Here is a 57,076-nt window from a genome sequence, read left to right as displayed (position 1 = left end):
GAGCCGGTGCGCGACTACAAGGCGCGCCATGCCTCGACCATGCTGACCTTCGATGCCGTGGTCGACGCGATCGGCCAGATCGAGAAGAAGCGCGCCGAACAGGCAGCGTAGCCGTCAAATGGCGATGGATCACACGCATCAGAGGCCGCGATACACACGCAACTGGCCGGGCCCGTGGCGCAAGACGCCCGGCCGAATTTTTGGCACCTCGCTCGTGCGCTTCTACCAACTGACGCTGTCCGGCTTTGTCGGCAATTCCTGCCGGCATTTGCCGACCTGCTCCGAATACGCGCACGAAGCTATCGCCCGCCATGGGCTATGGGCCGGCGGCTGGATGGGTTTTTTCCGCGTGCTGCGCTGCGGGCCGGGCGGAACGCATGGCATTGACCGGGTGCCGGAGGTGCTGGCCGAGCGCTATGTCTGGTTCACGCCCTGGCGGTACTGGCGGATCGGAAAAAAGGATCCGGCCGCAAACGGCTGAACTTCCCGTATCAATTCAGCAATGTTACCGTTCACCGGGCGAACATGGTGGTGGTTGGGGAAATTAATGCTGAAGAGATCTTTGTCAGCTGCTTGCTTGGTGCTGTCCTTGTCTATTTCAGCCTGGGCCGACGATGCACGTGACGCCTACGAAAAAGGTGATTTTGCCACAGCATTGGAGCTGTTTCAGCCGCGTGCCGACAAGGGAGACCCTGAGGCTGAGTTTCACATCGGTCGAATGTATCACTTCGGCCAAGGCGCAATAAAGAAAGACCTGAAAAAAGCTGCCGAATGGTACAGCAAATCGGCTGGTCAGAGGTTCGCTCGGGCGCAAAATAACCTGGCTGTGCTTTACGTGCAAGGTGACGGAGTTCCTAAGAATGTTGCCAAGGCAATAGAACTATACCGCAAGGCCGCCGACCAAGGTTTCGCTCATGCTCAAACTAATTTGGCGAACTCTTTTCATAGGGGTCAGGGTGTGCCGCAGGATTATGGAAAGGCGGCAGATTTGTATCGCAAGGCCGCCGACCAAGGTTTCGCGCATGCTCAAACTAGTTTGGCTATCCTTTATTTCAATGGTCAGGGTGTGCCGCAGGATTATGGAAAGGCGGCAGAGTTGTATCGCAAGGCTGCCGACCAAGGTTTCGCTCATGCTCAAACTAATTTGGCTATCCTTTATTTCAATGGTCAGGGTGTGCCGCAGGATCATGGAAAGGCAGTTGAGCTGTATCGCAAAGCTGCCGATCAAGGCTTTGCGCCCGCTGAGGTGGGACTGGGCGAAATGCTTGAACTAGGGCTGGGAGTGGCCAAAGATCCTTCACAGGCAGCCATTTGGTACCGTAGGGCCGCGGATCAGGGACTCGCGGATGCACAAACTCGGTTAGGCGCAATGCTCTTGGTTGGTAGGGGCATTCCTAAAAATTATGCAGAGTCGGTAGCCTGGTTTCGTAAAGCCGCCGACCAAGGTTATGCCAAAGCACAAGGCTATTTAGGTGCAGCCTATGACTTCGGTTACGGTCTGCGGCAAGACTACCACCAAGCTGCTATCTGGTACCGTAAGGCGGCTGAACAGGGAAATCTGCCAGCCATAACAAGTTTGGCTTCTATGTATCAGATAGGCCGCGGGCTGCTAAAGAATGAAGAAGAGGCTGCGAGGCTGTATCGACAAGCGGCCGAACAAGGTTTCGCACCCGCACAGAACGGGCTGGGAGAAATGCTTCGAGATGGCCAAGGCGTAAAGCAAGACTATACTGAATCCGTTGTCTGGTTTCGTAAAGCCGCTGCGCAAAATCAAATGAGCGGAATTCAAAATTTAGGACTTGCGTATGCATATGGCCTGGGCGTGGCCAGAGATGTTAGCGAGGGTGAGTCCTGGCTACGAAAGGCCGCTAAGATGGGCTATGCACCGGCACCCAAGGCGCTAGAGAAATTACGTCAATTGCAATGACTATTCACGATTTGCTAACCTTAATCGCACGTTGCGCATTTAAGACAAAATCGAGACAAGAGGCCTCGCTAAGCCGCTCCTGACACGCCTCAGGAGAGATTGCCCAATGCGCCAGATAGACCGCCGTCCATTCGTTTTCGCCTTGGTTATCTACCTTCTGGCCTGGCTTTTTGGTTTTCCGATCGGCGCTCAATCGGCGCCGCTGAAGGAGGTCGAATGCACGCTGATCCTGGATGCTGCAAGCGGTGAGACGCTGTATCGGGATGGGGTCTGCGACCAGCGCTTCAGTCCCGCCTCGACGTTCAAGGTGCCATTGGCGCTGATCGGCTATGATTCGGGAATCCTGCACGACGAGCACGCGCCGGCCTGGGACTACAAGCCCGAGTTCAAGGCGGTCAAGCGCGACCAGAAAACCGTCAACCCGACGATCTGGGAAAAGGACTCGGTGCTGTGGTTTTCCCAGGAAATCACCGGCCGGCTCGGCAACGAGCGGTTTGCCGGCTACGTCTCGAAATTCGACTACGGCAACACCGATGTTTCCGGCACTCCCGGCAAGAATGATGGCCTCACCCGGTCCTGGGTGAATTCTTCGCTTAAGATATCGCCGGTCGAACAGGTGAATTTCATGCGCCGCCTGCTTGCCGGCCAACTGCCGGTTTCGGACAAGGCCCACGCGATGACCAAGGCGATCTTGCCGAGCTTCCGGTCAGGTGGCTGGACGGTCCAGGGCAAGACGGGGACCACCAGGCTTGGCGACAGCACCGAAAAACGCTCGCTCGGCTGGTTTGTCGGCTGGGCCAACAAGGATTCTCGCAGCATCGTCTTTGCCCGCCTGGTAATCGATACGAAACGTTCCGATACGCCCAAGGGTCCTCAGGCGCGGGCGAAGTTCCTGAAACAGCTGCCGAATCTCGTCAACAAGAGCAAGTGATCGGCCATTCGCCTTTACGGCGCGAAAATCTGCCCATAAAAGACTGCCGCCGGACGTATCCGGCTTTTTACTTTTGCATGTCGTTGGCCAAAACTGCTGCACAGTTTTGGGCGACATGCATTTCACCACCCGCGCTCGTTTGCGGGACTGGATAGGAGAGTTTTATGCTGAATTCCGTTTCCCTGACATTTCCCGATGGCTCCGTCCGCGACTACGATGCGGCGATGACCGGCGCCGGCCTGGCGGAGTCGATCTCGAAGTCGCTGGCCAGGAAGGCAGTCGCCTATTCGATCGATGGCGTGCTGCGCGATCTTTCCGACCCGCTCGGCAAGTCCGGCAAGGTCGAGATCATCACCCGCGAAGACCCGCGCGCACTGGAGCTCATCCGCCATGACGCAGCGCACGTGCTGGCCGAAGCCGTGCAGGAATTGTGGCCGGGTACGCAGGTGACCATCGGCCCGGTGATCGAGAACGGGTTCTACTATGATTTTGCCCGCAACGAGCCGTTCACGCCCGACGATTTCCCGGTGATCGAGAAGAAGATGCGCGAGATCATCGCGCGCAACAAGCCGTTCACCAAAGAGGTCTGGTCGCGCGAGAAGGCGAAGAAGATCTTTGCTGACAAGGGCGAGCGCTACAAGCTGGAACTGATCGACGCCATTCCCGAAGATCAGGACCTCAAGATCTATGCGCAGGGCGACTGGTTCGACCTCTGCCGCGGCCCGCATATGGTCTCGACCGGACAGATCGGCAGCGCCTTCAAGCTGATGAAGGTGGCCGGCGCCTATTGGCGCGGCGATTCGAACAACCCGATGCTGACCCGCATCTACGGCACGGCCTGGGGCGATCAGGCGCAGCTCGATGCCTATCTGACCATGCTGGAGGAAGCCGAAAAGCGCGACCACAGGAAACTCGGCCGCGAGATGGACCTGTTCCATTTCCAGGAGGAGGGGCCGGGCGTCGTCTTTTGGCATGCCAAGGGCTGGAGACTGTTCCAGAACCTGGTCAACTACATGCGCCGCCGCCTCGACGAGCAGGGTTATCAGGAAGTCAATGCGCCGCAGGTGCTCGACAAGAGCCTGTGGGAGACGTCAGGCCACTGGGGCTGGTACCGGGACAATATGTTCAAGGTGACGGTTGCCGGCGACGACACCGACGACGACCGGATGTTTGCACTGAAGCCGATGAACTGCCCCGGCCACGTCCAGATCTTCAAGCACGGGCTGAAGTCCTACCGCGATCTCCCGGTAAAACTTGCGGAATTTGGCAATGTGCATCGCTATGAGCCGTCCGGCGCGCTGCATGGGCTGATGCGCGTGCGCGGCTTTACCCAGGACGATGCCCACATCTTCTGCACCGAGGAACAGCTCGCCGACGAGTGCATCAAGATCAACGACCTGATCCTGTCGACCTATGCCGATTTCGGCTTCGACGAAATCACCGTCAAGCTGGCGACCCGCCCCGAAAAACGCGTCGGCACCGACGCGATGTGGGATCATGCCGAGGGCGTGCTGCAGGACGTGCTCGACAAGATCGCGGCGCGGTCGGGCAACCGGATCAAGACGGGCGTCAATCCGGGCGAGGGCACGTTCTACGGGCCGAAGTTCGAATATGTGCTGAAGGACGCCATCGGCCGCGACTGGCAATGCGGCACCACGCAGGTCGATTTCAACCTGCCGGAACGGTTCGGCGCCTTCTACATCGGCTCGGATTCGGAAAAAAAGCAGCCGGTGATGGTGCATCGCGCCATCTGCGGTTCGATGGAGCGCTTCCTCGGCATCCTGATCGAGAACTATTCCGGCCATTTCCCGCTATGGTTCGCACCGCTGCAGGTGGTGGTGGCGACGATCACCTCCGATGCCGACGATTACGCGCAGAAGGTCGTCGCGCAGTTGAAGGCGGCCGGACTGTTGGCGGAAGCCGATCTTCGCAACGAGAAGATCAACTACAAGGTCCGCGAGCACTCGCTGGCCAAGGTTCCGGTCATCCTCGTCTGCGGCAAGCGCGAGGCGGAGGAGGAGACGGTCAATATCCGCCGGCTTGGCTCGCGAGATCAGGAGTCGCTCAGCCTTGGCCAGGCGGTGGCAACGCTTACGGAAGAGGCCGTGACGCCCGACCGCAAGCGCAAACGAGCCGCCTGAGTTCATCCAGATCATCGGGAAATGGCGGTGGAGCGATCCACCGCTATTTTCACATGCCGCTATTTCACATGCCCGCTATTTTCATATGCTTGTCATGCCAGCCTTGTAACGAGCCCTCATGCTCAAGCTGAAGATGCGCGAAAGACCGTTTCCCGAGCTTTCTTACGCCGGTCCGGATCAACCGGCTTTGACGCGCTGGTTCATCCATTCCATCGAAGGCCTGTCTGGCCGCGATCGCTTCGCGGCCCTCTATGACTCTTGGCGCCGCCATGTGGTGCCGGCCGGCGAGCGTGTGTTCAGCCGCATGCTGGAGCTGATCGATGTCCAGGTGCGGACCACCGGCCAATGGCCCCCGGCAAAATTGCCTGATACGCCGCTGGTGATCGTCGCCAACCATCCGTTCGGCATCGGCGACGGCATTGCGGTGCTCTCGCTGGCCGAGCAGCTTCAGCGGCCGTTCCGCGTCATGATCCACAAGGATCTGCTCAAGATCCGCGAGATGGAGCCCTATTCGCTGCCGATCGACTTTTCCGAGACCAAGGACGCGCTCAGGAATAACATGGCGGTGCGCCATGAGGCGGTGCGGCTGCTGAAAGAGGGCTCATCATCGTCATCTTCCCCGCGGGCGGCGTCGCCACCGCGCCGAAAGGTTTTGGCCGGGCGCGCGATCTGCCGTGGAAGATGTTTCCGGCCCGTCTCGTCCAGGATGCCAAGGCATCGGTTGTCCCAATGCACTTTTTCGGCCAGAACGGCCGGCTATTCCACCTGGTGAGCGGACCAATGAACATGGCCGAGCGTGACGGACGCGTGGCGAAGTTCGTCGGCAGGGCTTCGCTAACGCTGCGCATTTCCCTACTCATCCACGAATTCGCGCGGCTGTCGGGCAAATCGATCGACGTGCGCATCGGTGACGTGTTGGGACGGGATGAACTGGAGCCGCTGCGCGACCGCAAGGCTTTGCTCGACCGCCTCCACCGCGGCGTTTTCGATCTGGCACCGGCCGAAGCGCGCGGCCGCGGCCAGTTTCTGCCGCGACGCCTGCGCAAGGCGGCCTGATCGGCAAATCATAGGCTGCTGGACCCGAATCTACACGGCAGTGTCCGGACGGTTAGTCCGCGCCTTCCTCGGGATCCATCGCCGAGGCCTCCGTGGCCAGAACCTCGATTTCCTTGTTCTGCCCGGCCACGACGGTAAAATCCTTCTGGTAGATGCGGTCGCGGTTCTTGGCGATGATGGTGTAGTCGCCTTCGGCAAGCACCATCGAAGCAAAGGCGCCAACGGTTTCCTTGATGGGATCGCCGGATTCGTTGAGCAACGACCAGGAGGTGTCGGCGATCGCCTCTCCACCCGGCTCGCGTACCAGCTTCATGGTCATCTCCGCCGCACGGTGCTCGACGGCCGCTTCGGTCAGCTTGCCGGCTTCGACGCGGATGTCGGAGCGGATGACCGCATTCACCGAGCCATAGGTCGAGACGACGTGGTAGACGCCCGCGTTCAGCCGCACGACGCTGTTCGGCTCGACATCGGGTATGATCAGGGCGCGATCGTGATTGGCCTCGGCTTGGCCTTCATAGATCGAAAACCGCAGTTTCTTCGGCGGTATGCGCACCCCGCCCGACAGTACCGCATCGAGCTTGAGCCCGCCGGCATCGAGCACGAGGCTTTCGCGCTTGGCGTCGTTGCCGACGGTGATGCGCTTGGTGGCGCCGGCCCGGCCGTAGGAGGCATGGACCAGATAGCTGCCGGGCTCGAGCTGGAACACCGCGCTGCCGCCATGGGCGGAAGCGACCATCGGCAGCTTGCCGTCGCCGGTGGGTTCAGGCTTGAAGACGCGCCAGACGATGCCGCGCGTGATGTCGGCACCGTTGTCGGTCAATTGCGCCGACAGCGTGATTGCCCCACTGCTCCCCGATGCCAGCGGCATCTCGCTTTTCGGAGGCGCATAGCTCGAAATTCCGGGAAGTTTCAGATCACCGAGGCCGTCCGCATCCTGCGCGACCGCAAGCGAAACCGGCACCATGAACAGTGCGGCAGCGAGCCAGATCAGGAAAAGACGCAATGTCCCCTCAAACATGCCTTGCGTTGAAGCCCAAGGCGGTGGCAATTTCAAGGCTTAAGAGTCCGATCGGCTTCTGCTAGATGGCTCTTTATCCGGCGCGCCGCGCCAATGCCCGAGCCGCCCGATGTCCCGATGGTGCGCTTCAGCTCAAATTCCAAGGAGACTTGCGCCCATGGCGTCGCCGATCATCGACTTTCTGCTGACCCGAAATTCCGCGCCGATCCCGGAGTTGAAGGAACCGGCGCCCAGCGACGCTGACATCGCAACGATGATTGCCGCCGCGTCGCGGGTGCCGGACCACGGCCGGCTCGAGCCCTGGCGTTTCATCCTCTACCGGGGTGAGGCACGCGTCGAGATCGGCAAGAAGCTGGCGGCCCTTGCCGCACAGCGCGAAGGGCAGCTGCCAGAAGGCCGCCATAACCAGGAACTGGCGCGCTTTTCACGCGCGCCCCTGGTGATCGGCGTGGTGTCGAGCCCGAAGGAAAATCCAAAAATCCCACAATGGGAGATGTTCCTGTCGGGCGGCATGGCGGCGATGAACCTCATGATATCAGCCAATGCGCTGGGCTATGGCACCAACATGATCAGCAACTGGTATTCCGATGTGCCGGAGGGCAGGGCGATCCTGGGGCTGGCGCCGCATGAGCGCGTCGTCGGCTTTGTCCATATCGGTTCCTATCAGGGGCCGGCGCCGGAGCGGCCCCGGCCTGATCCGGCAAAGCTCTATGCCGACTATGCAGGGCCGTGGGTGGGCTGAATGTTCTACGAGCCGGCAAAGGGGCATGGGCTGCCGCATGACCCGTCCAAGGCGATCGTGGCGCCACGGCCGATCGGCTGGATCTCGACGGTGAACAAGGCCGGCGAGATCAACCTCGCCCCCTATTCCTTCTTCAATGCTTTTTCGACGCGGCCCTTCATCGTCTGGTTTTCGTCCGAAGGCGAGAAGGACAGCGCTACCTTCGCCGAAGAGACGGGCGAGTTCGTCGCCAACCTCGTCAGCCGCGATCTTGCTGAAAAAATGGTCCGCACGGCGGTCGATGCGCCGCGCGGCGTGGCCGAATTCGACTATGCCGATCTCACAATGGCGCCGTCGCGTCTGGTTGCGCCGCCCCGCGTCGCGGCAGCGCCCGCGGCGCTTGAATGCCGGGTGACGGAGATCTTGCGGCCAAAGGCGCTGGACGGGACGCTGACCAGCGCCGTCGTCGTTGCCGGCGAAGTCGTCGGTGTGCATATCGACGATGCATTCCTGAAAGACGGCATCTTCGATATCGCCAAGGCGGGCAATGTCGGCCGTCTCGGCTATATGGACTATGCCAGCGTCAGCGAAATATTTTCGATGCGCCGGCCTCGCTGGGGAAAGGATTAGAACCTGATCCCCGATGGAATCGGGTGGAACTCTAGCCTTTGGTTAGGAGGCATGCGTCAGCGATCGCTTCTCTTGGTCATTGCAACAATCGTCTCGTAAAGTTCGTCCTGCGCCTGTTGAGCGGTGATTTCTCCTGTCGCGGCAGCATTGGACAAGGTGTCGGCTGCGCCTAACATCGCCCAAAAACCGGCCTGCACGATCCCCCTTGGCCCTGTAAACGGGGCCAACGCCTTTCGGCACCTCTCGATGAAATCCAGTTGGTAGTCCCGCTTGACGGTCTCCAGTTCGGGCGAGCCTGCCAGCGCGGCCAGCACGCCGGGGATCTCACGGCCCTGGGCCAGCACGCATTCGACGTAGGACGATGCGATGACAGAAGCTTTCTCCTCCAAACCCGGAGCGCTTCCTTCAAGGGCGGCGTCGATCAGCGCCGTCTGGCGCGCGTCGAAATCCTGATAGAGGGCGGTCAGCAAACCGTTGCGCGTCCGGAAATGGTCATAGACCACCGGCTTGGCGACACCGGCCTGTTCGGCTAGGCGCGGCAGCGTCAACGCGTCGGTGCCTTCTTCGCGAACCAGCCACCTCGCCACCTCAAGGAGCTGGCTTAGTCGCTGCTCGCGACTGAGACGAACGCGTCTCTGCGTGGCTTCCCTATTTTTCGCTGTGCTTGACATGGCTATGTACCAAAAGTAACTTACCTGAAGTATATAGAGTTCGCTCTTCGATCGCAACCATCCGCCGGCCTTCCGCCCGGCGGCCGAAGCGGCACGCCTCGCTTGCCGTACGCAGAGGATTTGTGTGCCTTATGACCGATACTTCACTTGCACGCCCGACCGACCGCAGGGCGTGGTTGGGCCTCATGGCCGTCTTGCCCCTGGTCCTGCTCGTAGCTATGGACGGCTCGATACTCTATCTCGCTATGCCGCGTGTGACCTCGGCCATCACGCCGACCGCCGACCAAGCACTTTGGATTCTCGACATCTACGGTTTCGTGGTTGGGTCGCTGCTGATCGCCTTCGGCAATATCGGCGACCGTTACGGGCGGCTGAAGCTGATCATGATCGGCGCGGTGGTCTTCGGTGCTGGATCGCTTGGCGCAGCCTATTCGCTAACCCCTGAAAGCCTGATCGCCTCACGCGCCCTTATGGGACTGGGCGGCGCGACACTGTTGCCGTCCGGGCTGGCGATCGTGAGCTCCCTATTCCGATCCGCGAACGCGCGCTCGGGCGATCGGTATTTTCGCGGCGACTTTTGCGGCTGGTTTCGCCATCGGGCCCGTCATCGGCGGGCTGCTATTGCGGCAATTCGAATGGGGCGCCGTGTTTCTGATAAATGTTCCCGTCGTGATCGGCTTCCTGATCTCTGCACCGGTACTGCTGCAAGAGGTGCGTTCGACTAGCTACGGGCGAATCGATCTCGTGAGCCTCATGTTGTCCTTCGCAGGTATCCTGTTGTTCACATATTCGCTCAAGAGCGCGGCGGCCCATGGCTTCACGCCGACACTGTTGACCATCGGGATCGTCGGCATCCTTGCCCTTGGGCTGTTCGTGCGCAGACAGAGCAGGGTTGACTACCCGCTGCTCGACCTGGACCTATTCCGAGACCCCATTTTCTCCATCGCCATCTTAACCGGCCTTCTCACGCTGGTTGTCTGGTCGGCTACCGGATATCTGTCGGGCATCTATCTGCAATCGGTGCTGGGTTTTGATGTTTTCAATGCTGCGCTGCTGACGCTGCCGGGCGCGACCGTGCTGACGGCGACTTGCGTGGGCACCGCTCGCATCGTGGAGCGGATAGGCCGCAAAACTGCCCTTGTTGCCACACATCTGCTCATCAGCGTCGGCGTCCTCCTGCTGCTGTTCACGACCACCGAGGTCGGAATCGCGGCCTTCATCGCCTCGACCATGATCGCTGGCGTCGGATATGGGTTATCCTTTAGCCTGGTGGCCGAGATAGCAGTGTCGGCCGTTCCTGCCGAACGAGCCGGTGCGGCGAGTTCGATCGCCGAGACCAGCAACGAACTGGGCAACGCGCTGGGAATTTCCCTGCTCGGATCGTTGGCCGCGCTGAGCTTCCGGCTGTTGGGTCCCGGCGTGGCCGGCACGCTCAACGAAACACTCGATCAGTCGGACCCTGAAATTATCGTGCGGGCCAACGAAGCCTTTCTCACTGGTTTACATGTCGCGGTCGGCGCCGGCGGTCTGCTGACGCTTGCAACTGGCATCATCGCGTGGCTCTGGCTGCCGAGAAAGTTACCCGAATGACCTCTGCTGCCGGCGAGTTATAGGACACCCCAAATTTGGCATATCCCGCAGAAAGCCCGCTCTAGGCCGGAATCCCTGCCGCTCTGGCTCGCGCCAGAAGCCGCTCTGCCAGCCGCAGATGCGGCCGGTCGTACATTTTGCCATCGATGCCGACGACGCCGGGATTTTCAGCCGCCTCGAATGCCTGAACGATCGCCAGGGAGTGTTTCACCGCCGCGGTCGACGGCGTGAAGGCAGCGTTGATGACCGGCACTTGCGCCGGATGGACTGCCATCTTGCCGGTGAACCCGTCGCGCTCTGCCTCGGCGCATTCCGCCTCGAAGCCGGCCATGTGGCGAAAGTGCGGAAAAACCGTGTCGATCGCCGCGACTTCCGCGGCAGCCGCGGCAAGGATGGTCATGGTGCGGGCGAAGCGGAACACATCGGTGTAGCGGCCATTCTCGTCGCGGGCCGTGCGCGCACCGATTGCTGCCGAGAGGTCTTCCGCACCCCAGGTCAAGCCGACAAGCCGCGCGCTTGCGTTGGCGTAGGTCGCAGCCGCCAGCACGCCGGCAGCTGTTTCGGTGATGATCGGCAGGATTTTTATCTCACCATCCGGCAGCCCGCTTTCGGCCTCGTGCACCCTGAGCTTTGCCGAGAGATGCTGGACATCCTGTCCGCTATTCGACTTCGGCAGCATGATGCCGTGGGGTTTCACCGGCACGAGCGCCGCCAGATCGTCATCGGTCAGGTCGGTCGAGAGATCGTTGATGCGGACATAGATCGCGGATCTGGTTTGATGCCTGTATTCGGGGATGAAGCGTGCGGCGATATCGCGTGCCAAGGCCTTGTTTTGTGGCGCGACCGAATCCTCGAGATCGACGATGACCACGTCGGCGCCGGCGCCAAACGCCTTTTCCAGCTTCTTTTCGGAATCGCCTGGAACGAACAGCAGCGAGCGCATCGGTCAGGCCGCCTTCTTCTTCATCATCATCGCCTGCCTTGTGCATTTGGCGACGAGCACGTCGTTCTGATTGTAGGCGCGGTGCTCGAATTCGACGATACCGCGGTCCGGCTTCGACCTGGAGTCGCGCACCGACACCACCGTCGTCTCGACGCGGATGGTGTCGCCGTGGAAGACCGGATGCGGAAACACCGTCTCCTTCATGCCGAGATTGGCGATGGTGGTGCCGACGGTGATGTCGTTCACCGAAATGCCGATCATCAGGCCCAGCGTGAACAGCGAATTGACCAGCGGCTTGCCCCATTCGCTCTTGGCGGCGAAGTCGAAATCGATGTGCAGCGGTTGCGGGTTCAGCGTCATTACCGAAAACAGCATGTTGTCGCTTTCGGTGACGGTTTTCCGCAGCGTGTGCCGGAAGACATGGCCGACGACGAACTCTTCCAGATAAAGCCCGGCCATGCTCGATCTCCTCCGCTGCCACATCGGCCTGAAAATCGGAATCGATGTTCGGAAAGCACGATGCGAAGATTCAAAGTGTTAGAGCGTACTTCTGTGCGTCCGCTCTAAGGGGTTGATAGGCGCTGCATACCGCGCTCGCAAGCCAGTTAACAAACATGGTGAACCGTTCGTAAACCATTTCTGCCTACGGTCTTCACTGGGGCGGGAACGGACTCGGGTTAGGGGCGTAGCGGACGGCATGGTTGTTTCGCATTTCCTGAAATGGATCTACACGGCCAAGGTTTCGGAGCGCGCCGCTGCGGCAGGCGCTCTGGCTCGCGCCTACATCAATGCCGATCTGCCTTTCGAGGATCGCTGCGCGGCGGAGGCCGCGCTGACGCTGCTGCTCGACGATGCCTCGTCGAAAGTGCGGCTGGCGATTGCAGAAGCGCTGTCGATGAGCCATCACGCGCCGCTGCAGATCATCAGCGCGCTGGCGTCCGATCAACCGGAAGTTGCAAGTCTGGTGCTGGCACGTTCGCCGATGCTCACCGATGCCGATCTGATCGACCGCGTTGCCGGTGGCCAAAAGGCGACGCAGAAACTGATCGCCGATCGTGCGCGCGTCTCGATGGCGGTCGCCGCGGCGATCGCCGAAATCGGCGAGCCGGAAGCCTGCGCCACGCTTCTCGCCAACAGCGGTGCCGACATCGCTTCGCTCAGCTTCCGCCGTATCGCCGAACGCCATGGCCATCTACCTTCGGTGCGCGAAGCGCTGATTTCCGATGCGCGCCTGCCTGCCGACTGCCGGCATATGCTGCTGATAAAACTTGGTGAAACGCTTAAAGGCTCGCCGCTGGTGGTGGCGCTGATGGGCCGTGCCAGAACCGAGCGCGTCATGCGCGACGCCTGCGTCAAAGCTTCCATGACGCTGATCGAAGGCACGCGCCAGGAAGAACATGCGGCGCTCATCGAGCATCTGCGCCTGCGCGGCGACCTGACAGCAAGCTTCATCATTCGTACCATCGCGCATGGCAAGGTCGACTTCTTCGGCTCGGCGCTTGTCGCGCTCAGCCAGCAATCCGAACAACGGGTGAGGGCGCTGCTGGCCGGCGGGCATGACGTGGCGCTGCAGGCGCTGTTCCGCAGCGCCGGCCTTGCCGCGGCCACGCACGCGATCATCCTGCGCGCGCTAAAGATCTGGCGCGAGGTTGCCAATGGCAAGCGCCTCGCCGGCGTCCAGGAAGTGAGCTGGCTAATGCTGAAGGAATTGGGCGGGCAGTCCGCCGAAGGCGATCTCGCCGGATTGGTCAAATCGATCCATCTCGATGCGCTGCGCGAAAACGCGCGTGGCCATGCGCTGGCGATCGCTGCGGCTTAGACCTTCGCGAAAAATCCGGGAAATCCTCGATCGCGGCGATAATCCGCAGAGAGGCTGCGATCTACGACATGTCGGCCGCCTCGCTTCGCTCGGTAATGCCAGCCACATACTGCCTTGCAACAGTGACGGCCGCCCGTTTGCGGTTCGCCGAGCAGAAGACGCTCAGATGTCCAGCACTTCCGTCTCGGCAAACTCCGCACGTTCCTGGATGAAGCGGAAGCGGGCTTCCGGCTTGGTGCCCATCAGCGCGTCGACCGCATCCTTGGTCGCCGCCTCGGCCTCGATAACATCGACCCTGAGCAGCGTGCGCTTTCTCGGGTCCATGGTGGTTTCCTTGAGCTGGGCGGCCATCATTTCGCCCAACCCTTTGAAGCGGCCGATTTCGACCTTGCCGCGCCCGGTGAACTCGGTGCGCAGAAGTTCGTCCTTGTGCGCATCGTCGCGGGCATAGGCGACCTTGCCGCCTTGCCGGATCGAGTAGAGCGGTGGCACCGCCAGATAGAGATGGCCGCCGCGGACCAGGCTCGGCATCTCCTGATAGAAGAAGGTGATCAGCAACGAAGCGATATGGGCGCCGTCGACGTCGGCATCTGTCATGATGATGACCCGGTCGTAGCGCAGATCCTGATCGCGGTACTTCGAGCGTGTGCCACAGCCAAGCGCCTGGATCAGGTCGGAAATCTGCTGGTTGCCGGCAAGTTTGTCGTTGCCGGCGCTGGCGACGTTGAGGATTTTGCCGCGCAGCGGCAGCACCGCCTGGCTGGCGCGGTCGCGCGCCTGTTTCGCCGAGCCGCCGGCCGAATCGCCCTCGACGATGAAGAGTTCTGCGCCGGCCGCGGCATTCTGCGTGCAGTCGGCGAGCTTGCCGGGCAGCCGCAGCTTGCGCACCGCGCTCTTGCGCGAGACTTCCTTTTCCTGGCGCCGGCGCACCCGCTCGTCGGCACGCGCGATCACCCATTCGAGCAGCTTCGAAGCTTCCTGCGGATTATCGGCCAGCCAGTGATCGAAGGGGTCGCGGATGGCGGTCTCGACGATCCTGATCGCTTCGATCGTGGCCAGCCTGTCCTTGGTCTGACCGACGAATTCCGGCTCGCGGATGAACACCGACAGCATGCCTGCCGCTGAGATCATGACGTCTTCCGACGTGACGATCGAAGCACGCTTGTTGCCGACCAGATCGGCATAGGCACGCAAGCCGCGCGTCAAGACATTGCGGAAGCCGGCCTCGTGCGTGCCGCCTTCGCCGGTCGGAATGGTGTTGCAGTAGGAATTGAGGAACCCGTCGCCGCCGAACCAGGTCACCGCCCATTCGAGCGAACCGTGGCCGCCTTGCCTGTCGCTTTTACCGGCAAAAATTTCGCGGGTGACCTGGAATTCGTCGCCGAGCGAGGCTTTCAGATAGTCCTTGAGGCCACCGGGAAAATGGAACTCGGCCTTAGCCGGCGTCGTGTCCTTCTCCCTGATCAGCGACGGATCGCAGGTCCAGCGGATCTCGACGCCGCCGAACAGATAGGCCTTCGAGCGCGTCATGCGGTAGAGCCGCGCCGGCTCGAATGCCGCACCCTTGCCGAAGATCTGCTCGTCGGGATGGAAGCGTATCCTGGTGCCGCGCCTGTTATGCACCTCGCCGAGTTGCTCCAGGCCGGTCACCGGAACGCCGCGCGAAAAACGCTGGCGATAGAGCTGGCGCCCGCGCGCGACCTCGACCTCGAGATGGTCCGACAGTGCGTTGACGACGGAGACGCCGACGCCGTGCAGGCCGCCCGAGGTTTCGTAAACCTTGCTGTCGAACTTGCCGCCCGAATGCAGCGTCGTCATGATGACTTCGAGCGCCGGCTTCTTGAATTTCGGATGCGGATCGACCGGAATGCCGCGGCCATTGTCGGTCACCGCCAGATATCCATCGGCCGAAAGCTCGACATCGATGAAGGTCGCGTGGCCGGCGACCGCCTCGTCCATCGAATTGTCGATGACCTCGGCGAACAAATGGTGCATAGCCTTGTCGTCGGTGCCGCCGATATACATTCCGGGCCGCCGCCGCACCGGCTCCAGCCCTTCCAGAACCTCGATGTCGGCGGCGCTGTAGCTCTCGCTGCCGTCGCGGGATGCCGGGCGCTTCGCCGCCTGCACCAGCGGGTCGGCCGGGCGAGCGGTGGCGCGAACCGGTTGCGACTGCTTGTCCATAGTGCCGAAAAGATCGTTGTTGTCGTCCATGCTGGTCCTGGATTGCGATGCTGCGAATCACCATCCGATACTGCCACGCTTTTTGCGGGCAGGCGACGGAGGTTCCTGTTACGTTCGAGGATAGGGCTTTTACTGCAAAACCATCCGGCAACCAAGCGGCGGAAATGGGTCGAAACTCCGGCCTTCAGGGCGCATCAGCCACCCTCATTGCGTGTGCGCGGGAAATGAGGGGGCAGTCTGCGTCGCAATCGGCTGGTTCTATTCCGCCGCCCCTAGATATTCCGACAGCGGCGGGCAGGAGCAGACAAGGTTGCGGTCGCCGGCGACATTGTCGATGCGCGACACCGGCGGCCAGTATTTGGCTGATGTGTCGGCATCACCGGCGGGATAGGCCGCCTCCAGGCGCGAATAGGGATGGGTCCACTGGCCGGCCAGCGCCTCGGCCGCGGTATGCGGCGCATTGACCAGCGGATTGTCAGCCAAGGGCCATTCGCCTTTCGCCACCTTGGCTGCCTCGCCCGATATCGCGATCATCGCCTCGCAGAAGCGATCGAGTTCGCTCTTGGGCTCGGACTCGGTCGGCTCGACCATTAGCGTGCCGGCCACCGGAAACGACATGGTCGGCGCATGGAAACCATAATCGATCAGCCGCTTGGCGATATCGTCGACGCTGATGCCGGAGCTCTCCTTCAGCACGCGGGTGTCGAGGATGCACTCATGGGCGATGCGATCGTGCCTGCCCTTGTAGAGGAGCGGGAAGTGCGGCGCGAGCCGCGTCGCCACGTAGTTGGCGGAAACGATCGCCGTCTCGGTCGCCTGCTTGAGGCCGGAAGCGCCCATCATGCGGATATACATCCAGGTGATCGGCAGGATCGAAGCGCTGCCGAACGGTGCGGCCGACACGGCATGGCCCGAGCCTTCGGTGACGTGGCCGGGCAGATAAGGTCTCAGATGCGCCTTGACGCCGATCGGGCCGACGCCGGGACCGCCGCCGCCATGCGGGATGCAGAAGGTCTTGTGCAGGTTCATGTGGCAGACATCGGCGCCGATGTCGCCGGGGCGAGCGAGGCCGACCAAGGCGTTGAGGTTGGCGCCGTCGAAATAGACCTGGGCGCCATGCTCGTGAATGAGGGCGCAGAGGTGGCGCGCGCCTTCCTCGTATACGCCATGCGTCGAAGGATAGGTGAACATAAGCGCGGCGAGATTCTTGGAATGCTCATTGGCTTTGGCACTCATATCGTCCATATCGATATTGCCATCCTCGGTGCAGCGCACGACGACGACGCTCATGCCGGCCATCGCCGCACTCGCCGGATTGGTGCCATGCGCGGATGACGGGATCAGGCAGACGGTGCGGTGGCCTTCGCCGCGCGAGCGGTGATAGCCGCGAATGGCGAGCAGCCCGGCATACTCGCCCTGGCTGCCGGCATTGGGCTGCAGGCTGACCGCATCGAAGCCAGTGATCTCCGACAGCCAGCCTTCCAGTTCGCCGACCATCGCGCGATAGCCTGCCGAATGCCCGGCCGGCGCGAATGGATGCAGATTGGCGACGCTTGGCCAGCTCACCGGCATCATCTCGGCGGCGGCGTTGAGCTTCATCGTGCAGGAGCCGAGCGGGATCATGGCGCGGTCGAGCGCCAGGTCCTTGTCGGCCAGCCGGCGCAAGAAGCGCATCATCTCCGTTTCCGAGTGGTTTTCGTGGAAGACCGGCTGGCTGAGAAACGCCTTACCGCGTGGCTTGCCCGGAGTGGTGCTGGTGCCAGCAGCGCCTGCCTTGGCGCCGAACAGTGCTGCAATGGCGTCCAGATCGGCATCGGTCGAGGTCTCGTCGAAGCTGATGCCGATGTGGTCGGCGTCGATGACGCGCAGCAATCGGCCGGTCTTTTCAGCAGCGGCGGCGATCGCGCCGGCTCTGCCTTTCACTCCCACCGTCACCGTGTCGAAGCGGCTTGCGCCAAGCACCGAAATTCCTGACGCGGTGAGACCGGTCGCCAGCCGGTTGGCCAATGAATGGATTCGGCCGGCAATCGCCTGCAGCCCGGCAGGGCCATGCCAGATCGCATAGGCCGTCGCCATGTTGGCGAGCAGCGCCTGCGCGGTGCAGATGTTGGAGGTCGCCTTGTCGCGGCGGATGTGCTGTTCGCGCGTCTGCAAGGCGAGACGATAGCCCGGGCGGCCCTTGCTGTCAGTGGACTGGCCGACAAGACGGCCGGGCATCAACCGCGTCAGCCTGTCGGAAACAGCGCAATAGGCGGCGTGCGGCCCGCCAAAGCCCATTGGCACGCCAAAGCGCTGCATCGGGCCGACGGCGATGTCGGCGCCAAGCGTAGCCGGCGCGTCGGTCAGCGTCAGGCCGAGCGGATCGGCAATGAAAACGACCAGCGTGCCGGTGGCGCGGGCCTTCTCGATTACCGCCTTGTGGTCGCCATAGACGCCAAACGTATCAGGCCAGGAGACCAGCAGAGCGGCGGTGTTGTCGTCGATCGTGTCGCCGTCGACCTCGATGCCGAGGGGCTCGGCGCGGGTGCGCACGACGTCGAGCGTCTGCGGGTGCGGCGTGCCGGCAAGCGCCACCTTGGTCCGCTTGTCGCGATGATGGCGCAACGCAATGCCGACCGCCTCGGCCACCGCCGTCGCCTCGTCGAGCAGCGAGGCCGACGCCACCGGCAGGCCGGTCAGCTCAGTGACCAAGGTCTGGAAATTGAATAGCATTTCGAGCCGGCCTTGGCTGATCTCAGCCTGGTAGGGAGTGTAAGCCGTATACCAGGCCGGGTTCTCGAACAGATTGCGCTGGATGACCGGCGGCACGTGGACGCCGTGGTAACCGGCACCGATAAAGCTCTTCAACACGGTATTTTTGGCCATCGTCGCCGAAAGCTCGGCCAGCGCCTCCGCTTCGCTCGCCGGGGCCGGCAAAGCCAGCGGCCGGTCGAGCCGGATCGATCTCGGCACAGCCTGGCTGATCAGCGTCTCGACTGAGGGAACGCCGATCGTCGCCAGCATGGCTCTGACGTCATTGAGGCCGGGGCCAATATGGCGGGCCGAGAAGGCGTAGGGTGCTGCGGTCATCTTCCTGGTCCTGCTTTCAACCAATATGGGCTTTGTAGGCGGTCTCATCCAGGAGACCTTCGAGTTGGCTTTCATCGGCCAGCCTCATCTTCCACAACCAGCCGTCGCTGGTCGCCGCCGAATTGACCAAAGACGGGTCCGACGAGAGCGAAGTGTTGGCCTCGGTGATCTCGCCGTCGACCGGTGCATAGACGTCCGATGCCGCCTTGACGGATTCGACCACGACGGCCGTATCGCCCTTGGCCAGCTTTTTCCCAAGCTCCGGCAATTCGACGAAGACGAGATCGCCGAGTTGCTCCTGCGCGTAGTCGGTGATGCCGACGGTGGCGATACCGCCTTCGACGCGGAGCCATTCGTGATCTTCGGTGAAATAGGTTTTTGCCATGAAGTTCATCCTTTGCGGTAGCGATGGGGCGTGAAGGGCAGGGGACTGATATCGACCGGGATTTTGGTCCCGCGAACGTCGGCGAAGAGTTTTGCGCCAGGTTTGGCCAGCGACGTCTGCACGTAACCCATGGCGACCGGATGGGCGGCCGAGGGGCCGAAGCCGCCGGAGGTGACGTGGCCGGCGGGATTGCCGTCGGTGTCGAAAAGGGCAGCGCCGGTGCGCACCGGCTGGCGGCCTTCCGGCTTCAGTCCAACGCGTTTCTGCGCCGGGCCGCGCTCCAGGATTGAACGCAATGCGTCGGCGCCGATGAAAGCGCCAGAGGCGCGAACCTCCTTTGGGATCGCCCACATCAGCCCGGCGCTGGTCGGGTCGATCTCAGGCGTGATGTCCAGCCCGTGCAGGCACAGCCCCGCTTCGAGCCGCAGGCTGTCCCGGGCGGCCAACCCAACCCACATCACGCGCTCGTCCTCGAGCAGCTTGGCGACGAGATTTCGCGCATCCGCTTCCGGCAGGCCGATCTCGAAACCGTCTTCACCGGTATAGCCCGACCGGCTCATGAACCAGTTTTCGCGGGGCTCAAAGCCGTGCATGAACAGCAGCGAGCCGGTCTCGATGCCGGCGCGGGACAGGGCGGCCCAGGCTTCAGGCCCCTGGACCGCCAGGAAGACGCGGTCGAGTGCATCGATCTTGGCATCAAAATCCCCCTTTGCCTCAACATCCAGGGCAAGCCCACGAAGGTGCTTTTCGTCGGCTTCGGCATTGCCGGCATTGGCGACGACCATGAAGCGTGCCTGGCCGAGCCTGGTGACGATCAGATCGTCGAGGATGCCGGCGGCTTCATTGAGAAAGAACGTGTATTTGGACTGGGAAACTTCAAGCGCGCCGGCGTCGAACGGGCAGGCACGATTGAGCAGTGCTTCAGCGCCCGAGCCACTGATCTCGAACAGCTTCATGTGCGAGATGTCGAACAGGCCGGCATGCTCGCGGGTATGAAGGTGCTCCTTCATCACGCCGGCCGGATAGGTCAGCGGCATCGACCAGCCGGCGAACGCGCCAAAGCGCGCACCGGCGGCCGCGTGCAGGTCTTCGAGGGGAAGGTGTTTGGTGTCGTCGCCCGTCATGTCGTCTCCAGAGTCGCACGCAATCGGCCGCGAGTGGCGACCAGTCCGTGCCCCTCTGTCTGAAGCCTGAGAGACTCGCGCCCCGTAACTCTGTCGGCAGCGCTTACACCTTCGGCGCGGGGGCAAGCCCCGACTTTCCAGAGTGTCTTTCCCGTCTACGGTTCTTTTGCCTGAGAGATTTCGGGCGATTTCCCCTTCGGCGGCAGCTCTCGCTGCTCTCTCCCGCAAACAGGTAGGACTCAATTTGAGCCCTCGACTCGCCATCCATAGCCTGCGGGCGACACCTTGTCACCTGCCAGCGACACCTTACCGACAAGTCTTCGCTAACCACGCGGTTTGCCGGTTTCTCAACGAACTCCCGATATATTGGGTCCAAACGACGTTCGGACGGGGAACGAAATGGGCGAATTAACGATGAGCGCGCCTGTGGCCGGGCTGACCTCGAAAAATCGGATCACAGCGGAAGACGTGGTCATGCTGCGCCGCGACGTGTTTGGCGACGGCGTGGTGACGCGCGGCGAGGCCGAGGCGCTGTTTGCGCTCGACGCAACGGCCAAGGACAAATGCGCGCAATGGCCTGTTTTTTTCGTCGAAGCTGTGACCGACTTCATCGTTCATCAGGAAAAGCCGGCGGGCTATATCTCGCAGGACAATGCCGACTGGCTGGTCCGAGCGATTTCGCGCGACGGCATGGTCGATAGCCGGACCGAACTCGAATTGCTGGTGCATGTGCTGGAAAAGGCGAAATCGTCGCCGAACGGGCTTTGCGTCTATGCGCTGGCGCAGGTCGCCAATGCCGTTCTGGACGGCAAGGGGCCGCTGATGCACGACGGCAAGCTGGTTCCCGGCCTGATCGCCAAGGCGGAAGTCGAGCTTCTGCGCCGCATCCTCTATGCCCATGGCGGCGACGGCAACATCGCGATCACCCGCGCCGAGGCCGAGATGCTGTTCAAGATCAATGAGCGGACAGCGGCAGCCAACAACGATCCGTCATGGAATGATCTGTTCGTCAAAGCAATCGCCAATTTCGTCATGTGCTCGGCCGGCTACGAAGCGCCGATGCGCGACGTGGCGCTGCGCCGGGATTCTTTCTTCGAGCAGGCGGAACCGGAGATCGGCAGTTTCTTTGGCCGCATGGTATCGGGCGGCCTTGCCGGCATCATGGAAGCCTATCGCGCGCCGGGCGATATCGAATCCGAATGGGAATCGAAGAACAAGGCAGCCGAGGCACTGGCCCGCCGCGCCGAAACCATCGACGCCAGCGAGGCGAAGTGGCTGGCTGAGCGCATCGGCCGCGACCGGCCGCTGCGCGAGAACGAGCGCGCGCTGCTGACACTGATCGAGCATGCCTCGCCGGAAATCCATCCGGTGCTCAAACCGCTAATCGACAAGGTCGCTTGAGCAAAAGCACTAAAACACTGATCGGAAATGGCGGAGCTATGGCCTCAAATGCCGCCGTACCAGTCGTAGCCATTGTCCTCCCAGTAGCCGCCCCTGCCGCCGCCGATATTGGCGAAACCGTCGACCAGTTCGATCTTGCGGAGATATTTCGGCATCTTGTAACCGATCTGGCGCTCGACGCGGACACGCAGCGGCGCGCCGTTCTCGACCGGCAGCGGCTTGCCGTTCAAGCCATAGGCAAGGATCGTCTGTGGGTGACGGGCATCGATCAGGTCGATCGAACCGTAATATTTGATGGCGCCTGACAGGCTGCGGTCGATCGTGTCGAGGCAATGAAACATCACGTAACGCGCCTGCGGCTTGACCACCGCCTGATCAAGCACCAGCGACAGCGGCGTGCCGGTCCATTTGGCGATGCAGCTCCAGCCTTCGACGCAGTCGTGGCGGGTGATCTGGGTGCGGCTTGGCATGTTCATCAGCTGCTCGCGCGTCAGCGACAGCGGCTTTTCGACGAGGCCGGAAACCTCGAGCCGCCAGTCGGCGAAATTGTTGGCGAGCAGGCCCTTGTAGACATCGTCGTCCGGCGCGGTGACGCCGTTCGGCCGCTGCGGCTGGCGAATGTCGGCTTCGGTGAATTCCGGCGCCAGCGAATCGCCGGCAAGCAGGCGTTGTGCGCGCCAGGTAAGGCCGTTGGCGCCTTCGAGGAAGCTGCGCAGGCCGTCGCCCACGCCAAGCTGGCTGTCGAAAGCATCGCAACCCGACAGCATGATGCCGGAGACGCCGAGGCTGGCCGAGGTCAGGAATTTTCTTCGGCTTATCTGTAGTTTGGGGCTGATCTCAAACTTCGCCATCTCACGCACTCCTCTGGGGCGTCTTGCTGCCATGGGCCGCCGGCGGATCGGTTCGGTACCAGCCGGTGATGATGGAACGCAACTCGTTGATCGGGCCGGCGGCGAAGATCATCAGTATATGGACGATGAAGAAGCCGACGAGCAGCAGCATTACGATGAAATGAATCGTCCGCGCCGTCTGCCGGCCGCCGAGCAGATCGTTGAGGAACGGCAGCACCGCGTTCATGCTCGGCGACATGGCAAGGCCGGTGATGATCATCAGCGGCAGTAGCACGAACATGACGCCGCCATAGGCGATCTTCTGCAGCGTGTTGTACTCGCGCCTGTGGTGGAACTTGAGCCTGGCATGATCGGTGATGTCTCGCGGCAAGCGCCTGAGATCGTCGATGCGCGGGGCAAGATCGCGGCGCAGATGGCCGTTGATCAGGCTGGCGACCAGCCAGACGACCAGTGTCGTGGTCAGTATCCAGGCGAAGAAGAAATGGACGACGCGGGCGGTGCCGAGGTCGTAGTAGGAGGGGATCGTCGCCCAGGACGGGAAGGCGCGGGACGTCTCCCGACCCGCCGGCCCCGACCAGCCGAGCACACCGGTCGTATCGAAGCGCTTGCCGAAGATTTCGGTGTAGCCGCGCGGACCGTTTGCGGTGTTCTCGGCGCCGATGGCGAAGATGGTGTTGTTGTATGCGAATCCCGACTCCTTGCCGATATAGAGCTGGGGGCGGGCGTTGAAGATCTGCAGGCCGGAAAGCAGCATGAAGAACAGCGAGATGGCCCAGAGCCAGTGCGTCAGCCGAGTCCAGCGCGACTGCCGGTAGATCAGCGTTGCGTCCTTCGGCGCGGCAGTATCTGGCCCGACGGTGGATTGGCTCCTGACAACCGATTCCATTTTTTCGCGTCCTTCCGGCCGCTCAGTCGGCCTTTCCGATCGTTCTCCTCCCAATACGTTGCCAGCCAAAGCGATGTTTCATCCGATCACGAAATTATTACGGCCTGCCTGGTACTACCGGCTCCCGAGACTAACGGCGAGGTTGACCGCGGCGGCGACGATCACTGTATTGAAAAAGAACGACACGATCGAATGCAAGAGCACGATGCGACGCATTTGCGTGGTCGAAACCGCGGTATCGGAGGTTTGTGAAGTCATGCCGACGGTGGTCGAGAAATAGAGGAAATCCCAGCCGTCCGGCCGCTCCTTACCCGCAAACACGAGGCCGCCGACGGGCTTTCTCTGCTTCGCTTTGCTGCCGGGGTCGGTCTCTTCATCGTTCAGCCAGTAAACATGGGCGTAATGCAGCGCCGTCATGGCGTGGATGGTGAACCAGCCGAGCGGGATCGACAGCAGCGCGAAGGTGAGTTCGACAGGATGCGCGCTGCGCTCGCGATTGATCAATTGGAACAACGAGATGATGGCGACGGCGACGACAATCAGCGTCACGCCAAAGATGACCAGCACCGGCTGGTCGGTGGCGCGGGCATTCTTGCTCAGATAGCGGTCGGTGAGCAGCGGCATCTGGGCGACGACGATGACGGTGTAGGCGGCGAAAAACGCATTGGCGCCGATCGAAAAGGCGAGCGGAGTGCGCAAGAGCAGCGCGATCGCCAGCGCCACTACACCGATGCAGGCCGACACCGCGAACTGCATGTGGCGGTGAAGTGGTTTCTTCAGGGGCATCTCGGTCGTCATGGCCCGGCCTCTGATGGCGGTCCGTCTTACGCCGCTCGTCTTTTAGGACTCGGACATTATAACACTTTTGACTGTGCCCATGATGCCGAAGATCGATTCCCGATTTTGCTGCGCGATCTCCGGTTCAAAGCGCTAGCCCGGTGCGGCGGATTTCAGCGCACGCCGCAAGATGCGGTCGAGCTCGCCGAGAAACCGTGAGCGGTCCTGCGGCGCGAAACCGGCATTGTAGCCCTTGCTCTCGCCGGTCTCGCGCAGATGCTGCTTGAGGTCGCGCATGGCCACCGCCATGCCGATCGTTTCCGGCGTGAACGGGCGCCCGGTCGGCCCAAGCACGTGGGCGCCGAGTGCCACCGTGCGGGCGGCAAGCGGGATGTCGGCTGTCACCACGATGTCGTTGGGCTTGGCATTGTCGACGATCCAGTCGTCCGCCGCGTCGGCGCCCTTGGAAACGACGACGTTGCGGATCATCGGATCGCGCGACGGGCGCAGGCCGCCATTGGAGACGAAGGTGACGACGATGCCATGGCGCTCGGCGACTTTCTCGACCTCAGCCTTCACCGGACAGGCATCGGCATCGACGAGAATCTGTAGGCGGCTTCGTTCTTGGTTGATGTTAGTCGTGTTCATACGGCGTGAATTTCAGCTCGTAGCCGCGCGGCTCGGTGCCGGGCGGCTCAGTGGGCTCAGTGTCATAGACGTAAATTCTTCCAGTGGAGGAGAAACCAATGTGTTGGCCGATGGTGCGTATCATATCGATCGCTTGATCCGCGTCCGACGCCCAAACTTTCATTCCAAAGAAAGCCGGCCCGGGCTCTGTTTCAAAGTCCTCATTGGGAGATACAACCTCGCCCTCGGCCAGAACCGTGAAGTGACGGAACGCTGTCTTCATCCGCCCGTTCCGGAGCTTCAGTCTCCAATTCTTGAGAGTCTCAGGATTCATGGGAGTGCCTGATTAACTTCGCGGTGACTGCGAACGGCAATACGATCGCGAATTTTAACCTCCTTACCTAGTAAACCACCACGCTCCTGATGCTCTTGCCCTGATGCATCAGGTCAAAACCCTTGTTGATGTCCTCCAGCTTCAGCGTGTGGGTGATCATCGGGTCGATCTCGATTTTGCCGTCCATGTACCAGTCGACGATCTTCGGCACGTCGGTGCGGCCGCGCGCGCCGCCAAAGGCGGTGCCCATCCAGGTGCGTCCGGTGACCAGCTGGAACGGCCGCGTCGAGATCTCCTGGCCGGCGCCGGCAACGCCGATGACGACCGACTTGCCCCAGCCGCGGTGCGATGCTTCAAGGGCCTGCCGCATCACCTTGGTGCTGCCCGTGCAGTCGAACGTATAGTCGGCGCCGCCGATCTGGTCGGCGCCGCGCTTGGTCATGTTGACGAGATAGGGCACGATATCGCCATCGATCTCCTTCGGATTGACGAAATGCGTCATGCCGAATTTCTCGCCCCATTCCTTCTTGTCGTTGTTCAGGTCGACGCCGATGATCATATCAGCGCCGGCAAGGCGCAGCCCCTGGATGACGTTGAGGCCAATGCCGCCGAGGCCGAAGACGGCGGCCGTGGCGCCGATCTCGACCTTGGCCGTGTTGATCACCGCGCCGATGCCGGTGGTGACGCCGCAGCCGATGTAGCAGATCTTGTCGAAGGGGGCGTCGGGATTGACCTTGGCCACCGCGATCTCGGGCAGCACGGTGAAGTTGGAGAAGGTCGAGCAGCCCATGTAGTGGAAGATCTTGTCATTGCCGATCGAGAAGCGCGACGAGCCGTCCGGCATCAGGCCTTGCCCCTGCGTGGCGCGGATCGCGGTGCACAGATTGGTTTTCCTGGACAGGCAGGACGGGCATTGCCGGCATTCCGGCGTGTAGAGCGGGATGACGTGGTCGCCCTTCTTGACCGAGGTGACGCCCTTGCCGACATCGACGACGATGCCTGCACCCTCATGGCCGAGGATCGCTGGAAAGATGCCTTCAGGATCGGCGCCCGACAGCGTGAATTCGTCGGTGTGGCAGATGCCGGTCGCCTTGATCTCGACCAGCACCTCGCCGTTGCGCGGGCCGTCGAGGTCGACCTCCAGGATCTCCAGCGGCTTTCCGGCAGCGACTGCCACAGCGGCACGGGTTTTCATCGGGGCTCTCCTCTCCAGCCAAATCGGCAATCGAGGCGAGCTTTAGCGTATCTGCAGGTTCTGGACTATGGGACGAATTGACAGCTCGTGACCGGGTTTTGGTCGGTGTCAGCCGACTTGCGCCCGGGATATGCGCCAACTTGCCTTGACCGGCCGGGCGAAGCCCATCAAAGAAAGGCAGCCGAGGGAACGCAACCCGCATGTTCGCAAAAATCCTGATCGCCAATCGCGGCGAGATCGCCTGCCGCGTCATCAAGACGGCGCGCAAGATGGGCATCGCCACCGTCGCGGTCTATTCGGATGCCGATCGCGACGCCGTGCATGTCGAGATGGCCGACGAGGCTGTGCATATCGGGCCTTCGCCGGCCGCGCAGAGCTATCTGGTGCCGGAGAATATCATCGCCGCCTCCAAGGCGACCGGTGCTGAAGCCGTGCATCCCGGCTACGGGTTTTTGTCCGAACGCGCATCCTTCTGTGAAGCGTTGGAGAAAGAAGGCATCATCTTCATCGGCCCGAAACCCAAAGCGATCAGGGCGATGGGCGATAAGATCGAATCGAAGAAATTCGCCAATGCTGCAAACGTGTCGACGGTACCCGGCTGGCTTGGCGTCATCGAGAATGCCGGTCATGCCGAGAAAATAGCCGGCGAGATCGGCTATCCCGTGATGATCAAGGCCTCGGCCGGTGGCGGCGGCAAGGGCATGCGCATCGCCTGGAGCAAGGCCGAGGTGCGCGACGGGTTCCACCGGGCGCGGTCCGAGGCCAAAAGCTCGTTCGGCGACGACCGCGTCTTCATCGAGAAGTTCGTGGTCAATCCGCGCCACATCGAGATCCAGGTGCTGGCCGACGCGCACGGCAACGCGCTTTATCTCGGCGAGCGCGAATGCTCGATCCAGCGCCGCAACCAGAAGATCGTCGAAGAGGCGCCTTCGCCCTTCCTCGACGCCAAGACCCGGAAAGCCATGGGCGAGCAGTCGGTGGCGCTGGCCAGGGCGGTCGACTATCAGAGCGCCGGCACGGTTGAGTTCATCGTCGACAGCGAAAAGAACTTCTATTTCCTTGAAATGAATACACGATTGCAGGTCGAGCACCCGGTAACCGAGCTCGTCACCGGCATCGATCTGGTCGAGCAGATGATCCGCATAGCTGCCGGCGAAAAGCTCGCTATCAAGCAAAGCGATGTCAAGCTGAACGGCTGGGCGGTGGAAAGCCGGCTCTACGCCGAGGACCCGTATCGCAATTTCCTGCCGTCGATTGGCCGGCTGACGAGATACCGGCCACCGGAAGAGGGACGGTTCGGCGACGTCGTCGTCCGAAACGATACCGGCGTCACCGAGGGTTCGGAAATCTCGATGTTCTATGATCCGATGGTCGCCAAGCTGTGCACCTGGGCACCGACGCGGCTCGCCGCCATCGACGCCATGTCGGAGGCGCTCGACAGCTTCGTCGTCGACGGCATCGAGCACAACATGCCGTTCCTGGCGGCGCTGATGCAGCATCCGCGCTGGCGGGAAGGGCTGATATCGACCGCCTTCATATCAGAGGAATATCCTGATGGCTTCGCGCCGATCGCGCCTGATAGCCAGGAAAAGGCCATTTTCGCAGCCATCGCCACCGCGGTCGAACTGCTGCGCCGCGACCGGCTCGACCGGCTGGGCGGGCGGCTGGCGCCGCATTCGGGTGCCCTGAAACGCGACTGGGTGATCAAGATCGGCGAGGATTACCTTTCGGCCTCTGTCCTTGGAGGCATGATTTCCATTCCGCTGGAGCTCCACATGTCGATCGACGGTGGCAAGGCGCTGACGGTGGCGTCCGACTGGCGGCCGGGCGATCTCATCTGGCGCGGCACGGTCGGCGGTAGCAGGGTTGCCGCGCAGATCAGGCCGGTGCCGAACGGATTTCGCATCGCCTGGAAAGGCATGTCGGTGACGGCACGCGCCATGCTGCCGCGCACCGCGGAGCTCGAAAGGCTGATGCCGGAAAAAGTGGCGCCCGACACGTCGAAGATGCTGCTCTGCCCGATGCCCGGCCTCGTCGTGTCGATTGCCGTTGCCGAGGGGCAGGAGGTCAAGGCCGGCGAGACGCTGGCGGTCGTCGAGGCGATGAAGATGGAAAACGTGCTGCGCGCCGAGCGCGATCTTACCGTGTCGAAACTCAAGGCTAAGCCGGGCGACAGCCTCGCAGTCGATGCGGTGATCATGGAATTCGCGTGAGGCTGAAACCCGCCTCGACGCCCGTCAGAAGTTGGCGGGACAGCGCCCTTTCTGCATCCTACGAGATTGGCGAAAGCCGAGATGACAGCCAATCCCCCACTGGAGGGGGAGATGTCGGGCAGGACAGGGGGGCGCGAAGGAACGCGACTTCCAAAGCACGCTCACTGGAGGATGGACGAGGCGAGGCCGTGAGGAATTCAACTTTTCTGCTGTCGCAACGTATTTGTTCTTGCTTTGTTCCGGCAGCTATGTTACTAATCTTGGTATGGTGCTGGTTGGCGCCGACGGTTTTTTGTTTCAGGCTTCTTTTCGACTAACGTGGTGGGTGCTGCGGACTTAACTCGGCTCCTCGCGCCACGGCTCGACGTCGCAAAGGGCGTCAATCCACGCATGAAAACTTGGTGCAACCTCATCGACGGTTCTAAAGTCGTGATCGAAGAACCAAATTGCCCGCATGCCGGCGCTGTCACCGCCGAGCTGGTCTGCATTGAAGCAGAACTTGTTTCCGGACCCATCGCTCGCGATAGCCACAAGCCGATCGGGCATCCCGATCTCACGCCAGCTAAGCGTTTCCTCAACGATCTCCTTCGGAGAATAGAAGTCATGAAGATCATGCAGATCCAGTTCACGCTCGACGATCGCGTCTAACAGCGCGATTGTGGGCCGAGGCAACCCGACGTCAAGTACTGCTTGTCGATAGTCTTCGGGAAAGTGGACGCCCAGCTGCTGCTCAGCAGCACCCAAATCCTCCTCTGAGACTGACTCAGGGGATATGTAGGGATGGTCCACTTCTCAACGAATCGCGAAAGTGACATGCGCGCTACTTCCAACACGGAGTAGACTTGGCAGCTTGGGAACGCATGGCAACGCCCGCTTCCCAGCCATCTCGGTGAATCCGAGTTTATGGGTTCACGGCCTAATCACTACCGCTGGACTCGTGTTACCTGCTGCCGGACAATACATTTTCCCGGCTGAGTCCTTCCAAGCGGCGCTAAAAAAACCATGGCGAATGAGACACTTCCACGCGACCCGTTGCGGCGTGAGGCCTTCATGAAGGCATCGCGGCCGGAAGCGCCTGCGCGGCCGTTCATTCATCTGCGCGTGCATTCGGCCTATTCGCTGCTCGAAGGCGCACTGCAGCTCGGCACCGTTGTCGGCCATGCGGTGAAGGATGACGCCCCGGCCATCGCCGTCACCGACACCAACAATCTGTTCGGCGCGCTCGAATTTGCGCAAAAGGCGGTAAAGGAGGGCATTCAGCCGATCATCGGCTGCCAGACCGCTCTCGCCTTTTCCGGTGAAGCGAGCGACAGCCAGCGCGACCGCAGACGGCAAGGCCCGGAAATGCGGCCCGTGGTCCTGATCGCGGCGACCGAGGCCGGCTACAGCAATCTGGTAAGGCTGGTCAGCCGGGTCTATCTCGAAACGCCGCCCGGCGAGGCCGTGCATCTGACGACCGAGATGCTGCACGGCCATTGCGACGGCCTGATCTGTCTCAGCGGCGGGCCGCGCGGCCCGATCGGCAATGCTCTGAAAGAGGACCGCCGCGACCTCGCCGAGACGCGGCTTTTGGCGCTCAAGGCGCTGTTCGGCGACCGGCTCTATGTCGAGCTGGAACGGGTTTTCGGTTATGACCGGGCCATCGAAAAATCGTCAGTCGACCTCGCCTACATCAATGACTTGCCGCTGGTTGCCACCAACGAGGCGTTTTTCTCCTCGCGCGACGACTATGAGGCGCATGATGCGCTGATCGCCATCGCCGAAGGTTCGGTGGTCGCCGTGGACAATCGCCGGCGCCTGTCGCCCGACAATTTTCTGAGAAGCCAGGCTGACATGGCGAGGCTGTTCGCCGATCTGCCGGAAGCGATCGACAACACCGTCGAAATCGCGCTGCGCTGCTCCTACTATCCCAAGACCCGCAACCCGATCCTGCCCCGCTTTGCCGGCGGCGACGTCGCCGACGCCGATGCGGCGGTGAAGGCGGAGGCGCAGGAGCTTGCCAGACAGGCGCATGAAGGGCTGGAGGCGCGGCTCGCAGCGCACGGCCCGACCGCTGGCTACACAGCCGAACAATATCGCGAAAGGCTGGATTTCGAGCTCGGGGTCATCGAGAGGATGAAATATCCCGGCTACTTCCTGATCGTCGCCGACTTCATCAAATGGGCGAAGGCGCAAGGCATTCCGGTCGGGCCGGGCCGCGGATCGGGCGCCGGCTCGCTGGTTGCATATTCGACGACCATCACCGACATCGATCCGCTGCGCTTCTCGCTGCTGTTCGAGCGCTTCCTCAATCCAGACCGCGTGTCGATGCCCGACTTCGACATCGATTTCTGCCAGGACCGGCGCGAGGAGGTCATCCGCTACGTCCAGCAGAAATACGGTCGCGACCAGGTCGGCCAGATCATCACCTTCGGCACGCTGCAGGCCCGCGCAGTGCTTCGCGATGTCGGCCGGGTGCTGCAGATGCCCTATGGCCAGGTCGACAAGCTCTCTAAGATGGTGCCGTCGAACCCAGCCAATCCGGTCAAGCTCGCCGACGCCATCGCCAACGAGCCGCGCTTTGCCGAAGAGGCCGAGCGCGAGCCGATCGTGCAGACGCTGCTCGACATGGCGCAGAAGCTGGAAGGGCTCTACCGCCACGCCTCGACGCATGCCGCCGGCATCGTCATCGGCGACCGGCCACTGTGGGAGCTGGTGCCAATGTACCGCGACCCGCGCTCCGACATGCCGGTCACCCAGTTCAACATGAAGTATGTCGAGCAGGCCGGGCTGGTGAAGTTCGACTTCCTCGGCCTGAAGACGCTGACGGTGCTGGAGACCGCGGTCAAGCTGATCCGCCGCCGCGGCATCGAGATCGATCTCGCCCACATTCCGCTCGACGACCCCGATACCTATGCCATGCTGTCGCGCGGCGAAGTGGTCGGCGTGTTCCAGGTGGAAAGTGCAGGCATGCGCAAGGCGCTGATCGGCATGCGCCCCGACTGCATCGAGGACATCATCGCGCTGGTCGCGCTTTACCGGCCGGGGCCGATGGAGAACATCCCGACCTACAACGCCAGAAAGCATGGCGAGGAGGAGATGGCGTCGATCCATCCAAAGATCGACCATCTGGTGAAGGAGACGCAAGGCGTAATCGTCTACCAGGAACAGGTGATGCAGATCGCGCAGGAGCTTGCCGGCTATTCGCTGGGCGAAGCCGATTTGCTGCGCCGCGCCATGGGCAAGAAGATCCGCGCCGAGATGGACAAGCAGCGCGAGCGCTTTGTTTCGGGCGCGGTCGAGCGCGGCGTCGGCAAGCCGCAAGCCGACTTCATTTTCGACCTGCTGGCCAAGTTCGCCGACTACGGTTTCAACAAGTCGCATGCGGCCGCCTATGCCGTCGTCTCCTATCAGACGGCCTATCTGAAGGCGCACTACCCGGTCGAGTTCCTGGCCGCGTCGATGACGCTCGACATGGGCAACACCGACAAGCTCGCCGATTTCCGCCAGGATGCGCTGCGCCTCGGCATCGACGTCGTGGCGCCGTCGGTGATATCAAGCTTCCGGGCCTTCGAAGTCGGCGAGAACCGGATCTTCTATTCGCTGGCCGCGCTCAAGGGCGTCGGCGACGCGGCGGTCGAGCATATCGTCGCCATGCGCGGCGAGAAACCGTTCAAGAACCTCGCCGATTTCTGCGAAAGGGTCGATCCGAAGATCGTCGGCAAGCGCGTCTTCGAAAGCCTGATCATGGCCGGCGCGCTCGACTGCTTCGGCCACGACCGCGCCGCGATGATGGCGGGCGTCGAGCGGATGATGGGGCTGGCGTCGCTGGCGCAGCAGAATGCAATGTCGGGCCAGCACGACATTTTCGGTGCTTCGCTCGGCGCACAGTCGCAGGCGCTCAACCTGCCGGCGACCGACCCGTGGCTTGCCGCCGACCGCCTGCACCGTGAATTCCAGGTGGTCGGCTTCTATCTCTCCGCGCATCCGCTGGACGAATACAAGGCGGCGCTGCAGAAGATGCGGGTGCAGAACTGGGCCGAGTTCTCGGCCGCGGTCAAACGCGGTGCTGCCGCCGGGCGGCTTGCCGGCACCGTCACCACCAAGCAGGAGCGCAAGACGCGCACCGGCAACAAAATGGGCGTCGTGCAGTTCTCCGACACGTCGGGCCAGTATGAAGCGGTGCTTTTTTCCGAAGGTCTGGCGCAGTATCGCGACCTGCTCGAGCCCGGCCGATCGGTGGTGATCACCGTTTCGGCCGAGGACAGGCCCGAAGGCGTCAATCTGCGCATCCAGACGGTGCAGTCGCTGGAGGACGAGGCAAGCCGCATCCAGAAGGCCTTGCGCATCTTTGTCAGGGATGACCGACCGGCGTCGGCGATTCAATCGCAGCTTACCCAGCGCGGCGATAGCCAGGTGAGCATTATCGTCATCAAGGATGAGGCGCAGGGCGAGGTCGAGATCGAACTGCCCAACCGTTACCGCGTCTCGCCGCAGATCGCATCGGCCATGCGCGCGGTGCCGGGCGTGGTGGAAGTGGAACTGGTGTGAGCTAACGCGTCGCCGCCACACTGGGCATCGCAGACCACTCAAGGACGGAAAACGCACCAGCGGCGAACTTGCCGCGTTGACCAATACCCATCCGCAAGCGCTCTACCGGCTGCTGCGCGCCCTGGCATCGGTCGGCGTGTTCCATGAAGCGGAAGACCGGTTTTTCTCGCTGACCCCGGTTGGCGGCGCGTTGCGATCCGATGTTCAGCATTCGGTCGCACCGTGGGCGATTCTGGCCGGACGGCCGTATTTCCGTCAGGCATGGAGCGATCTGCTGCACAGTGTCAGCACCGGCGAAAATGCCTTTCGCCACGCTCATGGCAAGGGCGTTTGGGAATACCGGGCGGAGCATCCGGAAGAGTCCGTCATCTTCGACCGGGCGATGACGGCCATGTCGCGTGGCGTCGCCGCCGCGGTGATCGCGGCCTACGACTTCCGGCCGTTCTCTGTTGTCATGGATGTCGCGGGCGGGCAGGGCGCGCTGCTTGCCGAAATTCTCTGCCGCAATCCCGGCCAGCGCGGCATTCTTTTCGATCAGCCGCACGTCGTGGCGAAGGCCGGCCCGGTCTTTGACGCCGCGGGCGTGGCCAATCGATGCGACATCGTCGCCGGCGATTTCTTCGTCTCAGTGCTCGAGGGCGCCGATGCGGTTGTGCTTAAATGGATCCTGCACGACTGGGACGACGACACAAACATCCGGATCCTGAAAACCTGCCGCCGGGCGATGCGCCCAGACGGCAAACTGCTGGTGCTTGAGAGCATTCTGGCGCCGTCCAACGAAGGGCGCCGGCGCAAAATTCGGCGATCTGAACATGCTGGTCATGCCGGGCGGGCAGGAGCGCACGGCAGAAGAATTCGAGTTGCTGCTTGCGGCGACGGATTTCCAGGTCGCCAATATCGTTGAAGCTGGACCTCGCATCAGCATCATCGAGGCGGAACCGGTCTGATCGCTTTCCGGGTATGAAACGCTCCGGATGTTCTCAAGCCACAGCGGCTTCACCCTGCTCTGCCCCACTGGACGGCTGTCGCAGCGAGCGTTATCGCAGTTGTCATGAAGGCGCCAGACAGGGACGGAGCTCGGGATTCAGCCTTGACGCGGCTGCGCGGCACGCTGCGCAAGCTGTATCACGGGCGCACGCCCGCGGCTTTCCGGTTTCAACTGGTCGCGATCATCATCGACCTTGCCATCATCGCCTTCTTCATCGCCACACCGGTGATCCAGGAGTCGCCTTCGTTCCTCTGGCTCGATTATTCCGTGGCAGCGCTTGTCGCCGCCGACATGATTGCGCGGCTGCTTGCCTCCAACGACATGCTGCGCCTGATGAAACAGCCGGCGTCGTGGGTCGATGCATTTATCCTGCTGACGCTGCTGATGCCTTCAGCGCTAGCCAATCTGGGCTTCCTGCGCATATTGCGGCTGTGGTCGCTGTCGCGCAGCGGCGCGCTGTGGCGGTATCTCGAGATGCGCGGCCTCAAAAAATGGCGCGAGGCGAGCCACGCAGTCATCAATCTCCTGACATTCCTCCTTGTCATCACCGGTTTTGTCTACACCTTCTTCTTCCGCACTGGGGCCGGTCTCGAAGGCTATGTCGACGCGCTCTACTTCACTGTCGCCACGGTGACCACGACCGGCTTCGGTGACATCGTCCTGCCGGGTATCGCCGGCAAGCTCACCGCCATCGTCACCATGATCATCGGCATATCGCTGTTCGTCAGGCTGGCGCAGGCGCTCTTCCGTCCCAACAAGGTGTTTTTTCCTTGCCGGCAATGCGGCCTTCAGCGGCATGAAGCCGACGCCGTCCACTGCAAGGCCTGCGGGCATATCCTCAACATCCCCGACGAAGGCGACTAGGATGCGAGGTTAGAGCGCGGTTTTGGTGGAACTAAAACCGCGCTCTAACTCTTTGCTTTCACGCATTTTGTCGGACGCCAAACGAAGATGCTTGGCTGCAAAATGCTAAGACGCTGCCACTTCCGCTGGTTTGCTCGCTTTTTTCTGCAGATTGAGCAGATTGCCCAACAGGATCAGCAAGGCGCCGCCGGCGGTGAAAGCATCGATCTGCTCGTGGTAGAGCAGCCAGCCGATCAGCGCTGACAGCGGCACGCGCAAAAAGTCCATCGGCGAGATGACGGTCGCGTCGGCATAGGCGAGCGCGCGGGCCATGCAGAAATGCGACGACATGCCGGTGAAGGCGATCAGCAGGATCCACGGCCATAGTTCGAGCGGCGGGTTGCGCCATTCGTAGAGCGCCGGGATAAGGCCGAGCACCGACTGTATGACCAGCATCCAGAAGATGATGGACACGACGCTGTCCGTCCGCGTCAGCGATTTGACCAGGACCACAGATATGCCGAAGCAGACCGCGGCACCCAGCACGACGATATGTCCCGGATCGACGGAGCCGACGCCCGGACGGACGATGATCACCACGCCGATCAGTCCGAGCACGATGGCCGCAAGTCTTGGCCGGCTTAGTCTTTCACCAAGAAAGCCGACCGCCAGAATGGCCGTCCAGATCGGCGTCGTGAATTCGATGGAGATCAGCACGGCCAGCGGGATCAGCGTCAAGGCGTATAGCCATGCCGCCTGGCCGACAAAATGGACGACATTGCGGGCGATATGAGCCAAGGGGCGTTTGGTGCGCATTGCCGCAAAACCGCCTGATATCATCACCAGCGGCAGGAGGATGAAAAGGCCGATCACCGAGCGCAGCTCCAGCACCTGGAATACGTTGAGCTCGGCCGTCGTGGCGCGGCCGGCGACCGACATCGTCAGAAACGATGCGATCGACAGCGCCATCCAGAACGCGGCCTTGGGGATCGAGGGTGAGGGTGCCATGCGCGCTATGTCGCAAGCCGGGACTTTCACCGCAACCGCTAGTCGACGCATTCGGCTGGGCCAAAAGCGACGTGTTGCAAAACGGTCATGTTGAAGGCGGAACCTGCCGTCACGGCGGGCGTTGGTCCAACAGCCAGTACATATCGTCGTTCCGATATCAACGAGGAGAGATCCCATGAAATCATTTGCACGATTTGTACTTGCCGGCTGCCTGACGGCTGCGGCTGGCGCGGCTCATGCCGACGAGGCCGATTTTCTCCGCTCGTTCGAGGGAAACTTCGCCGGCAAGGGGACCGTCAAGGTAACCACCGAGGCGCCGACGGTGAGCGTCTCCTGCCGCTTCAATTCCGACGCGACATCGAGCTCATTGTCGCTGGACGGCACCTGCCGCGGTCTCGTCGTGGTGACGCGCGCCATCAGTGCCGATCTGAAGTCCCGCGGTACGAAGTACACCGGGACCTATGTCGGGTCCCGCACCGGGCCGGCGCAGCTCAGCGGCAGGCGCTCAGGCAATGCGATCAATCTCGGCATCCATTGGGCGAAGGAGGTCAACGGCGATCGCACGGCGCAAATGACCGTCGAGAAGAACGGCGAGGACGGCATGCGGCTGACCGTTATCGACGTCGATCCGAAAACCGGCGAGCGCGTTTTGACCAGCCGAATCGACTTGAGGCGCATCTGACAGCCGCTCTATCTTTTTGTTTGAGCATGATCTTTTCCGAACCGGATTCCACTTTTCGCTTACGCGGACCTCTCGGTTCAGAATCGTTCTCAGTCCTCGATCGGCTCGGGCGGGTGGGCGTTGCGCCCCTTGCCGAAGGTGTAGCCGGTCTCCACCGCCCTGCGGCCGAATTTATCGCGTAGCGTGTCGATGGCGCCTTCGGCCATGGCGCGCTTGCGCGACTGGATATCGACGAGGTCGGGCGGATCGGCCTTGTCGTCATTCGAGAGGTCGCTCACACCGATGCCGAGCAGCCGGTATCTTGTGCCGTCCGCTTCCTTGCGCAGCAGCTCGAGCCCGGTCGAAAAAATGCGGTCGGCCAGCCGTGTCGGGTCGCCGAGCTGGCGGTTGCGCGTGCGGGTCTTGAAATCCTGGGCCTTCAGCTTCAGCACGACGGTGCGCCCGGCAATACCGGATTTCTTCAGCCGGCCCGAGACCTTTTCCGACAGCGCTCTCAACACCGAAACCAATTCATCCAGGGAAGCGATGTCGGTGTCGAAGGTGGTCTCCGCCGATACGCTTTTCGCATCCTGGTCGGGATGGACGCGGCGGTCGTCCTCGCCGCGTGAAAGATGGTAGAGCCGGTCGCCCATCACGCCATAGCGGCGCATCAGGTCGCCGCGCTCCATGCGCTGCAACTGGCCAATCATCCGGACGCCGTCCCGTTCAAGCGTGGCGGCGAAAGCTTTTCCCACACCCCAGATCAGCGTCACCGGCTGCTCGGCCAAAAAGCCTGATGCCTCGGCCTCGCCGATCACTGAAAAGCCGCGCGGCTTGTGAAAGTCCGATGCCACCTTGGCCAGGAACTTGCAGTAGGAAAGGCCTGCTGAAACGGTGATGCCGATCTCCTTCTCCACGCCAAGCGCGAAGCGCGCCAGCACCACCGCCGGCGGCAAGCCATGCAGACGCTCGGTGCCGGCAAGATCCAGAAATGCTTCGTCGATAGAGATCGGCTCGACCAGCGGCGTCAGCGCCTGCATCATGGCGCGCACCTCGCGGCCGACGCGTGCATATTTTTCCATGTCCGGCGGGATGACGACCGCTTCCGGACAGGCTTCGAGCGCCTTGAACATCGGCATCGCCGAGCGCACCCCGTGGATGCGGGCGATGTAGCAAGCGGTGGAGACGACGCCGCGCTTGCCGCCGCCGATAATCAACGGCCGGTCCTTCAGCGCTGGGTTGTCGCGCTTTTCGACCGCCGCGTAAAACGCGTCGCAGTCGATATGGGCAAGATGCAGCCGGTAGAGCTCCGGATGGCGGGCAAGCCGTGGACTGCCGCAGCGTTCGCAGCGCCGTGCCTCGCCGCGCTGGAAGGTCAGGCAGTCGCGACAAAAACCGTGATCGGGATTGTTGACAGAGGCCGCCATCGCTGCGAACATAAAGAGAACAAAGGCAATGGTACGTCAGGACGGACGCCACGACAAGGCGGTGGGCCGGGAGAGAGCTCATGAATACGACCATAGCGCCGCTGGTGCCTGAACTTTGGGCTGATTTCGAAGATCTTTTCGGTAAGCAAGGCGCCTGCTACGGCTGCTGGTGCACACATTTCCGGCTGTCGCCGGCAGCGCGCCGCGCTAGCGACCGGGAGCGCAACAAGGACCACATCAGGGCGCGGATCGAGGCCGGGCCGCCACCGGGCCTGCTGGCGTTCGAGGATGGCAAGGCGGTCGGCTGGATGCAGATCGGCCCGCGCGCCGACGTGCCCGAATGGAACAATAAGGGCAGGGGATCGGCGCCCGTCGATCCCGCCGACGCCGTGGATCCGGGCGTGTGGGCGATTTCCTGCTTCTTCATCCGCGTCAAGGCGCGCGGCAGGGGCGTGACGCACCGGCTGGTCGAAGGCGGCATCGAGTTTGCTCGCCAGAATGGCGCGCGGCTGGTCGAGGCGTGTCCGATCGACGTGTCGAAAGATTCGCGTTCGATCGGGCTGTTCGTCGGATCGTCGCGGGTCTTCGAGAAAGCCGGCTTCGAGAGGCTGGTCGAGCGCAAGGCGGGCCGACCGCTGATGCGACTGGTGCTTTAACCAGTGCTGCTGCGCGCGCCGCTGCCGCGGCGGTCGCTCGGCGGCGGCCAAATCTCGTAGCCGGCCTGCATAATCAGACGGTCGACGTCCAGCAGGAATAAATCCGCCTGCTGCCCGTTCCTCCTCGGATTTTTCCATGGAGGCTATCGATGTTCCATTTTTCCCAGACCTCTCGCTCGATCCGGTTTGTCTGTCGGCCGGAAGATTATGGCGTCATCGCGCCGCCAGTGGCAGCCAAGACGGTTCTACCGGACTGGTTCCGCAAATTGCCGGCAGTCGATTCGCAGCATGCTTCGGCCACCAACAATGGTCTGACCGTCAAGCGCTGCATGCCGTTTCTCGATGCGATGACAACCGGCTGGATCCTGCCGCGGCGACCGTCCGCCTTGAGATCAAGAATGGCGGCCGAGCCGTCGAACCTGCCTATCCGGCGGCATACGCGGACGTGATCGCGGTGACGGCGGTGGACCGCATGAAACGCCCCTACAGGCGTGCCGGTCGCGGCGAGCATATCGACCTGGCCGCCCCCGGCGTCGAGGTGTGGACGGCCGCGTCGGTCAGCGGCGCACGGCCGAAGACCGATACCTCCTTCGCGGCGCCGTTTGTTGCCGCCGCAGCGGCGTTGATGAATTCGGCAAACAGCAGCGCCACCGCAGCCGACATTCATGATGCGCTCGGCAAGTCGGCGGAAGATCTCGGCGCGCCCGGCAAGGACGCCGTCTTCGGTTGGGGCCTGCTCAATGCCCGCGCCGCTTGCGTCGTCACGCCGAAGAAGGCGATGTGAAGCTCCGATGACGCGAGCTCTTGCTGGGGCGACAGGCTGATGCATCGTCGATGCTGGCGAACACCGCGATCGGGCAGGGCGCATTGCATCAACCGCGTCGCGCCGCGCCGCTGCTCATGAACGGTGGCCGGGACCTAGCGCTCAGGAGGGATTGCACCTCACCCGTTTCGGCTTACGGTTACGATTGGAGTTTTCTACCAGAAGAATAGCAACGGAGATTCTGCGTGAACCGTGTTCTGCCGGCCGTCTTTGTTCTCGCGCTCAGCGCGCCTGCCTTCGGCCAGACCGTCGATGGAGAGGGTGCGAAGCAGCTCTCCGAAAATCTGTCTCGCTACATCGGCAGCAAGGCGATCGACAGCGGTTTCCTGAAGGTTTCCGTGGAAGGCGACGCTTACAAGCTCGCCGTCGACGTCAAACCTGTCGTGAACCTGTTGGCGACGCAGCATTCCTTCAAGTTCGACTTCAGCCCCTACGCATTCCTCGTCAAGCCAAGCAGCAACGGGACGTGGAATGTCTCTGCGGATTTGTCGCCAAGCGGGTCCTTCGAGTTCATGGGGCCGGAAGGCCCGCAGAGCATGCAATTCTCGATCAAAGACAGCAAGTTCACCGGCGTCTATGACACCGAACTGGCGGCTTTCACCAGCGCCACACACTCGACGGCCGGGATGACGATGAAAACCCGGGACACCATGCAGCGCGCGGAGGTGAGCACCGGCGCCGGTACTGCCACTATGAACGCAACCCAAGCTGCGAATGGCGGCGTGGATTTCACCGCGACGCAGACGATCGCCGATTTTGCCGAAACGCTTGATTTTGACGATCCCAAAAGCGGGCTGAAATTCCCGCTTACAATCAAATCGCCAGAACTGTCGGTGAATGCGACCGGCAAAGGGATGCGGACAAAGCCATTTCTCGATCTGCTGGCATTTGCCGTCGCCAATGAAGACGAAGCCAAGCTGAAGGCCAACCAGGCGCAGCTCAAATCGCTTTTACTCGCCGCGCTGCCGCTGTGGGAGCGGATCGACGGAAGCTACGGATTCAAGGATGTCTCTGTCGAAAGCCCGGTCGGGCATTTCGGAGCGACGGAGCTGGGCACCAGCTTCGGGACCGACGGCATCGCCCAGAACGGAGCAGTCAACTATACGATCAAGGCGGCAGGATTGACGATCCCTCAGAATCTTGTGCCCGCCTGGGGTACGGCGCTGCTGCCCACCGACATCAATCTGAATTTCGGCGGCGCCAACATCGATCTCGACAGCATGGCGAAAAAGGCGATCGAGGCCTTTGATCTCAACAAGAATCCGGCGTTGCCGGCTGACTTTGGCGATCAGATCAAGGCTGATTTCATGGCCAAGACGCCGAAATTTGTCATCGGCCACAGCACGGTGAAGAACGGCGACATGGAAATCGCGATGGAAGGCGAGATGACGTTCCCCGGCATGAAGCCCGAGGCAAATGTGACGATCGATATCGCAGGCTATGACAGAATTGTGGAAAGCCTGCAGGCGGCGGCGAAGTCGGAGCCGGAAGCCGCGCAATATGTGCCGGTGGCGCTTGCGATCAAGGGATTTGGCAAGACGCTGCCGGACGGTCGCATCGAATGGGTCGTCAACGGCAAGCCGGACGGTTCGGTCACGGTCAATGGTGTCATGGTCAAGCCAGCCGATCCGGTTGCGAATGATGAAGGCGACGACAGCGAAGAAGAAACGACGCCGTAGGCGTTTTCGCGATCCGGTCGTCGCTCATATCGAATGTTCATGGTCGTCGTCGCCAAGCGGCAGTGCCCGCAGCGCCTTGCCGACGGAAGCCGGCGGCGTGCCGGTCTCCGCCGCGAACCGCATGAGCGTCGGCTCGTGGGCGAGGATGAACTGCAGCACGCCGGCCAAGAAACCCGGCTCGCCGGCTGCCAGGCGGATGGAATGCGCCTCGATGCCGGTGATCGCCAGGAAACGGGGCAGAAGTTCCGGATCGGCGGCGACGAAGCCCAATGCCTTCACGGCAATGGTTTCCGCTTCCTCGCGCATTGACGCTGCGTTTGCCATCACTACCTTCTTGCGCGGTGGAATGAGTCTCTTTTTGGCAGTAATCGCAAGCGTCGCCTGCGGCAAGCCATCTAACTCTGCAATGCGGCGTCCGAGGTGAAATCCGAAGCTTTTCCGGCAGCCGGTTTCCGTTTCGTCAATTATATTGCCGTAGAGTCGAGCAGTGTTTGGTGCGTACCGGCGAGGGCGCATGACGGCAACCTTCGAGCGGAAGGCAGGCCGAGACGGGAATTTGATGCCTAAGAAGGTCATGATCGTCGAGGACAATGAGCTCAACATGAAGCTCTTTCGGGACCTCATCGAAGCGAGCGGTTACGAGACGGTACGCACGCGCAACGGCCTGGAAGCGCTGGATCTGGCGAGACTGCACAAGCCGGACCTTATTTTGATGGACATCCAGTTGCCCGAAGTGTCGGGGCTGGAGGTGACCAAATGGCTGAAGGAAGACGACGACCTCCATATCATACCGGTCATTGCCGTCACTGCATTCGCGATGAAGGGCGATGAGGAGCGTATCCGCCAGGGTGGCTGCGAAGCGTATATTTCCAAGCCGATCTCGGTGCCGCGTTTCATCGAAACCATCAAATCCTACCTGGGCGACGCCTGATGCGCCCTTCCAGCCGAGCCGGAGCTTTATGAGATGACTGCACGGATCCTCGTCGTCGACGACATCCCTGCCAATGTGAGGCTGCTCGAGGTCCGGCTGCTTGCCGAATATTTCGAGGTGCTGACCGCCACGAACGGGCTGGACGCGATCGAGACCTGCGAAAACGGCAAGGTCGATGTCGTGCTGCTCGACGTGATGATGCCTGACATGGACGGGTTCGAGGTCTGCCGGCGGCTGAAGAGCGACCCAGCGACGTCGCACATCCCCGTCGTCATGATCACCGCGCTCGACCAGGTTTCAGACCGGGTGCGCGGCCTCGAGGCCGGTGCCGACGATTTTCTGACCAAGCCGGCCAACGATCTGCAGCTGATGACGCGCGTCAAAAGCCTGGTCAGGCTGAAGACGTTGACCGACGAGCTGCGCTTGCGCGCCTCGACCACGCGCAATATCGGCATCGAGGAGCTGTTGAGCCGCAACTTCGCGTCCGCAGACACCACGCCGAAGGTTCTGCTCATCGACGAGCGCAAATCCTCCTTCGAGCGCGTCCAGAAAATGCTGCGCGGCACCGCCGACCTCGACATCGCGACCGATCCGCATGCCGGCTTCTTCCAGGCCGCCGAGACGCCCTATGAATGCGTGATGATCTCGACGGCCTTTGCCAATTTCGATCCGCTCAGGCTCTGCTCGCAACTGCGTTCGCTCGATCGCACCCGTTTCGTGCCGATCATCCTTCTGGCGCAGGAGGGTGAGGAGGGGCGCATCATCCGCGGCCTCGAACTCGGCATCAACGACTATCTGATGCGGCCGATCGACCAGCAGGAGCTGACCGCTCGGCTACGCACGCAGGTGCGCCGCAAGCGCTACAACGACCAGCTGCGTGCCAGCGTCACCCAGACCATCGAGATGGCGGTGACCGACGCGCTGACTGGGCTGCACAATCGCCGATACCTCGACAGCCACCTGCAGACGTTGTTCGACCGTGCCGTAGCGCGGCGACGGCCGCTGTCGATGATGATCACCGATCTCGACCGCTTCAAGACGATCAACGATGCACATGGCCATGACGGCGGCGACGAGGTGCTGCGCGAATTTGCGCGGCGGCTGCGCAAGAATGTGCGCGGCATCGATCTCGCCTGCCGTTTCGGTGGCGAGGAGTTCGTCGTGGTGATGCCGGACACGGACGGCGCCGTCGCCGAAAAGGTCGCGGAGCGCATTCGCGCCGAAATCGCTCTTATGCCGTTTGCAGTCGGTCACGACGGCAAGACGATCGAGGTTACCGTCAGCGTCGGCGTGTCGTCGGTGCTGAAGGGCGTGGACACGGTTGCCGGGCTGATGAAGCGCGCCGATCTCGCGCTCTACGAAGCCAAGAGCGCCGGCCGCAACCGCGTCGTCGCCAAGGCGGCGTAAGGCCAATTCTCCATTCAGTGCGACAGGGTTACGAATTTACCTTAACGCAAGCGATTCGCCAGGCTTGGTTAAGAAATTGTTGATTTTCACAGGCTGTTGCGCAAATGTGCAGATCAATGACGGAACCGGCGCGAGGTAGATAGCCGGATCGATCCGAAGAATACCCCATGATTCAGGTCCGCCGCATCTCCTGGGTCCGTGGGGTCGGCCGGCCGGCGCTGGCACATAGTGGCCTCCTCGTACCGCTGCCAAACGCCGACCGGCCCCCAAAACGCATCAAGACTCTGCGACAACCATTGGACATTTTGGACTTTTTCGAGCCTTGAAAACCAAAACGCCGCCCATAGGGGCGGCGTTTTGGCTTTAAAGCAGGAAACCAGATTACTTGATCTTGGTTTCCTTGAACTCGACGTGCTTCTTGGCAACCGGATCGTATTTGCGGAACGACAGCTTGTCCGTCTTGGTGCGGCTGTTCTTGCTAGTCACGTAGAAGAAACCGGTGTCGGCGGTCGACAGAAGCTTGATCTTGATGTTTGCGGCTTTGGCCATTGTATCAGTCCGTTATGTTCGTGGAGTTTTGGCCGCTGGAGCACGGGGAAACACCCGGACGCGGGAAACTTGGCGCGACACATAAAGAACGCGCCCGGAAAGTCAACCCCGTGAGGCTTCGGTGCAGTCGCTTGTGCAAGCCGTGGTCAATATCAGAGCCAGCCGGCAGCCGAGAATGTTCCTAACTATGCATCTTCCCTAACCGGCGGAGCGGCCTCCTTCAAGTCTCCCGTGGTGTTCCACCAGCGGTTCGGGTTGGAGCGGTCGTCCAAGCCCTTGGAGCGGCTGGCGAGGATCGGCTGAATGCGGATCACCGGCTCCTGATAGCTGTGGGCCTGGAATATCGCTTCGACAATGCGGGCGGCCAACGCCTGGTCGTCGGGCAGTTCGAACGACACCTCCACCGTGCCATGCCGTCTGCGCAATTCCGTCTCGGCGCCTGCAGCCGCGCCTTCGAGTGGCCGGTAGCGCTCGATGCCGTGCGCCGACTGGTAGGCATTGCTGTTGTATTTGCCCATGGTCAGCGGAGCGATCGCGACCACAGCTTCCATGATGCGGTCGACATCGGAGGCCGGCGCTTGAAAGGTCACAAGCAGCAGCAATTCCATCCGCACCGATTTCGTTTCAAACCCGGAGTCGATCATGGCGGCATCCTCAAATTCGTGGCGTGTTGCTGACAATCTACCCAGGTGCTGCTGACACGGTTATGTCAGCAGCCTTGCGCCACATGAGGCATCGATCAAGTCTTTCTACAGGATTTTTCGGGCGAGCCTGGCGCCGACCAGCGCGATATAGAAGGCGAAGAACACGCCGAGCGCCCAGCCGAAGCCGGAGGGCCCGAAGAGGTCCATGCCGATGCCGATCGCCTGCGGGCCGAGCACCATGCCGACACCATAGCAGAGCACGAAGGCAGCGTTGGCCGAGGCCAGGTCGTGACCGGAAAGCTGCGAGCCGAGATGGGCCAGGCCGATCGTGTACATGGCCGCGACCACGCCGCCCCAGACGAACAGAAGCGCCGCCATCAGATGCCAGTCCTGCGCGAAGTGCGGCATGAAGATAGTGCCGGCAAGCCCGATGGTTGCACACACCAGAAGCAGATAACGGCGGTCGCTGACACGGTCGCTGATCATGCCGAGCGGGATTTGCAACAGCACGTTGCCGAGGCCGATCATGGTGAGCAGGAGGGCGGCATCGGCCTCGGAATAGCCGATGCGGTTGCCATAAACGGGGAACAGCGCAAAGCCGCCGGTCTCGACCGCGCCGAACACCAGCACCGCGGCGGTCGCCGTCGGCACCAACCAGATGTAGCGCAGGAAGTTGCTGGTTTCGCCGTTGGAGACGATCGTCGGGCTCTCGTTGCGTGCCGCCAGAACTGGGATGGCGGCCAGCGTCACCAGCGCCATGATCACGCCGAAGGGCAGGAAGCCGGTGCTGCCGAGCTGGGCGAACAGCCACGGCCCGGCGGCAAAGCCGAGCGACAGCACGGTGGCGTAGATGCCGAGGACGAGACCGCGCCGGTGTGGCGGCGCCGATGTGCTGATCCAGAATTCCGACAGGATGAACAGCACCGTCAGCGCGATGTGCAGCAGGACGCGCAGCGGAAACCACATCCAGAAGTCCGGCGCGAAATGGAAGCCGACAAAGGCCAGCACTCCCGTTGCGATCATGGCGAGCATCGTCCAGGCGACGCCGAACCGCATCGCGAGCGGGGTGGCGAGCGGGGCGCCGACGATCGAGGCGAGGCCGGCGACAGCGGTGTTGAAGCCGATCATCGACGCCGAATGGCCGCGCGTTTCGAGAATGACGCTGAGCAGTGGCATGCCGAGGCCGATGGCGATGCCGACGACACTGATCGACGAGATCGCCGCGATCATCGGCAGCCAATGTACGCGTTCCTCGACCTCTTGCTGGGTATCGACCGTCATGGGATGTGAATGCTCTATGCTCTACAGAATTTCGCGAACGAAGCGATTGCGGACAAGCCGGTAGAACGGCACGGAACCACCGGGACGCAGCAGCGGATCATCGACGAGCCGCTTTTCCAGCTCCTCGAGGATGGCCCTGGTGATGTCGGGAATATCAATTTCTCTGGCCTTGGCGAGCGGCAGCCAGACCAGTTCCTCCAGCTCGTTGGTCGGACCGCCGTCCGGCAACTCCACGGCGACATCTTCGCGCCAGGCGCTGAAGAAGCGCGTATCGAAGCGCCGCACCCGGTTTGGCGGCGTGATGGCGCGCGCGATGAAGCGCAGCGCTTCCAGCGAGGGTCTTACGCCGTGCTCGGCAAAACCCTGCCAATCGCGCCTGGTCGTGGCGAAGGCGCCCTTTTGGCCGATCAGCAGGCCGGCTTCTTCATAGGTCTCGCGAATCGCCGACAGGGCGATGGCGCGGGCGCGGGCCGGGCTGGTGCGGCCGACGCCGGCGGTCAGCCTCGCCTGTTCCTCTTGGTGCAACGCTGTGGCAACGGGAATTCGGCTGTCGGCCGGATCGGTACGACCACCGGGAAAGACGAATTTCCCCGGCATGAAGGCGTGACGGGCGTGGCGCCGGCCCATCAGCACCAGGAACTCGTCGCCCTTGCGGTCGAGCAGGATCAGCGTCGCGGCGTCGCGCGGGCGTATAGGCTTGGCGTCGAGCGCGATCCGCTGAACCTTGTCGACTTCCGCCTTGGTCATAACGTCCATGCGCACGCCCTAGCGGAATCTTCTCCGATGCGAAAGTGGCGTCCAGCCATGCCGATTTGCGCCAGCCTCGGTTTCAAGCCTCGGGATGCGACTCGATCAGATCTTCTTCCCCACCGAAGCCGTGCATATAGAACGCCCATTGCAGGCCGATGACGGCGCCCTTGACCGGCTGCAGCAAGACGATCGCCATGAGGATGGTCAGCGGCACCCAGATGGCGATGTGCCGCCAGGTGGACAAAGTGGAGGTCGCTTCGACACCCATGAACGCGCCGAGCACGATGTGGCCGACGATAACAACCACCAGATAGGCCGGCAGGTCGTCGGCGCGGTGGTGATGGAGCTCCTCGCCGCAATGATCGCATTTATCGACGGTCTTGACGAAAGCGCGAAACAGCTTTCCCTCGCCGCAATGCGGGCAGCGGCTAAGCGCGCCACGCTTCATCGCCGTCCACAGCGGGCGGGCGATGCGGCCCGAATGATGTTCGCCGCCGAAAACCTGTTGGTTCATGTTCAAATCGCTTGGCATTATCGTCTCCTGCCGCGCGAGCCTGGACGCGATTGCGACGCGCGGGCGCGGCCTTTGGCCTTGTGAAACGACCGTTTGGAGCCGGGCAGCGGCTTTGGGTCGGTCAGCATCTCGAAACGCATCGCGCCGGCCATAGGCGCCACCTCGATCAGGCGAACCTCGACGCGGTCGGCAAGCTGATAGCCCTTGCCGGTGCGCTCTCCGAAAAGCGATCGGGCAGTTTCGTCGTATATATAGTAATCGCCGTCCAAGCTTGACACCGGGATGAAACCATCTGCGCCATACTGCGGCAATTGGACAAATAGTCCCGATTTGGTGACGCCCGAAATGCGTGCATCGAAACGATCGTCGACACGTTCGGCCAGATAGGCGGCGATCAGCCGGTCGACCGTGTCGCGCTCGGCGGCCATGGCGCGGCGCTCAGTGGCCGAGATCAGTGCTGAAACCTCTTCCAGCCGCTCCGCCTCATCTTGCGTCAGTCCGCCCGCACCAAAGCCGAGGGCGGCAATCAGCCCGCGATGCACGATCAGGTCGGCATATCTACGGATCGGCGAGGTGAAATGCGCATAGCGTTTCAGGTTGAGGCCGAAATGGCCGATGTTGCTGGGCGAATATTCGGCCTGCATCTGGGTGCGCAGCACCACCTCGTTGACCAGTCCCTCATGGTCGGCGCCGCGGACGCGATCCAGAATCCCATTGAACTGGTTGGGCCGCATCTGCGCCCCGCGTGCCAGCGACAGGCCAAGCGTCTGCAGGAATTCGCGCAGCGATTCCTGCTTGGCGAGCGAAGGCGCGTCATGGATGCGGTAGACCAGCGCCTGCCGTTTCGCCTCCAGCGTCTCGGCCGCCGCGACATTGGCCTGGATCATGAATTCTTCGATCAGCTTGTGTGCGTCGAGCCGCTCCGGCACGACGACCCGGTCGACGGTGCCGTCCTCCTTGAGCAGGATTTTCCGCTCAGGCAGTTCAAGCTCGAGCGGCTGGCGCGTCTCACGGCCGCGCTTGACGACGGCGTAGGCATCCCACAGCGGCTTCAGCACCGTGTCGAGGATCGGGCCGGTCCTGTCGTCCGGCGCGCCGTCGATCGCGGCTTGCGCTTGCGGATAGGCGAGTTTCGCCGCCGATTTCATCATGATGCGGTGAAATGAATGCCTGAGCTTGCGGCCATCGGCCGAGAAGGTCATGCGGACCGCCAGCGCCGGGCGGTCCTGGCCTTCGCGCAGCGAACAAAGGTCGTTGGAGATGCGCTCCGGCAGCATCGGCACGACGCGATCCGGGAAATAGACCGAATTGCCGCGCTTCAGCGCCTCGCGATCGAGCGCGGTGCCATAGCGCACATAAGCGGCGACATCGGCAATCGCTACGGTAACCACCACGCCGCCGAGGTTCTTTTCGTCCGGATCCGATATGGCGAACACCGCATCGTCATGGTCCTTGGCGTCGGCCGGATCGATGGTGACCAGCGGCAGCTTGCGCCAGTCCTCGCGGCCGGCCAGCGTCGCCGGTTTGACCGCCTCTGCCTCGGCAATGACGTCTGCCGGGAAAATATGTGGAATGTCATGCGCGTGGATGGCGATCATCGAGACCGCCTTTTCGTTGGCCAGCGAACCGAGCACCGTCAGCACCTTGGCTCTGGGCAGTCCATAGCGGGAGGCCCGCGCCGGCTCGACCTCGACCAGATCGCCGTTCTTGGCGCCGTTCTGGAATTCCTTGTCGACGACCAGCTCCGGCTGGCGTCTTTCGACAGGCTCGATGCGGAAGGTGCCGTCCTGCAGAACGCGAAAAACGCCGAGAACGGCATCGGTGCGCTTCTCGAAGATCTTCATCACCCGCCCGGTGTAGGCGGGGCCCGTCGCGTCATCGGTTGGAAAGGTCTTGGCCAGCACGCGGTCGCCGATGCCCGGTGTCGGGCCGCCGCCGCGCGACACGCGGATCGCTATGACAGGAGGCTCGCCGTTGCCCACGGCTTCGGTTGGGTGCGCCAGCAGCACGCCGTCGGCGTCTCGGCCAAAGATGTCGAGCACGGCGACATGGGCGAGGGCGCCGACGCGGGCCAGCCGCTTGCGTTGCTTGGTCAGCAGGCCCTCATCCTGCAGGTCGCGCAAAATGTCTTTCAGCCAGATACGGTCCTCGCCGCGCAGCGCAAACGCCTTGGCGATATCGCGTTTTCCTGAGCGATCCGGATTTTCGGCGATGTAGCGCAGGATCTCGTCGCGGGACGGCCGGTAGTTATCCCTAACCTTGGCTCTCGTGTCGGCGGTGCGCAGATCGCCATGACTTCTTCCGGATACCCTGCGCGCCACGATGCCCTATCCCTTTTTGTTGGCCACTTTCTTGGCCGCTGGTTTTTGGGCCGCTGGTTTTTGGGCCGCCGGTTTTTTGGCCGCCGCAGGCTTTTTGGCAGGTGCGGCCGCTTTGCGGAAGGGCTTTCTGCCGCCATTGCCGCCTTTGGCTTCCTTCTCGGCAATCAGCGCCAACGCGTCCTCGATCGTCACCGACTGCGGGTCCTTGCCCTTCGGCAGCGTCGCGTTGACCTTGCCGAAATTAACATAAGGCCCGTATTTGCCGTCACGCACAACGATCTTACCGCCGCCAGCCGGATGCTCGCCGAGCTCCTTCAAGGCGGCGGGCGTGCCGCCATTGCGGCCGCCCGGGCCCTTCAACTGCTTCTCGGCAATCACAGACACGGCGCGGTTGAGACCGATCGAGAACACGTCCTCGATATTGTCGAGATTGGCGTAGGTGCCGTCATGCAGCACGAACGGGCCGTAGCGCCCCAGCCCGGCCGAGATCATCTTGCCGGATTCCGGATGCTTGCCGACGTCGCGCGGCAGCGACAGTAAGGCGAGGGCCTTTTCGTGGTCGATCGAATCGACTGTCCAGCCCTTGGGCAGGCTGGAGCGCTTGGCTTCCTTTCCGTCGCCGCGCTGGATATAGGGGCCGAAACGACCGCTGCGCAGGGTGATTTCCTCCGCCGTGTAGGGGTCCTTGCCAAGCACCTTGGTGCCGTCCTCGCCATTGCCGGTTTCGCCATTGGGGTTGGCGGCGTCGCCGAGCTGGCGGGTGAAGGAGCATTCGGGATAGTTCGAACAGCCGACAAAGGCGCCGAATTTGCCGAGCTTCAGCGACAGGTTGCCGGTGCCGCATTTCGGGCAGATGCGGGGGTTCGAACCGTCTTCCCGCGCGGGAAACACCAGCGGCGCCAGTTCTTCGTTCAATGCATCGAGCACGTCGGTGACGCGCAATTCCTTGATGTCGGCGACGGCGCCCGAAAAATCCTTCCAGAAATCGCGCAGCACATCCTTCCAGGCGAGCTTGCCGTCGGAGATTTCGTCGAGTTTTTCCTCGAGCGAGGCGGTGAAATCATATTCGACATAGCGCTCGAAGAAGCTTTCGAGGAAGGCCGACAACAGCCGGCCCTTCGCCTGCGGCAACAGCTTGCGCTTGTCCATGCTGACGTAATCGCGGTCCTCGAGCGTCTTCAGGATCGCCGTGTAGGTCGACGGCCGACCGATGCCGAGCTCTTCCAGCTTCTTGATCAGCGAGGCTTCCGAATAGCGCGGCGGTGGCTCGGTGGTGTGCTGGGTGGCGTTGATCGCCTCGCGGGCGAGCTGTTCGCCGGCACGGATCTCGGGCAGACGGCGGTCTTCCTCGTCGTCCGAATCCTCATCCTTCTGGTCGGTATAGGCGGCAATGAAGCCGTCGAAGCGAACGACCGAACCGATTGCGCGAAGCTCCGCGGTGCGAGCGCCGTTGACCGCCTCGATCTCGGCAGTGGTGCGCTCGATCTCGGCCGGCTGCATCTGGCTGGCGATAGCGCGTTTCCACACGATCTCGTAAAGCCGTGCCTGGTCGGCATCGAGATATTGCCTGACCGAAGCCGGCGTGCGCATGAAATCGGTTGGGCGGATCGCTTCGTGCGCCTCCTGGGCATTCTTGGCCTTGGTCGTGTAGTGGCGCGGCTTTTCGGGCAGGTATTTTGGGCCGAATTCCTTGGCGATCGCATCGCGGGCGGCAGTGATCGCCTCGGGTGCCATCTGCACGCCGTCGGTTCGCATATAGGTGATCAGGCCGGTGGTCTCGCCGCCGATGTCCATGCCTTCATAGAGCCGCTGCGCCACCTGCATGGTGCGGTTTGCTGAAAAGCCGAGGCGCGAGGAGGCGGCCTGCTGCAGCGTCGAGGTGGTGAAGGGCGGGGCTGGATTGCGCTTGGTCGGCTTGGCTTCGACCGACAGCGCCTTGAAGGTCGCGCCTTCGAGCATCGCCTTGATATCGTCGGCCTGCGCCTTGTTCGAAATGTCGAGCTTTTGCAGCTTCTTGCGGTCGAAGGCGGTCAGCCGCGCCTCGAAATTTTCCTTGCGCGGCGTGCCGAGGAGAGCTGATATCTGCCAGTATTCCTCGCGAATGAAGCGCTCGATCTCCAATTCGCGGTCGCAGACGAGCCGCAATGCCACCGACTGCACGCGGCCGGCGGAACGGGCGCCGGGCAGCTTGCGCCACAGCACGGGCGACAGGGTGAAGCCGACGAGATAGTCGAGCGCGCGGCGAGCGAGGTAGGCGTCGACCAGCGGCGCATCGATCTGACGCGGATTGGCCATGGCTTCCAGCACCGACGATTTGGTGATGGCGTTGAAGACGACGCGGCTGACCGGCTTGTCCTTCAGCGCGCGCTTCTGCTTCAGCACTTCCAGAACGTGCCAGGAAATGGCTTCGCCCTCGCGATCCGGATCGGTGGCGAGGATCAGGCCGTCGGCGTCCTTGACCGCCTTGGCGATGTCGGCAAGACGTTTGCTCGAGGCGGTGTCGACAGCCCAGGACATGGCAAAATCCTCGTCCGGACGCACCGAGCCATCCTTGGCCGGCAGATCGCGGACGTGGCCGAACGAGGCCAGGACCTTATAGTTCTTTCCGAGGTACTTGTTGATTGTCTTCGCTTTGGCCGGCGATTCGACGACGACGACGTCCATGAGGTCTCATATCAGCTGTGGTGCGGCAGAAGAATTCCGCTGCGCGCGACGAAATCTCGTACAATTGTCGCTCACATGGCCGCGCTTTTGCATCCGGTCAAGAGGAAGCGCCCAAAATGCAGTCCTGCATTCAGTGCGCAACCCAAGGGTGCGTCATGTGATATCCGCAATCCCGGATAGGGGCACGGCCGCCCTATCGTTGGACAATCCGGCAATGAATCCGGGAGAACGGGACAAAATCCTCCGCGGATATAAGAGAAACATCGATCATGCGCCAGCCCTGGCTGAAGAGACGTCCGGCATCATGATGCTACACTGGGGCAGCAAGTGGGCTCATGCCCGTCAGGACGGTGCAGGTATGTGACGCGCAGGGCGGCAACTTGCCACGCAATGGTGATTGGCGGACAAGCCCGTGCGCCGCTATATCGGCGCCGATACAGTTGGAGTTCGGGAATGGCATTGGATATCGGCTACGTCAGCGCGGTCGGGGCGGGGGCGATCTCGTTCCTGTCGCCTTGCGTGCTGCCGCTGGTGCCCCCCTATCTCTGCTACATGGCCGGCGTGTCGGTCGATGATTTCCGCGGCAATGCCGGCGTCACGGCGAAAGCCGACGCACGCGCCGCGCTGCTTTATGCTTCGATTGCCTTCGTTCTCGGATTCTCGACCGTGTTCGTGGCGTTGGGCGCCGGCGCTTCGACTATCGGACGGCTGCTGCGCGTCTGGCAGGAGCCGCTGGCCATGGCGGCCGGCGTGCTCATCATCCTGATGGGGTTGAACTTCCTCGGCATATTGCGCATCCCGCTGCTGTCGCGTGAGGCGCGCTTCCAGTCGCAGGGCAAGCCGGCCAGTATCGTTGCTGCCTACGTCATGGGACTGGCCTTCGCCTTCGGCTGGACGCCGTGCATCGGACCGGTGCTGGGACCGATCCTGACGCTTGCCGGCGGCCGCGAGACGGTGGGCGAGGGCGCGGCTCTGCTCGCCGCCTATTCGCTCGGGCTCGGCATACCGTTCCTGATCGCGGCGCTGTTTTCCGGCGCCTTCATGCGCTTTCTCTCGAAATTCCGCGTCCATCTCGGCCGGGTCGAAAAGGCGATGGGCGCGCTGCTGGTCGTCGCCGGCGTCTTTTTCCTGACCGGCGGGGTGCAAGCCGCGTCCTATTGGCTTCTGGAGAATTTCCCGATGCTGGGGCAGCTGGGATAGGCTTGACCAGATACGGGCCCATGCTGGCGCGTTGGTTTGACCTTTTACACCCGCTGATTAAGAGTCAGTTGCTCCAGCCATCTCACCGGAATTTAACCGCATTGGTACAGCATTGCGCCAATGCTAGACATGCTTTGATTCCCAACCCTTTTATATGGTTGCCTTTCCATGAGCCAGAGAACCTGCCTGTCCGTCATTCTCGCCGCCGGCGAAGGCACGCGCATGAAAAGCGCTGTGCCAAAAGTACTGCACCCGATCGCCGGCCTGCCGATGGTCGCCCATGTCGTGAGGGCTGCGGAAGCCGCAGGCAGCGGTGATCTGGCGCTGGTGATCGGCCATGGCGCGGACGAGATGCGCAAGGCCACGCAAAAGTTGGCGCCGAAGGCGGAGACTTTCGTCCAGGACAAGCGGCTCGGTACGGCGCATGCCGTTCTGGCTGCTCGCGACGCGATAACAAAGGGTTACGACGACATCCTGGTGATGTTCGGCGACACGCCGCTGATCGACCCGGAGGTGCTGACCGCTGCGCGCCTGAAGCTGGCCGAAGGCGCTGCCGTTGTTGTGGTCGGCTTCCGCACGTCAAATCCTTCCGGCTATGGCCGGCTGATAGAAAAGGGCGGCAAGCTCATCGCCATCCGCGAGGAAAAAGACTGCACCGATGAGGAGAAGAAAATCACCTTCTGCAATGGCGGGCTGATGGCGGTTGCGGGCATGCATGCGCTGCAACTGCTCGATCAAGTCGGCAACAAGAACGCCAAGGGCGAATATTACCTCACCGACATTGTCGAGATCGCCGGCGGGCAGGGCCTCGATGTCGTTGCAACGGAAGCCGGCTTCGAGAATGTGCTCGGCATCAACAACCGCGCCGAACTCGCCGAGGCGGAAGGCATTTGGCAGACGCGCCGGCGGCGCGAGGCCATGCTCTCCGGCGTCACATTGATTGCGCCAGAAACCGTGTTCTTCTCATACGACACCCAAATCGGTGCCGACACGATCGTCGAACCCAATGTCTGGTTCGGACCGGGCGTGAAGATCGCGACGGGTGCCAAGATCCATGCCTTCAGCCATATTGAAGGCGCGACGATCGCTTCGAATTGCGATATCGGCCCGTACGCGCGGCTGCGGCCGGGCGCCGATCTCAAGCAAAAGGCCAAGGTTGGCAATTTCTGCGAGGTCAAGCAGGCGACGATCGAGGAGGGGGCCAAGGTCAATCACCTGACCTATATCGGCGATGCCCGCGTCGGCGCCGGCGCCAACATCGGCGCCGGCACCATCACCTGCAACTACGACGGCTACTCGAAATTCTTCACCGACATCGGCGAGGGCGCCTTTATCGGCTCGAACTCCTCGCTGGTGGCGCCTGTTACAATCGGCAAGGGCGGCTACATCGCTTCGGGCAGCGTGATCACCGAAAGTGTCCCCGACGATGCGCTGGCCTTTGGCCGCGCCCGCCAGAGGACGCTTGCCGGCAAGGGCAAGGAATTGCGCGAGCGTTTTGCTTCGGCCGCGGCGGCGAAGAAGGCCGGTGGGTGATCATTCGGCGTTAGCCGGCAAGGTTCGCATCTGCGCCGAAAGTAGCCGTCACCTCGATTCTGCCTACAATTGCCCTGTTGAATTCAGGAAGATCTTCGGCGGGGATCCAGTATTCCAGATGTGCCCTGCTACCGGCATGTTCGACCCGATACTGGTCGAGAAAGCTCTTCAAAACGTCAAACCGGGTAACGAAGCCCGAACCGCTGGCTGGTACGTTCCAGTCACGCGCGATCTGCACGGCATAATCTTCGGACAGAACGGGGTAGAAAATGGGTTGCTCGGGAAGGCGCGGCGGAAACGCCCGCATGCCCGACTTCTCGATCAGTTTCAGCTCTTCAGGCCCAACTGGACGCCAAAGCGTCACCGTGTCGATTTGTTCGTTCATGACCGCATCATGTCTTTGACGGATTTCAGAACCACTGGGACGGGATAACATGCATTCGCGGACAAACCGAGCGATCGCGGTAACCGGATTGCAAGAGCGCCCTGTCATGGTGCATCTGTGCAAGACCGTTGCGGCTGATACGCGACGAAATGCAATGTGATTTTCGCGGCAGACCGGCCATCCCTAAATAGGCCGGCTTTCTGCGGGGAAACGGGGAAAACGGCAATGTGCGGTATCGTAGGAATTGTTGGTCATTCGCCGGTCGCGCCGCTCATTGTCGACGCGTTGAAACGGTTGGAGTATCGCGGCTACGATTCGGCCGGCGTTGCCACTGTCGAGGACGGCCAGCTCAGTCGCCGTCGCGCCGAAGGCAAGCTGGTCAATCTCGAGCGCCGGCTGAAGGACGAACCGCTCAATGGTATGATCGGCATCGGTCATACGCGCTGGGCAACGCATGGCGTGCCCAACGAGACCAACGCGCATCCGCATTTTTCCGACGGCGTCGCCATCGTCCACAACGGCATTATCGAGAATTTTGCCGAATTGCGCGACGAGCTGACGCGCGATGGCTATACATTTTCATCACAGACCGACACCGAGGTCGTCGCACATCTGGTGGGGCGCGAATTGGCCAAGGGCCTGAAGCCGGTCGAGGCCGCGCACCAGGCGCTGAAGCGGCTGGAAGGCGCCTTTGCGCTGGCCATCATGTTCAAGGGCGACGAGGACCTCATCGTCGGGGCGCGCAACGGCCCGCCGCTGGCGGTCGGCCATGGCGATGGGGAGATGTTCCTAGGCTCCGACGCCATCGCGCTTGCCCCCTTCACCAATTCGATAACCTATCTGGAGGACGGCGACTGGGCGGTGGTGCGCCGCAACGATGTCGCCATCTTCGACATGGACGGCAACAAGGTCGACCGCAAGCGCCAGCAGTCGCTCAGCACCAGCTTCATGGTCGACAAGGGCAACCGGCGCCATTTCATGGAGAAGGAAATCCATGAACAGCCCGAAGTGATCTCGCACACGCTGGCGCATTATGTGGATTTTGTCGGCGGCGTATCGAAGCCGCTCGACCTGCCGTTCGATTTCGCCAAAATCGACCGGCTGGCGATCTCGGCCTGCGGCACTGCCTATCTCGCCGGCCTGATCAGCAAATACTGGTTCGAGCGCTATGCGCGGCTGCCGGTCGACATCGATGTCGCTTCGGAATTCCGCTACCGCGAGATGCCGCTGTCGAAGACAGACGCCGCCTTCTTCATCTCGCAATCGGGCGAGACCGCCGACACGTTGGCCTCGCTGCGCTATTGCCGCAAGGCGGGCATGAAGATCGGCGCGGTCGTCAATGTCCGCGAATCGACGATGGCGCGCGAGTCCGACGTCATCCTGCCGACGCTGGCCGGGCCGGAGATCGGTGTCGCCTCGACCAAGGCCTTCACCTGTCAATTGTCGGTGCTGGCCTCGCTTGCCGTGCGGGCCGGCGTGGCGCGCGGAACGATCTCGCGGGAGCAGGAAACGACGCTTGTACGTCAACTGTCGGAAGCGCCGCGCTATGCCAACCAGGTCTTGAAGCTCGACGGGCAGATCGAAAAAGTCGCACGCGACCTCGCTCACTATAAGAATGTGCTCTATCTCGGCCGCGACACCAATTTCCCGCTGGCCATGGAAGGCGCGCTGAAGCTCAAGGAAATCTCCTATATCCATGCCGAGGGCTACGCCGCCGGTGAGCTGAAGCACGGGCCGATCGCGCTGATCGACGAGAACATGCCTGTCATCGTCATTGCCCCGCATGACC

At 62.1% G+C, this 57,076-nt stretch carries 49 protein-coding genes, 2 pseudogenes and 1 riboswitch (1 of these 52 cut by a window edge); of the genes and pseudogenes, 25 read left to right on the top strand and 26 right to left on the bottom strand.

Annotated elements, in window-relative coordinates:
• From ACWUKX_RS24285 to ACWUKX_RS24260, 6 genes and pseudogenes are all read left to right on the top strand, one after another.
• A protein-coding gene (locus ACWUKX_RS24285; protein ID WP_023801044.1) for an iron-sulfur cluster assembly scaffold protein crosses the window boundary here: on the top strand, window positions 1-111 show its end. The gene continues 336 nt to the left of window position 1, outside the view; only the last 111 of its 447 coding nucleotides appear in the window; the start codon falls outside the window, past its left edge; the stop codon is at window positions 109-111.
• A 13-nt stretch (window positions 112-124) separates the two neighbouring features.
• The gene (gene yidD / locus ACWUKX_RS24280) at window positions 125-481 is read left to right on the top strand and encodes a membrane protein insertion efficiency factor YidD (RefSeq protein ID WP_456009405.1); all 357 of its coding nucleotides are present in this window, start codon (window positions 125-127) and stop codon (window positions 479-481) included.
• 66 nt (window positions 482-547) lie between these two features.
• Window positions 548-1,927 carry a tetratricopeptide repeat protein gene (locus ACWUKX_RS24275; protein ID WP_456009404.1) on the top strand — a complete coding sequence of 460 codons (1,380 nt, stop codon included), beginning with the start codon at window positions 548-550 and terminating at the stop codon, window positions 1,925-1,927.
• 106 nt (window positions 1,928-2,033) lie between these two features.
• Window positions 2,034-2,858: a class D beta-lactamase gene (blaOXA, locus tag ACWUKX_RS24270; RefSeq protein ID WP_456009403.1), complete on the top strand. Its 825-nt coding sequence runs from the start codon at window positions 2,034-2,036 to the stop codon at window positions 2,856-2,858.
• Window positions 2,859-3,022: 164 nt separating this feature from the next.
• Window positions 3,023-4,999: a threonine--tRNA ligase gene (thrS, locus tag ACWUKX_RS24265; RefSeq protein WP_456009402.1), complete on the top strand. Its 1,977-nt coding sequence runs from the start codon at window positions 3,023-3,025 to the stop codon at window positions 4,997-4,999.
• A gap of 118 nt (window positions 5,000-5,117) precedes the next feature.
• A pseudogene (locus ACWUKX_RS24260) lies at window positions 5,118-6,055 on the top strand (lysophospholipid acyltransferase family protein).
• 52 nt (window positions 6,056-6,107) lie between these two features.
• Here ACWUKX_RS24260 and ACWUKX_RS24255 read toward each other — a convergent pair.
• The gene (locus ACWUKX_RS24255) at window positions 6,108-7,073 is read right to left on the bottom strand and encodes a hypothetical protein (RefSeq protein WP_456009401.1); all 966 of its coding nucleotides are present in this window, start codon (window positions 7,071-7,073) and stop codon (window positions 6,108-6,110) included.
• Between the two features lie 157 nt (window positions 7,074-7,230).
• Here ACWUKX_RS24255 and ACWUKX_RS24250 point away from each other — a divergent pair, with 157 nt between their 5' ends.
• Both ACWUKX_RS24250 and ACWUKX_RS24245 read left to right on the top strand, forming a co-directional pair.
• Window positions 7,231-7,815: a nitroreductase family protein gene (locus tag ACWUKX_RS24250; protein ID WP_456009400.1), complete on the top strand. Its 585-nt coding sequence runs from the start codon at window positions 7,231-7,233 to the stop codon at window positions 7,813-7,815.
• Complete coding sequence (locus ACWUKX_RS24245) at window positions 7,816-8,424, top strand: flavin reductase family protein (RefSeq protein WP_456009399.1); 609 nt, start codon at window positions 7,816-7,818, stop codon at window positions 8,422-8,424.
• A 56-nt stretch (window positions 8,425-8,480) separates the two neighbouring features.
• Here ACWUKX_RS24245 and ACWUKX_RS24240 read toward each other — a convergent pair whose 3' ends face one another.
• Complete coding sequence (locus tag ACWUKX_RS24240) at window positions 8,481-9,095, bottom strand: TetR/AcrR family transcriptional regulator (protein WP_456009398.1); 615 nt, start codon at window positions 9,093-9,095, stop codon at window positions 8,481-8,483.
• 131 nt (window positions 9,096-9,226) lie between these two features.
• Between ACWUKX_RS24240 and ACWUKX_RS24235 the strand changes: the two are divergent.
• Window positions 9,227-10,685, top strand: a pseudogene (locus ACWUKX_RS24235) (MFS transporter).
• A gap of 61 nt (window positions 10,686-10,746) precedes the next feature.
• Here ACWUKX_RS24235 and ACWUKX_RS24230 read toward each other — a convergent pair.
• Window positions 10,747-11,628: an HpcH/HpaI aldolase/citrate lyase family protein gene (locus ACWUKX_RS24230; protein ID WP_456009397.1), complete on the bottom strand. Its 882-nt coding sequence runs from the start codon at window positions 11,626-11,628 to the stop codon at window positions 10,747-10,749.
• A 3-nt stretch (window positions 11,629-11,631) separates the two neighbouring features.
• Entirely contained in the window at window positions 11,632-12,111 is a 480-nt protein-coding gene (locus ACWUKX_RS24225) for a MaoC family dehydratase (protein WP_456009396.1), read from the bottom strand.
• A 214-nt stretch (window positions 12,112-12,325) separates the two neighbouring features.
• Here ACWUKX_RS24225 and ACWUKX_RS24220 point away from each other — a divergent pair, with 214 nt between their 5' ends.
• A complete protein-coding gene (locus tag ACWUKX_RS24220) occupies window positions 12,326-13,447 on the top strand; it encodes a DUF2336 domain-containing protein (RefSeq protein WP_456009395.1) in 1,122 nt (373 codons plus the stop codon).
• Between the two features lie 162 nt (window positions 13,448-13,609).
• Here the strand turns inward: ACWUKX_RS24220 and parE are convergent, their stop codons facing one another.
• From parE to gcvT, 4 genes are all read right to left on the bottom strand, one after another.
• A complete protein-coding gene (gene parE, locus ACWUKX_RS24215) occupies window positions 13,610-15,661 on the bottom strand; it encodes a DNA topoisomerase IV subunit B (protein WP_456009394.1) in 2,052 nt (683 codons plus the stop codon).
• A 228-nt stretch (window positions 15,662-15,889) separates the two neighbouring features.
• Complete coding sequence (gene gcvP, locus ACWUKX_RS24210) at window positions 15,890-18,700, bottom strand: aminomethyl-transferring glycine dehydrogenase (RefSeq protein WP_456009393.1); 2,811 nt, start codon at window positions 18,698-18,700, stop codon at window positions 15,890-15,892.
• A gap of 16 nt (window positions 18,701-18,716) precedes the next feature.
• A complete protein-coding gene (gene gcvH, locus ACWUKX_RS24205) occupies window positions 18,717-19,085 on the bottom strand; it encodes a glycine cleavage system protein GcvH (protein WP_065009623.1) in 369 nt (122 codons plus the stop codon).
• Between the two features lie 5 nt (window positions 19,086-19,090).
• Entirely contained in the window at window positions 19,091-20,209 is a 1,119-nt protein-coding gene (gene gcvT / locus ACWUKX_RS24200; RefSeq protein WP_456009392.1) for a glycine cleavage system aminomethyltransferase GcvT, read from the bottom strand.
• A 148-nt stretch (window positions 20,210-20,357) separates the two neighbouring features.
• Window positions 20,358-20,444: riboswitch (glycine riboswitch) on the bottom strand.
• A 164-nt stretch (window positions 20,445-20,608) separates the two neighbouring features.
• Here gcvT and ACWUKX_RS24195 point away from each other — a divergent pair.
• The gene (locus tag ACWUKX_RS24195; protein ID WP_456009391.1) at window positions 20,609-21,610 is read left to right on the top strand and encodes a hypothetical protein; all 1,002 of its coding nucleotides are present in this window, start codon (window positions 20,609-20,611) and stop codon (window positions 21,608-21,610) included.
• Window positions 21,611-21,654: 44 nt separating this feature from the next.
• Here the strand turns inward: ACWUKX_RS24195 and ACWUKX_RS24190 are convergent, their stop codons facing one another.
• The 6 genes from ACWUKX_RS24190 to ACWUKX_RS24165 all read right to left on the bottom strand — a co-directional run bounded on the left by ACWUKX_RS24190 (window position 21,655) and on the right by ACWUKX_RS24165 (window position 26,280).
• A complete protein-coding gene (locus ACWUKX_RS24190) occupies window positions 21,655-22,461 on the bottom strand; it encodes a molybdopterin-binding protein (RefSeq protein WP_456009390.1) in 807 nt (268 codons plus the stop codon).
• A 1-nt stretch (window position 22,462) separates the two neighbouring features.
• The gene (locus tag ACWUKX_RS24185; protein ID WP_287112907.1) at window positions 22,463-23,347 is read right to left on the bottom strand and encodes a cytochrome b/b6 domain-containing protein; all 885 of its coding nucleotides are present in this window, start codon (window positions 23,345-23,347) and stop codon (window positions 22,463-22,465) included.
• Window positions 23,348-23,461: 114 nt separating this feature from the next.
• Window positions 23,462-24,145 carry a DUF1345 domain-containing protein gene (locus tag ACWUKX_RS24180; RefSeq protein ID WP_127211939.1) on the bottom strand — a complete coding sequence of 228 codons (684 nt, stop codon included), beginning with the start codon at window positions 24,143-24,145 and terminating at the stop codon, window positions 23,462-23,464.
• 132 nt (window positions 24,146-24,277) lie between these two features.
• Window positions 24,278-24,772 carry a YaiI/YqxD family protein gene (locus tag ACWUKX_RS24175; protein WP_127211940.1) on the bottom strand — a complete coding sequence of 165 codons (495 nt, stop codon included), beginning with the start codon at window positions 24,770-24,772 and terminating at the stop codon, window positions 24,278-24,280.
• Window positions 24,759-25,034, bottom strand: a complete 276-nt coding sequence (locus ACWUKX_RS24170; protein WP_128345515.1) for a hypothetical protein — start codon at window positions 25,032-25,034, stop codon at window positions 24,759-24,761. The genes ACWUKX_RS24175 and ACWUKX_RS24170 overlap by 14 nt, the downstream gene beginning before the upstream one ends.
• 118 nt (window positions 25,035-25,152) lie before the next feature.
• The gene (locus ACWUKX_RS24165; protein WP_456009389.1) at window positions 25,153-26,280 is read right to left on the bottom strand and encodes an S-(hydroxymethyl)glutathione dehydrogenase/class III alcohol dehydrogenase; all 1,128 of its coding nucleotides are present in this window, start codon (window positions 26,278-26,280) and stop codon (window positions 25,153-25,155) included.
• 200 nt (window positions 26,281-26,480) lie between these two features.
• Here ACWUKX_RS24165 and ACWUKX_RS24160 point away from each other — a divergent pair, with 200 nt between their 5' ends.
• Complete coding sequence (locus tag ACWUKX_RS24160) at window positions 26,481-28,493, top strand: acetyl-CoA carboxylase biotin carboxylase subunit (protein WP_456009388.1); 2,013 nt, start codon at window positions 26,481-26,483, stop codon at window positions 28,491-28,493.
• 336 nt (window positions 28,494-28,829) lie between these two features.
• Here the strand turns inward: ACWUKX_RS24160 and ACWUKX_RS24155 are convergent, their stop codons facing one another.
• On the bottom strand, window positions 28,830-29,282 hold the full coding sequence (locus tag ACWUKX_RS24155) for an SMI1/KNR4 family protein (RefSeq protein ID WP_456009387.1): 453 nt from the start codon (window positions 29,280-29,282) through the stop codon (window positions 28,830-28,832).
• A gap of 261 nt (window positions 29,283-29,543) precedes the next feature.
• Here ACWUKX_RS24155 and dnaE point away from each other — a divergent pair, with 261 nt between their 5' ends.
• The 3 genes from dnaE (at window position 29,544) to ACWUKX_RS24140 (ending at window position 34,875) form a co-directional block, all read left to right on the top strand.
• Window positions 29,544-33,023, top strand: coding sequence for a DNA polymerase III subunit alpha (gene dnaE / locus ACWUKX_RS24150; RefSeq protein WP_456009439.1), 3,480 nt, complete (start codon window positions 29,544-29,546; stop codon window positions 33,021-33,023).
• Window positions 33,024-33,099: 76 nt separating this feature from the next.
• Window positions 33,100-33,927, top strand: a complete 828-nt coding sequence (locus ACWUKX_RS24145) for a methyltransferase (RefSeq protein WP_456009386.1) — start codon at window positions 33,100-33,102, stop codon at window positions 33,925-33,927.
• A 147-nt stretch (window positions 33,928-34,074) separates the two neighbouring features.
• The gene (locus tag ACWUKX_RS24140) at window positions 34,075-34,875 is read left to right on the top strand and encodes a potassium channel family protein (RefSeq protein ID WP_456009385.1); all 801 of its coding nucleotides are present in this window, start codon (window positions 34,075-34,077) and stop codon (window positions 34,873-34,875) included.
• 105 nt (window positions 34,876-34,980) lie between these two features.
• Here ACWUKX_RS24140 and ACWUKX_RS24135 read toward each other — a convergent pair whose 3' ends face one another.
• Window positions 34,981-35,862, bottom strand: a complete 882-nt coding sequence (locus ACWUKX_RS24135) for a DMT family transporter (RefSeq protein WP_456009384.1) — start codon at window positions 35,860-35,862, stop codon at window positions 34,981-34,983.
• A gap of 175 nt (window positions 35,863-36,037) precedes the next feature.
• On the opposite strand from ACWUKX_RS24135, the gene ACWUKX_RS24130 reads away from it, so the two are divergent.
• Entirely contained in the window at window positions 36,038-36,544 is a 507-nt protein-coding gene (locus tag ACWUKX_RS24130) for a hypothetical protein (RefSeq protein ID WP_456009383.1), read from the top strand.
• Between the two features lie 89 nt (window positions 36,545-36,633).
• On the opposite strand, the gene ACWUKX_RS24125 is transcribed toward ACWUKX_RS24130, so the two are convergent.
• Complete coding sequence (locus tag ACWUKX_RS24125; RefSeq protein WP_456009382.1) at window positions 36,634-37,962, bottom strand: DNA polymerase IV; 1,329 nt, start codon at window positions 37,960-37,962, stop codon at window positions 36,634-36,636.
• 68 nt (window positions 37,963-38,030) lie between these two features.
• Here ACWUKX_RS24125 and ACWUKX_RS24120 point away from each other — a divergent pair, with 68 nt between their 5' ends.
• The 4 genes from ACWUKX_RS24120 to ACWUKX_RS24105 all read left to right on the top strand — a co-directional run bounded on the left by ACWUKX_RS24120 (window position 38,031) and on the right by ACWUKX_RS24105 (window position 41,108).
• Window positions 38,031-38,606: a GNAT family N-acetyltransferase gene (locus ACWUKX_RS24120; RefSeq protein ID WP_456009381.1), complete on the top strand. Its 576-nt coding sequence runs from the start codon at window positions 38,031-38,033 to the stop codon at window positions 38,604-38,606.
• Between the two features lie 149 nt (window positions 38,607-38,755).
• A complete protein-coding gene (locus ACWUKX_RS24115) occupies window positions 38,756-39,055 on the top strand; it encodes a hypothetical protein (RefSeq protein WP_456009442.1) in 300 nt (99 codons plus the stop codon).
• Window positions 38,965-39,390, top strand: a complete 426-nt coding sequence (locus ACWUKX_RS24110) for a S8 family serine peptidase (RefSeq protein ID WP_456009438.1) — start codon at window positions 38,965-38,967, stop codon at window positions 39,388-39,390. The genes ACWUKX_RS24115 and ACWUKX_RS24110 overlap by 91 nt, the downstream gene beginning before the upstream one ends.
• Window positions 39,391-39,614: 224 nt before the next feature.
• A complete protein-coding gene (locus tag ACWUKX_RS24105) occupies window positions 39,615-41,108 on the top strand; it encodes a hypothetical protein (protein WP_456009380.1) in 1,494 nt (497 codons plus the stop codon).
• A 24-nt stretch (window positions 41,109-41,132) separates the two neighbouring features.
• Here ACWUKX_RS24105 and ACWUKX_RS24100 read toward each other — a convergent pair whose 3' ends face one another.
• On the bottom strand, window positions 41,133-41,432 hold the full coding sequence (locus ACWUKX_RS24100; RefSeq protein WP_456009379.1) for a DUF3572 domain-containing protein: 300 nt from the start codon (window positions 41,430-41,432) through the stop codon (window positions 41,133-41,135).
• Between the two features lie 250 nt (window positions 41,433-41,682).
• On the opposite strand from ACWUKX_RS24100, the gene ACWUKX_RS24095 reads away from it, so the two are divergent.
• Window positions 41,683-42,039: a response regulator gene (locus tag ACWUKX_RS24095; protein ID WP_456009437.1), complete on the top strand. Its 357-nt coding sequence runs from the start codon at window positions 41,683-41,685 to the stop codon at window positions 42,037-42,039.
• A gap of 33 nt (window positions 42,040-42,072) precedes the next feature.
• A complete protein-coding gene (locus tag ACWUKX_RS24090) occupies window positions 42,073-43,446 on the top strand; it encodes a PleD family two-component system response regulator (RefSeq protein ID WP_456009378.1) in 1,374 nt (457 codons plus the stop codon).
• Between the two features lie 381 nt (window positions 43,447-43,827).
• Here the strand turns inward: ACWUKX_RS24090 and rpmG are convergent, their stop codons facing one another.
• The 7 genes from rpmG to topA form a co-directional block, all read right to left on the bottom strand.
• Window positions 43,828-43,995 carry a 50S ribosomal protein L33 gene (gene rpmG, locus ACWUKX_RS24085; protein ID WP_006201775.1) on the bottom strand — a complete coding sequence of 56 codons (168 nt, stop codon included), beginning with the start codon at window positions 43,993-43,995 and terminating at the stop codon, window positions 43,828-43,830.
• 185 nt (window positions 43,996-44,180) lie between these two features.
• Window positions 44,181-44,639: a hypothetical protein gene (locus tag ACWUKX_RS24080; protein ID WP_456009377.1), complete on the bottom strand. Its 459-nt coding sequence runs from the start codon at window positions 44,637-44,639 to the stop codon at window positions 44,181-44,183.
• Window positions 44,640-44,744: 105 nt separating this feature from the next.
• Entirely contained in the window at window positions 44,745-45,920 is a 1,176-nt protein-coding gene (locus ACWUKX_RS24075) for an MFS transporter (protein WP_456009376.1), read from the bottom strand.
• Between the two features lie 21 nt (window positions 45,921-45,941).
• The gene (locus ACWUKX_RS24070; protein ID WP_456009375.1) at window positions 45,942-46,676 is read right to left on the bottom strand and encodes an NUDIX hydrolase; all 735 of its coding nucleotides are present in this window, start codon (window positions 46,674-46,676) and stop codon (window positions 45,942-45,944) included.
• Window positions 46,677-46,749: 73 nt separating this feature from the next.
• Window positions 46,750-47,202 carry a DUF983 domain-containing protein gene (locus tag ACWUKX_RS24065; protein WP_456009374.1) on the bottom strand — a complete coding sequence of 151 codons (453 nt, stop codon included), beginning with the start codon at window positions 47,200-47,202 and terminating at the stop codon, window positions 46,750-46,752.
• The gene (gene rnr, locus ACWUKX_RS24060; protein ID WP_456009373.1) at window positions 47,202-49,505 is read right to left on the bottom strand and encodes a ribonuclease R; all 2,304 of its coding nucleotides are present in this window, start codon (window positions 49,503-49,505) and stop codon (window positions 47,202-47,204) included. Before rnr ends, ACWUKX_RS24065 begins: the two co-directional genes overlap by 1 nt.
• A 6-nt stretch (window positions 49,506-49,511) precedes the next feature.
• Window positions 49,512-52,169, bottom strand: a complete 2,658-nt coding sequence (topA, locus tag ACWUKX_RS24055) for a type I DNA topoisomerase (protein ID WP_456009372.1) — start codon at window positions 52,167-52,169, stop codon at window positions 49,512-49,514.
• A gap of 453 nt (window positions 52,170-52,622) precedes the next feature.
• On the opposite strand from topA, the gene ACWUKX_RS24050 reads away from it, so the two are divergent.
• Both ACWUKX_RS24050 and glmU read left to right on the top strand, forming a co-directional pair.
• Window positions 52,623-53,369: a cytochrome c biogenesis CcdA family protein gene (locus ACWUKX_RS24050; RefSeq protein ID WP_456009371.1), complete on the top strand. Its 747-nt coding sequence runs from the start codon at window positions 52,623-52,625 to the stop codon at window positions 53,367-53,369.
• Between the two features lie 168 nt (window positions 53,370-53,537).
• The gene (gene glmU, locus ACWUKX_RS24045) at window positions 53,538-54,902 is read left to right on the top strand and encodes a bifunctional UDP-N-acetylglucosamine diphosphorylase/glucosamine-1-phosphate N-acetyltransferase GlmU (protein ID WP_456009370.1); all 1,365 of its coding nucleotides are present in this window, start codon (window positions 53,538-53,540) and stop codon (window positions 54,900-54,902) included.
• A 10-nt stretch (window positions 54,903-54,912) separates the two neighbouring features.
• Here glmU and ACWUKX_RS24040 read toward each other — a convergent pair whose 3' ends face one another.
• Window positions 54,913-55,287: a hypothetical protein gene (locus ACWUKX_RS24040; RefSeq protein WP_036267349.1), complete on the bottom strand. Its 375-nt coding sequence runs from the start codon at window positions 55,285-55,287 to the stop codon at window positions 54,913-54,915.
• A gap of 225 nt (window positions 55,288-55,512) precedes the next feature.
• On the opposite strand from ACWUKX_RS24040, the gene glmS reads away from it, so the two are divergent.
• Window positions 55,513-57,076 (top strand): glutamine--fructose-6-phosphate transaminase (isomerizing) (glmS, locus tag ACWUKX_RS24035; protein ID WP_456009369.1); only part of this gene is annotated, 1,564 nt, incomplete at its 3' end.

The sequence above is a fragment of the Mesorhizobium sp. f-mel genome, assembly GCF_053850215.1.
Note: the sequence above shows the minus strand (reverse complement) of the source record. Positions and strands in the feature narration are given on the sequence as shown.

Excerpts from the sequence above, each read along its gene's own strand:
- yidD (WP_456009405.1), top strand. The coding sequence starts at position 125 with ATGGATCACACGCATCAGAGGCCGCGATACACACGCAACTGGCCGGGC.
- ACWUKX_RS24275 (WP_456009404.1), top strand. The coding sequence starts at position 548 with ATGCTGAAGAGATCTTTGTCAGCTGCTTGCTTGGTGCTGTCCTTGTCT.
- blaOXA (WP_456009403.1), top strand. The coding sequence starts at position 2,034 with ATGCGCCAGATAGACCGCCGTCCATTCGTTTTCGCCTTGGTTATCTAC.
- thrS (WP_456009402.1), top strand. The coding sequence starts at position 3,023 with ATGCTGAATTCCGTTTCCCTGACATTTCCCGATGGCTCCGTCCGCGAC.
- ACWUKX_RS24255 (WP_456009401.1), bottom strand. The coding sequence starts at position 7,073 with ATGTTTGAGGGGACATTGCGTCTTTTCCTGATCTGGCTCGCTGCCGCA.
- ACWUKX_RS24250 (WP_456009400.1), top strand. The coding sequence starts at position 7,231 with ATGGCGTCGCCGATCATCGACTTTCTGCTGACCCGAAATTCCGCGCCG.
- ACWUKX_RS24245 (WP_456009399.1), top strand. The coding sequence starts at position 7,816 with ATGTTCTACGAGCCGGCAAAGGGGCATGGGCTGCCGCATGACCCGTCC.
- ACWUKX_RS24240 (WP_456009398.1), bottom strand. The coding sequence starts at position 9,095 with ATGTCAAGCACAGCGAAAAATAGGGAAGCCACGCAGAGACGCGTTCGT.
- ACWUKX_RS24230 (WP_456009397.1), bottom strand. The coding sequence starts at position 11,628 with ATGCGCTCGCTGCTGTTCGTTCCAGGCGATTCCGAAAAGAAGCTGGAA.
- ACWUKX_RS24225 (WP_456009396.1), bottom strand. The coding sequence starts at position 12,111 with ATGTGGCAGCGGAGGAGATCGAGCATGGCCGGGCTTTATCTGGAAGAG.
- ACWUKX_RS24220 (WP_456009395.1), top strand. The coding sequence starts at position 12,326 with ATGGTTGTTTCGCATTTCCTGAAATGGATCTACACGGCCAAGGTTTCG.
- parE (WP_456009394.1), bottom strand. The coding sequence starts at position 15,661 with ATGGACGACAACAACGATCTTTTCGGCACTATGGACAAGCAGTCGCAA.
- gcvP (WP_456009393.1), bottom strand. The coding sequence starts at position 18,700 with ATGACCGCAGCACCCTACGCCTTCTCGGCCCGCCATATTGGCCCCGGC.
- gcvH (WP_065009623.1), bottom strand. The coding sequence starts at position 19,085 with ATGGCAAAAACCTATTTCACCGAAGATCACGAATGGCTCCGCGTCGAA.
- gcvT (WP_456009392.1), bottom strand. The coding sequence starts at position 20,209 with ATGACGGGCGACGACACCAAACACCTTCCCCTCGAAGACCTGCACGCG.
- ACWUKX_RS24195 (WP_456009391.1), top strand. The coding sequence starts at position 20,609 with ATGGGCGAATTAACGATGAGCGCGCCTGTGGCCGGGCTGACCTCGAAA.
- ACWUKX_RS24190 (WP_456009390.1), bottom strand. The coding sequence starts at position 22,461 with ATGGCGAAGTTTGAGATCAGCCCCAAACTACAGATAAGCCGAAGAAAA.
- ACWUKX_RS24185 (WP_287112907.1), bottom strand. The coding sequence starts at position 23,347 with ATGGAATCGGTTGTCAGGAGCCAATCCACCGTCGGGCCAGATACTGCC.
- ACWUKX_RS24180 (WP_127211939.1), bottom strand. The coding sequence starts at position 24,145 with ATGACGACCGAGATGCCCCTGAAGAAACCACTTCACCGCCACATGCAG.
- ACWUKX_RS24175 (WP_127211940.1), bottom strand. The coding sequence starts at position 24,772 with ATGAACACGACTAACATCAACCAAGAACGAAGCCGCCTACAGATTCTC.
- ACWUKX_RS24170 (WP_128345515.1), bottom strand. The coding sequence starts at position 25,034 with ATGAAGACAGCGTTCCGTCACTTCACGGTTCTGGCCGAGGGCGAGGTT.
- ACWUKX_RS24165 (WP_456009389.1), bottom strand. The coding sequence starts at position 26,280 with ATGAAAACCCGTGCCGCTGTGGCAGTCGCTGCCGGAAAGCCGCTGGAG.
- ACWUKX_RS24160 (WP_456009388.1), top strand. The coding sequence starts at position 26,481 with ATGTTCGCAAAAATCCTGATCGCCAATCGCGGCGAGATCGCCTGCCGC.
- dnaE (WP_456009439.1), top strand. The coding sequence starts at position 29,544 with ATGAAGGCATCGCGGCCGGAAGCGCCTGCGCGGCCGTTCATTCATCTG.
- ACWUKX_RS24140 (WP_456009385.1), top strand. The coding sequence starts at position 34,075 with ATGAAGGCGCCAGACAGGGACGGAGCTCGGGATTCAGCCTTGACGCGG.
- ACWUKX_RS24135 (WP_456009384.1), bottom strand. The coding sequence starts at position 35,862 with ATGGCACCCTCACCCTCGATCCCCAAGGCCGCGTTCTGGATGGCGCTG.
- ACWUKX_RS24130 (WP_456009383.1), top strand. The coding sequence starts at position 36,038 with ATGAAATCATTTGCACGATTTGTACTTGCCGGCTGCCTGACGGCTGCG.
- ACWUKX_RS24125 (WP_456009382.1), bottom strand. The coding sequence starts at position 37,962 with ATGTTCGCAGCGATGGCGGCCTCTGTCAACAATCCCGATCACGGTTTT.
- ACWUKX_RS24120 (WP_456009381.1), top strand. The coding sequence starts at position 38,031 with ATGAATACGACCATAGCGCCGCTGGTGCCTGAACTTTGGGCTGATTTC.
- ACWUKX_RS24115 (WP_456009442.1), top strand. The coding sequence starts at position 38,756 with ATGTTCCATTTTTCCCAGACCTCTCGCTCGATCCGGTTTGTCTGTCGG.
- ACWUKX_RS24100 (WP_456009379.1), bottom strand. The coding sequence starts at position 41,432 with ATGGCAAACGCAGCGTCAATGCGCGAGGAAGCGGAAACCATTGCCGTG.
- ACWUKX_RS24095 (WP_456009437.1), top strand. The coding sequence starts at position 41,683 with ATGATCGTCGAGGACAATGAGCTCAACATGAAGCTCTTTCGGGACCTC.
- ACWUKX_RS24090 (WP_456009378.1), top strand. The coding sequence starts at position 42,073 with ATGACTGCACGGATCCTCGTCGTCGACGACATCCCTGCCAATGTGAGG.
- rpmG (WP_006201775.1), bottom strand. The coding sequence starts at position 43,995 with ATGGCCAAAGCCGCAAACATCAAGATCAAGCTTCTGTCGACCGCCGAC.
- ACWUKX_RS24080 (WP_456009377.1), bottom strand. The coding sequence starts at position 44,639 with ATGATCGACTCCGGGTTTGAAACGAAATCGGTGCGGATGGAATTGCTG.
- ACWUKX_RS24075 (WP_456009376.1), bottom strand. The coding sequence starts at position 45,920 with ATGACGGTCGATACCCAGCAAGAGGTCGAGGAACGCGTACATTGGCTG.
- ACWUKX_RS24070 (WP_456009375.1), bottom strand. The coding sequence starts at position 46,676 with ATGGACGTTATGACCAAGGCGGAAGTCGACAAGGTTCAGCGGATCGCG.
- ACWUKX_RS24065 (WP_456009374.1), bottom strand. The coding sequence starts at position 47,202 with ATGCCAAGCGATTTGAACATGAACCAACAGGTTTTCGGCGGCGAACAT.
- topA (WP_456009372.1), bottom strand. The coding sequence starts at position 52,169 with ATGGACGTCGTCGTCGTCGAATCGCCGGCCAAAGCGAAGACAATCAAC.
- ACWUKX_RS24050 (WP_456009371.1), top strand. The coding sequence starts at position 52,623 with ATGGCATTGGATATCGGCTACGTCAGCGCGGTCGGGGCGGGGGCGATC.
- glmU (WP_456009370.1), top strand. The coding sequence starts at position 53,538 with ATGAGCCAGAGAACCTGCCTGTCCGTCATTCTCGCCGCCGGCGAAGGC.
- ACWUKX_RS24040 (WP_036267349.1), bottom strand. The coding sequence starts at position 55,287 with ATGAACGAACAAATCGACACGGTGACGCTTTGGCGTCCAGTTGGGCCT.